A 57,671-nucleotide genomic window follows, 5' to 3' on the forward strand; every position below is an offset into this window, starting at 1 on the left:
GCAGTTGCTGCAATAAAAGCCACGACAACACCGAAGGCGAGTCAGACACCTCCGAAGGAAAGTCCGCCATCGACGGCAACTTCTGAAAAACAGATAATTTCTACAGAGGGTGGAAACACAACTGCGGATAGCAGAGCAGGGCTGCTAAATTTGAACACGGCTACATTAGAACAGTTAGATAAATTGCCGGGGATCGGTGAAAGTAAAGCCAAAGCGATTATTGCGCATCGTTCGAAGATTGGAAGCTTTAAGCGAGTCGAAGAACTTATGGATGTGAAAGGTATTGGCGAAAAAATGTTCGAGAAGCTTAGGGGATTACTATTTGTGGCTCCAAGCTAGCTCATCTTTTCATTTCTAGTGAAATGTGAGAAAATACTAGAAATAGTTTTACTTTCGAATAGAGTAACTAAACAAACCGAGTCACCAGGAGGGAGTCCAGCATCATGAGCATCCGAAAAGATTGGGATACGTATTTCCTAGATATTGCATATATGGCTTCCACACGCTCTAGGTGTAATCGTCGTCATGTTGGAGCGGTTCTTGTACAGGGTAAAAAGCTTCTTGGTACAGCTTATAACGGAGCCCCCATGGGCGTGGCGGATTGCACGGAAGCGGGTTGCATGCTGGTGGAAGAGATCGAGCTGAAGGTTGTAGCCGATGTCGAAGAGGTCGTACGTAAGCACCGTTGCATACGTACCATCCATGCGGAGCAGAACTTATTGTTGTTTACCGATCGTGAGGATCGTGAAGGTTCTACCGTTTATGTGACGGATCAACCTTGCTGGACCTGTGCAAACATGTTGGCTAATAGCGGTGTTACCGAGATTGTGTTTCATCGGGGCTACCCGAAGGATCATGAGAAGGTTAGTCAATTGATGGAAGCTAGAGGAATTTCATTCCGACAGATGACTACATATGAACCGCCTGCCGGGACCGTATCCGAGGTTGTGAACTGAATAGTGCGTTATGAGGGGAAGAACCTCTCTCTAGAAGCAATCGTTGGGGTGCGCTAGGGGGAGGTTTTTTTGTAAGGATTGTGTGATAGTCATGCAACCATGGTAAATGCGGTAAGCAGGGCAAACATGGAAAATGAGGAAAACAGGGAAAACAGGGCAACCACGATAAACATGACAAAACGCAATATTTAAGGCAATTTACGCTACGTGGTGCGTACGAGGGGAACGAGAGTGCGCTATTCGGCCATAACGGCTGTATTCTTTGTGTAAGGGGAACCTGAGTGCGCTATTTAGGGGAAATTGCCTGCAATTACCTGCTTTTATTAAAAATAAGGTCTCCTCGTTCCCCTTGGTGTTTGGATATAGCGATTTATTTAGAAATAGAGCATCTACGTTCCCTCTCGAGGAAAAGCGCAAGGTAAATGAGAAAAACGTGATATCACGTAATGTGTGAGGAATATAGAAATCGGATATGGAAAAAGAAAGTGAGGGTCTTACCGTGAAAAGACCAGTTGTTCAAGGATGCTGTCTGTGGATAAGTGGCTATGTGCTCGCTATTTACACCGAGCTTCCGTGGTTGTCCTGGACGACGAGCGCGCTGCTGGTAGCCGCGCTCGCCGCCATCTACGTGCTGCGGCTGCCCGGCCGGCAGCCGCTGGGTGCACTGCTGCTGGTCGTCATAGCCTACGGCTATTATCAAGGGACCGACCAGCGCAACATCACGGCCCTGCCGCTGGCGCAGCAGCAGCAGGTAGGCGAGGCCGGCAGCGAGGTCACGCTGCTCGGCCGGTTCGCTAGCCCTGTCACCATCGACGGTGACAGGGCTAGCTTTACCCTTGAAGCGGAGTCCGTCCGCTTCAACGAAACCACCGCTTTCCCGCTTGGCGGGGAAAGCGTGCAGGTCTCGCTGCGCCTGATGGAGCAGGCGCAGCAAGCCGTGGCGTCGGCCTGGGGCCGCGGCGACGCCCTGACGCTAACGGGGACGCTGCGCAGCCCGTCCCCGGCACGCAACTTCGGCGGCTTCGACTACCGCCGATATTTGCGCCTTCACCACACGCATTGGCTGCTCTCAGCCAAAGGGGTGGATCAGGCGCAAGTGCAGCCTGCGGCTGCGCACTTCAGCGTCGTCCAGCTTTTGCGCTGGAACGACGAGCTGCGCGCTGCGCTCAGCAGGCGCATGGACGTGATCTTCCCCGCGTCGCAAGCGGGGTTTATGAAAAGCATGCTGATCGGACTTACGGACGATCTAGATCCGGACCGCTTCCAGCAATTTTCAGAGCTGGGATTAACGCATATTTTAGCCATCTCAGGATTAAATATTGCCGTATTTCTAGGTGTATGCATCTGGGTCTTACGTCGGTTCCGGATGGCCAAAGAAACCTATCTGCTCATCTGTATGTGTTTACTCCCGTTCTACGTCCTCGTTACAGGAGCTTCACCTTCCATTGTCAGAGCAGGCCTCATGTCGATGATTGCCCTGTACGCAGCTCGGCGTGGAGGAATGAAAGAAGTATTGCACATTCTAGCTGTTGCTGCATGGGCGATGCTGGTGTGGGAGCCCTATTTTTTACTCGATGTAAGCTTCCAGCTGTCATTCTTAGTAACACTTGGACTTATCCTAGGTGTGCAAAGAGTGACCCACTTACTCTCACCTTTCCTAACTTCCCCGACACTCCGAAACACGTTAGCAATTACACTAGTCTCCCAAGCCGTTTCGTTCCCGGTCTCAATTTATTATTTCAATCAATTTTCTTTGTTATCTTGGTTAGCAAATGCTGTTTTAGTTCCTGTCATCAGTATGATCGTGTTTCCGGCTGGTTTGGTTGCACTTGCTCTCGGTTTGCTTTATATCCCCCTTGGTCAAAGATTAGGTCTACTGATTTCATGGCTGAATGAAGCCATATTTTGGATAACGGATCAGCTCCAACAGATCCCTTATCTCAAAATGATTTGGCCATCTCCAAGTATTCCGTGGATCTACTTTTATTACGGTTTTTTGATACTTATTTATGTTCTATGGCATCGTATCCACGTAAGTGCGACAGATGAACCTCCTATCATGCTTGACCGCAGCAGCGGCAAGAATGCAAAAAAGCGAAATGTACAGCTAAGCTTGCTCCTGACAATCGGCGGTTTTCTTATACTTTTATGGATTGGGTATACACCAAATCGCTTTCAACGCACAGGCGTTGTGCAGTTTATTGATGTAGGACAAGGAGACGCAATACTCATTCGAACGCCGTATGGGAAGCATCTTTTAATTGACGGCGGTGGCACACTGAGTTTCCGCAAAGCAGGAGAGGAGTGGAAAAATCGTAAAGATCCATTTGAGGTGGGCCAAAAGACACTGGTGCCACTCTTGAAGAAGCGAGGGATCCATCGTCTGGAGATGGTCGTGCTTACTCACGAGGATGCCGACCACAGCGGTGGGCTGCAGGCGGTGATCGAGCAAATTCCGGTGAAACAATTTTTATTTAATGGGACGTTTAAAGAAAGTACTAGTGTGACAACCTTATTCTCAACACTTGTGCAAAAGGAAGTTCCTTTATTGCCCGCACAAGTGGCGGATTGGATTCATATCGACCCGCTAACGAGATTACAGGTGATTTATCCACTTGAAACGAATCAGACAGAGGTTGAAATAGTCAAAGAACAAAATGCGAGATCGGTGGTTTTCTTACTTGAAATGCAAGGCACTCGGTGGTTGTTTACGGGGGATATGGAAAAAGAATCAGAAGCCGCTGTTCTTGCATATTTACAAGATCACCCAGGACTAATAGCCAGCGATAGAAATTCTTGGTATACAGCTAGAGGTGCAGCAGCAACGAAAGATTCTTCTTCTAATCCGTATATTGATGTTCTTAAAGTTGCTCATCATGGCAGTAAAACATCGACTACCCTAGAATGGTTAGCCTATTGGAATCCAGCTGTAGCTGTCATTTCTGTTGGTGCAATGAATACATATGGACATCCGTCTCCAGAGATTATTGATCATTTAATGAACGCTAAGGCGGGTATTTTTCGTACAGACCGAATGGGCGAAGTGCAGATGGAAGTTCGAAAAGAGGGCATTTTTACCAGAATGAAGTTAGCGTACTAGACTTTTAGTAATCGGTTGAATTCCATAGAGGCCTTAGCTGCAATTTTCTCCAGTGGGGGAGGCGTAGATAAGGCTTATTCTTTGTAATTTTCTGAATCTTAATCAATATTGAAACAAATTCTTGTTTTTTACGTCTAAAAGGTGTTATATCGCTCATTTTTTGTTATTCTGATAGATGCAACTACCAATATATTTATTCTAAAAAGATTGCAACCTTATGCGAGGCGATTGCGTTTATAAGATTGCAAGGGGGAGGGATCCCAGTGATAGCACCCGAACTGGTAAGATCAGCACAAGCCGGTGACCGTGATGCGCTCATTACCCTATTGCGAGAGATTGAGTCTCACGTGTATCGGACGGCTTTTTATATTCTGAATAATGAACAGGATGCGCTGGATGCTTCCCAAGAAGCACTGATCCGCATTTATACCAAAATTAATTCATATGAAGAAAAAGCCTTGTTCAAAACGTGGGTACAGCGGATTGTTACGAACATCTGCATCGATAAATTTCGCAGAGCGAAGCCAACGGTCTCTATGGATGAGCATGAGATGACGTTTACAGCTGATAATGATGTAGAGCAGGAAATATTGACGGGCTATCTAGCTCAGGATATTAGAGAGGCTATTGAAAAGCTTCCCGAACACCATCGCACTGTGGTTGTTCTTCGTTATTTGCAGGACTTTTCGTATCATGAAATTGCAGAATCGCTCGGCTTACCACTCAATACGGTGAAGTCTTACTTATTCCGAGCTAGACACACCTTACAGGCGTTACTCCAAGATTATCAGAAAGGAGGTGTTCGGGGATGAAATGTCAAGAGGTGATGATGTACATGCAAAGACAGCTAGATGGAGATTTAGCTCCAGAAGAGGAAGATGAGCTGCATGCTCACCTAATGCATTGTTTGGATTGTGCCCAGATGTTTGAACGTCTGAAGGTCCTTTCGAGCGAATTGTCCCAGCTTCCTAAAGTGATGCCACCTTTCAGTTTGGTTGATTCTATATTGCCGCAACTGCTTGAATTGGATAAACAAAAAGAGACGCCACAGTTGGATAATGTCGTACCATTCCCAACACTGGTTGCAAGGGCAGAAGTAGAAGGTGAGCCAAAACGCTCAGGTTTGAATCGTTTAAAAGAACAATTCTCATGGAAGTTCGCAAGCGGCGTTGTTGCCGCGGGATTGATTATTGGATTCTTTGCATTTAATATGCAAAATCCCGCTACGCAGAACGCAGATGAATTGATGTCTCGTTTTACCTCTGATTCTAAGAGTGCTAAAGATGATGCTCCTAGAGCGGCGACAGAGATGAATCGCATGCAAGCGCAGGATCCCATCGCTAAGAATCAGGTGGATGACACAACTAATGGTGGGGCACCTAACACGCCAACGACAGATTCGTTAGCCCAAGGGACAGACAATGCGGAGTCATCGGTTGGGAGTGGGAATACGCCTACGGCTACCTCCAACGCGGAACTAGAGAAACCAGGCGTATTTACCTCACCAGCAAGCGGAAGCGAGTTGCAAGGTGCGCAAGTTTCACCTTCCACTACGCCGCCAGAGCGTTTGAAGGAAGTGGACGCATCCAAGAAGGTTGATAAAACGGATCCCAATGCAGATGTGTATACGCCTCCGGCAGGCTTATCTGTACCGAAATCAACATTGGAACCTAAGTCAACGGAGTCGCCAACCAAGAAAACAACGCAAGAGCCCTCTGTGGACCCTTCAAGTACAGAGCGTACAAGTGGCGGTCAAGGGATGTCCTCTTTAGCTATGCCTCAAGTTGAAGGCGTACTGAAGTCTACAACGGGGATATATGAGGCAAAGATTGAAGATGCGCATGTTGTCATTCGAAATAGCCGCACGCTTGAAATTGTATTTGTTTCCAAACATGTGTGGCAGGAACAAGATCAGATCAAGCTGTTGGAATGGTCTAAGGATGATAAGTTGTTTTATGAAGTGACAAGCAAAGGAACGCTCCAAACTTTTCTTATCAACCTGAATGACAAAACAGAAGTCAATAAATAAAAATAAGAATTGATGCACCAAAAGGTTAGCACATGCGTAAACTATCTTAGAAGAATAGAGAACAGTTCATTCATCCACACGAGCTAAGGTTTCTAGAGCCTTAAATCGGTGTTTAAATAGACTGGCGAAGGGATTGCTGCAAGGTCTTCGGACTTTGACGTAATCCCTTTGTTGTTGGTAAAATAAGCGGGAGGGGTGAATGCCAGCGATGGACGCTAAGAGAGCATTGAAAGATATACAAGCAGGCCGGCCAGCTCCCGTTTATTTGTGCTACGGACCTGAGAAATATAAAATGCGTGAATTCATTCAAGTTATAACGGATTCCTTAATGGGTCCAGAAGATCGTGAATTCGCAGTGAGTAAATTCGACTTGAGTGAAATGCCGCTTTCTTCTGCCTTAGATGACGCTGAAACGTTACCTTTTATGGTGCCGAAGAAATTGGTTATCGCGAAAAATGCGCTATTTTTCACAGGTGCGAAGGAAAATACGAAGCTTGAGCACAACATGGATCGCTTGGCGGCTTATTTGAAATCGCCCGCGGAGCATACAGTTGTGGTGTTCACCGTGGATGCTGATAAATTGGACGAGCGTAAAAAGATTGTAAAAGCACTTAAGGACATGGAAGCCGCCGTACCTTTCCTATCCTTGAGCCCAGAGGAACTTACGCATTGGGTAGCTAAGCAAGCTAGTCTGCTTGGCTTTACATTCTCTGGTGGGGCTGCTGATCAATTGATTCTCTATACAGGTGGGAACTTGCAATCGTTATCGGCCGAGCTAGAGAAAATTTCGTTGTATGTAGGTGCACAAGGTGAAGCAACTCCGGACGTCGTTGATCAGTTGGTTGCTAGGAGCACGGAGCAGAACGTATTTATTCTCATCGAAGATATTGTGAATGTACGATTGGAACGAGCTTTCGTCATCTTGGAGGAGCTTCTGAAGCAGCGTGAGGAGCCCATCAAGATCGCTTCACTTATCGCCAGACAATTCCGCATCATGCTGCAGGTCAAGGAATTGGGAAAACAAGGCTATTCGCAGCAACAGATGGCATCCCAGATAGGTTTACATCCTTTTGCGGTAAAAGTAGCTGAGGGGCAGGCGCGGAAATACGATGGGGACAAGCTGAGCCGTATTATGGGTGAGTTAGCCGATCTTGATTTGCAGATGAAAACAGGAAAAATCGACAAAGTTTTGGGTCTTGAATTATTTCTTCTTAGGCTGGCGGCCTAAGAAGTGAGGTTAATGGAAAAAAGACTAATTCTCCTAGGAGAAATTAGTCTTTTGCTTTATGTCCGTGTATTACGCTTGAGCCGAAAGAGCGTTTAGCTTTTTAGCTAGACGGGACTTCTTGCGGTTAGCGGCATTTTTATGGATTAAACCTTTAGAAGCAGCTTTGTCTAATTTCTTGGAAGCAGAAACTAGAGCTTCAGGGGTTAAAGCTGTTTCGAAAGCTTTCACAGCAGTACGCAAAGCGGACTTGTGGGAAGCGTTGCGAAGACGGCGCTTTTCGCTAACTTTTACTCGTTTAATAGCGGATTTAATGTTTGGCATGAAATTCACCTCCTACTTACAAAACACGTTCAACGTTACATTTGTATGTTTGCTGACAACTTTAAGTATTCTACCACGCAATATTTCAAAATGCAAGAGCTGTCAATAGGTTTTCAGTGGTCTTTATTAGCAGTTGTGATGTTCATGAGCATAGTTGCTCGGTGCGACGCACGAAAGCTCTTGTCGGAATCCACAATAGTCCGATTTCTCCGAACTAAATCGTGCTATCCATACTCCGATAGCCCATTAGTCAGATTCTGCCTGCTTAATTTGCCACTTTCCCCTTGTGAGAGCAGATTTTGACGATTTAGTTAGGTGATTTAGGACTAATCAAGGATGATTGCCGCGGACAACTAGTTTAGTTTGAGAAATTCGGACTAAATGAATGTGGGAAGGGTGGGAAACAGTGAATGGTAAGTTACAATAAGGGCGGTTTCCGAGTCGTATCTACAAGCCAAGCGTGCACTCTAGCAACACCTTTGGCTTCAGGGCGAAGCCATTTTTTATCTTCAAGGAGTCGTATTTGATTTCTTGCCGTATCATATCCGCATTGTAACACTTCTTTGACGTCCGCGAGTTTAATCGGGCGACCCAGTCTTAAGGCTAGTCGTAGAATATCTCGTTCCTGACTGTTCAATTGACTTTCAAGAGAGTCTTGTTCCCCAAATAAGCTTCCGATGAGTTGTTGAAGCAACGCTTGCCAAAGCCGAGGGCGCTCTCGAATATCATCCAAGCTAATACGCACGATGATCCAACCATCATTCACCAAATGCATGTGTCGCACGAATTGATTTGAGTATTGTCTGCGATCGAGCTTGTCATAGTGAGTTCCGTAAGGGTCGATCTCAAAGGTGATACGGATGCCTGAACGGATATAAGCAAAGTCCAGAGATCTTTTGCCGTCAGCGTAATCAATGATCTCATACTCGGGATGCAAGTAAGTAAAGTGTCCAAAAGCTTGCCACCATAGTGAACGGAGAAATTCTTTCTCAGCAAACGCATGACCAGTCTGTAATTTTCGTAATGCCTCACCTTTCCTTTTGCTTAAATGACCATTCAGCCATTCTTGGTGAGCACTGTCAAACGAATTCAATGTCATCACATCCGCTCCATCTCAAAATAAAATAGCGCCGTCCCGCAACTCCTAAGAGTTATGGAAACGGCGCATGCTTTGCGTCTGAAAATCTATTCGATTAGGTTATTTTCAGAATAACATCACTATGCAATTCTTACAAGTATTTACAAGTGTCTGAGATTCGAAATGATCAGTTACAGTGCTCTTCAACTTTGCATAACACCGCAGCATCTGTCACACAATAAGCAATACAGCGCAAGCATGAAAGGAGACCTCCAATGGACTTAGGCATATTCAACACACAGACCGACCTTGCACTTGATGCAAGGGATATGGCCCATGCAGCCAATCAGGGGCAGCCGATTCCTGGTATTGAACAAGAGTTCACACGGGAAAACGGGATACGCGTTACCAAAATCAACGTCCTGAACGAAGAAGGGTCCAAAGCGCTTGGTAAGCTTCTGGGCCATTATATAACGATTGAAGTGCCTGCGCTCCGGGAGAAAGACAGCCAGCTGCAGGATCGCGTGGCAACCAAGCTAGCTCAAGAGTTTGAGCAGTTTTTGCGGCAAATCGGCATTCCCAAGAATGCGAAGGCACTTATTATTGGCTTGGGCAATGGCAATGTAACCCCAGATGCCTTGGGGCCACTCGTTGTCGAGAATATTATGGTGACGCGGCATTACTTTGAGCTGGTTCCCGAAGATGTGAGCCCAGGCTATCGAGCCGTAAGTGCTGTTGCCCCAGGGGTGCTAGGCACAACAGGGATTGAAAGCAGCGACATCGTGCAAGGGATTGTAGATAAATCAAAACCTGATTTCATCATCGCCATTGATGCGCTTGCCTCTAGATCCTTGGACCGTGTCAACACGACCATACAGATTGCGGATACCGGCATCCATCCTGGCTCAGGCATCGGAAATAAACGCAAAGGCTTGACCAAGGAGAATCTAGGAATTCCAGTTATTGCGATCGGAGTACCGACAGTTGTGTATGCGTCAACGATTGTCAACAATGCTTTTGATCTCATGCAAAAGCACTTTAGCGATCAGACGAGTAATACGGGGCATATTTTTGGACTTCTAGATAATATCAATGAAGACGAACGGCTGCAGCTTGTCAAAGAGGTGCTAAACCCCGTAGGGCACGATTTGCTCGTTACGCCGAAGGAAATTGACCAATTTATTGAGGATATCGCCAATATTATCGCTAGCGGCCTGAATGCGGCTTTGCATGACGCTGTAGATGTCGATAACGTGGCAGCCTACACCCATTAATTCAAGCAAAGAACTGAACCCACTGGCGTGGTGGCAGTTCTTTTTGCCGTTCTATTATGGACCTCATAGTGCCTTATCATTCCCTCGTAATCCTTCTCTATCAAAAATATCTAGCGAAACTAGTTCTATCGTTCGGGCTCGTTTCATAGATTGAATTAAGATAGTTTAGGAGGCATGGAAACTATGAAATGGACATCAGCCACATGGAATTTCAGCCAAGTTCGCAAAACCTTTCAGAGCGCCAGTTCCGTCGGGAAAACGTTCATGGTACTCAGCACCTCGACCTTAGCTCTATTCGTACTCATTGGTCTAGGTGGCGTCCTGCAAAGTAGATTAATGTCGACAACGTCGCCGGTTTCTTCCATGAAAGGTCTCGCTGCATCTGTCACGAATCAGTTTTTCATCGATATGTTGGGTATGGAAGTCCCTCATTTAAATAAGGATCAGAAGAAGTTTACCTTTTCCCAACACAATGTGTTTCACTTCGCTTTTCAAATGATGACCAATATTAATCCAAGTGATCCCAAAAGCCTTGTTGCAAGTGAAGTGCCTGGTATGGATTTGACGAAATCGACCGTCTTGGTGAAAGGGAGCGAAAATAATCCTAGTGCGCCATATGATTTCAATCCAGGCTCGAATAATTTGGAGGCAGAAGCCAAAAATCCACCACTTCCGACTCCATCCATAGAACCAACGCCGATTAGCAGCGTATCTCCATCTCCGAATGCAGTTGGTCAGCCACCGAAAACAGCAGGCGATAATATTGCTTTTATCTATCAAACACATAGCAATGAGTCATTTCTCCCCGAGCTAAAAGGTGTGACAGATCCAGACAAAGCATATAGCGATAAAGTGAATATCATCTCCGTAGGGCAACGGTTAGCTCAGAACCTGGAGAGAGATGGCATTGGAGCTGTGCATTCTTCAACTGTTTATCCGAGCACAGTCAAAGGTTTTGAATACCCGTACTCCTACAAATATTCCGCCAAAACGCTCCAAGAAGCCGTCGCTTCGCATAAGGATTTGGATTATTTCTTTGATATTCATCGCGACTCAGGAGCACGCAACAAAACAACGGCTACGATCGATGGTAAGGAAGTTGCACAGGTTTATTTTATCATTGGCGGGAAAAATCCAAATTGGAAAAAGAACGAGGAATTTGCAAGCAAAATTCATCAAGTGCTGGAAGCGAAGCACCCAGGTGTCTCCAAAGGGATTCATGCCAAAGAGGCCAGTGAGGGGAATGGTTTGTATAATCAAAACATTTCACCTAACAGTATTTTGATCGAAGTAGGCGGTCCCTACAATACCCTCGAGGAATGTTACCGGGCAACGGATTGGTTGGCCGAAGCGATATCGGAAGTTATTTTGAACGCGAAGAAAGTTGATGCACCGGCGGATACGGCAAAAAAATCGTAAACCGGCTTACCAATAAAGGAGGAAATGTGATGAGGCTGAGGCGCTTTTATATCAAGGTTGGATTGTTTGGACTCTTGCTGCTGTTTTGTATCTTGTTCGGCGTCAGTCTAGCATCCAGCGGGATGGAACGTATTGAAGGTCCTCAGCCTTCCTCCAAAGCTTCCTCACAGGCTGCTCCAACAAAAGCGCCAGGTAAAGTAGTAACAACAGTTGCTAATGCTACGCCCACACCAACACCACCTGCTCAAAACACAACAGTGAAAGGGAAACAAAACGATGAGCCGAAGACTGAACCTGTTGTCATTCATGATAATTCACTGAACCGTGTAGGCAATAAATTGGGTGACCTTTTACAGATAACGGCACATCATGGAATTAAATTGTTCATTTCTTTGTTTGATGCTGTTTTAGGCAAAGGCTAGCTGTGCATTGCTCCGACTTCGCACAACTGCTATAATGAAAATTATTTGCATGTAGTGGGGGTTAGTCTTTAGCATGACGGACATTCGAGAAAGACAACAAAGAATTCGCAACTTTTCAATTATCGCTCATATCGATCACGGCAAATCAACACTAGCTGATCGTATTCTGGAATATACAGGTGCATTGTCTTCACGTGAGATGCAAGAGCAAGTTCTCGACCAGATGGATCTGGAGCGCGAACGGGGGATTACAATCAAACTACAGGCGGTGAGATTGGCTTACCGCGCGGATGATGGTGTCGATTACATCCTTAACTTGATTGATACACCAGGACACGTAGACTTTACCTATGAGGTATCACGAAGTCTTGCTGCTTGTGAAGGAGCATTGTTGGTTGTTGATGCGGCTCAAGGCATTGAGGCTCAAACACTAGCGAACGTATATCTAGCACTTGAAAATAATTTAGAAATATTACCTGTTATTAATAAAATTGATTTACCAAGCGCAGACCCCGAGAAAGTAAAGCAAGAGGTCGAAGACGTCATCGGTCTTGACGCTAGTGATGCTGTTCTTGCTTCGGCTAAAGCGGGTATCGGTATTAAAGAAATCATTGAACAAATTTGTCTGAAGGTACCAGCACCACAAGGTAATCCGGATGCTCCTTTGAAGGCCTTGATATTTGACTCCCATTACGATAGCTACAAAGGCGTAATCGTGTATGTGCGTGTCGTGGATGGTTCGATCAAAGCAGGCTCCAAAATTAAAATGATGGCGACGAACAAAGTGTTCGAAGTTATTGAAGTCGGTGCGTTCAAACCAAGAATGTCATCGGTTCCTTCCCTTGAGGTTGGAGATGTTGGTTTCATCGTTGCTGGTATTAAAAATGTTGGAGACACCCGTGTCGGCGACACGGTAACGGAAGCAGATCGTCCTTCACCAGAGGCACTGCCAGGTTACCGTCGAATTAACCCCATGGTATTCTGCGGATTGTACCCAATTGAAACGACCGATTACAACGATCTTCGCGAAGCGTTGCAAAAGCTTGAATTGAATGACGCATCCTTGCGTTTTGAACCTGAAACATCTACGGCACTAGGCTTCGGCTTCCGTTGCGGATTCTTAGGACTCCTACACATGGAAATCATTCAGGAGCGTATCGAACGTGAATTCAACATTCCGTTGATTACTACAGCGCCAAGCGTTATCTACCGCATCACATTAACGAATGGCGATGTCATGGAAATTGATAACCCTTCAAATTACCCAGATCCGCAACGTATTGACTTCGTGGAAGAGCCATATGTAAAAGCTTCCGTTATCGTGCCGAATGATTATGTAGGTACCATCATGGAGCTTTGCCAAGGTAAACGCGGCGAATACTTGAATATGGAATACTTGGATACGAATCGCGTAACATTGACGTATGAGATCCCGTTATCAGAGATTGTCTACGATTTCTTTGATATGTTGAAGTCTCGGACAAAAGGATATGCATCTTTTGACTATGAAATCAGCGGCTACAAGAAATCCAATCTGGTTAAAATGGACATCTTGCTCAATTCGGAGCAGGTGGATGCCCTGTCCTTCATCGTTCACCGTGATACCGCTTATCACCGTGGCAAAATCATTTGTGATAAACTGAAAGAGCTTATCCCGCGGCAAATGTTTGAGGTGCCGATTCAAGCAGCGATTGGACAGAAAATCGTGGCACGTGAGACCGTAAAAGCGATGCGTAAAAACGTACTTGCCAAGTGTTACGGCGGTGACATTTCTCGTAAACGTAAATTGTTAGACAAGCAAAAAGAAGGTAAAAAACGCATGAAGCAGGTCGGTAGCGTAGAAGTGCCGCAAGAAGCGTTCATGGCTGTTTTGAAAATCGACGAATAGAGGCATGGAATGAAAAGCTGGGGTGGCAGCAGACGCTGTCCCTTGGCTTTTTCTCAATGATAAGCTTGAAAGATAGAAAGGAATACCCTTATGTTAGTTAACTATACAACACCAACAGCGGTGTACATTCATATTCCCTTTTGCACAAACAAATGTCATTATTGTGATTTCAACTCTTATGTCCTCAAAGGGCAGCCTGTGATGGAATATTTAGATGCACTTGAGCGTGAAATGGAGCTTACTGTACGAAACAATCCGCCACAGAAGGTGGAGACGATCTTTGTTGGTGGCGGAACGCCAACCGTTCTATTGCCAGACCAAATGGAGCGATTCCTCAAGATTGTTCGAACTTATTTCCCAGCGGATAGCGCGGAAGTAGAATTCTCGATGGAAGCTAACCCAGGAACGACGGACGAAGATAAGCTTGCTGTGATGAAAGCTGGCGGCGTCAATCGCATAAGCTTTGGTGTGCAATCTTTTAACAATGACATCCTTGCGGCGATCGGCCGTATTCATAATACAGATGATGTGCACAGAAGCATTGCCAATGCGAAGAAATTAGGTTTTGATAACTTATCCATTGACCTGATGTTCGGACTTCCAAAGCAAACAGTGGAAATCATGCAGGCAACATTGGATGAGGCGTTGTCACTTGATTTACAGCATTATTCAATTTACAGCTTGAAAGTAGAAGAAAACACGTTGTTCCACACCTTATTTAACAAAAATCAACTGCCTCTTCCAAGTGAAGATGAGGAAGTCGATATGTACGAACTCATCATGCGCCGATTAGAGAGTGCGGGCTATAAGCAGTATGAGATCAGCAACTTTGCCAAGCCTGGCCGCGAGAGCAGGCATAATACGATGTACTGGCGCAATCGCTCCTATTACGGATTAGGTGCAGGTGCACACGGGTATATGAATGGTAAGCGTCATGTGAATGTGAAGGGCATCCAACCCTATATTGATGCTACGAAGCTGGGATTACCGATCATGGAGCAATTCGACGTGACGCCGCAAGAAGCGATGGAAGACTTTATGATGGTTGGACTGCGACTGCTAGAAGGTGTGCGCAGCACGGACTTCATGAATCAATTCGGAGAGACGATCGAAGCCCACTTCGGAACTACGCTGCAAAGCTGGATCAACAAGAAGCTGATTGAGCAAACGCCGGAAGGATATCGTTTATCCAAGCACGGTATTTTGCTAGGAAATGAAGTCTTTGCTTCGTTCTTAAGCTGAACCAATTTCATGCAAAAAACGCTTGTGCATTTATACGTTTCGTTGTATATTTATACATGAATCCACAAGCGAAACAGCGGAAAGCCGCAGGGCGCTAGCGTGGCTTTTATGCATTTTTGTGCGAATGGTGGGTGGGGAAGCGTGAATACATCAACTACGGTGTCCGTAAGAAAAGCTTCGGTGGATGATATCGATAAGCTTTTTGAAATCATACAGGGGTATGCCAAGCAAGGCATCATGCTGCCGCGGAGCAAGGAAATGCTCCAAGATCAAATTGATACGTTTGTTGTCGCTGAATTCGATGGCCTATTAATAGGGTGCGGTTCACTGACGAGGTTGGGGCCAGATCTGGTTGAGATTCGCTCACTTGGGATGACGCCTGGCTACAAGGGTCAAGGAATCGGTGGCAAACTTGTTGACTTTTTAGTCGAAGAGGCAAGAAGCCAAGGAATTATTAAAGTGATGGCACTTACGTATGAAGTGGCTTTCTTTCAAAAAAACGGCTTTACACTCGTTCCGAAGGAGATTTTTCCTGAGAAGGTTTGGAGAGACTGCATGCATTGCAAAAAACAGTATTGTTGCGATGAAATCGCCGTACTTAAACGTTTGGATTGACTTGACAACAGACCTTAGGGTCTGTTATTTTTGTATTAGGATTTAGCACTCACTAAATACGAGTGCTAACGAAGGTGGCAAATAGTGAAAAGTGAGGAGGAGGGGTACTCATGTTGACAGAGCGCCAACGCATGATTTTAAGTGCAATCATTGATGATTACGTTCGTTCAGCGGAGCCAATTGGTTCGCGAAGTATTTCGAAGCGTGGGAATGTTGGGTTTAGTCCAGCAACCATACGTAATGAAATGTCTGATCTCGAAGAAATGGGCTATCTTGAGCAGCCTCATACGTCCGCAGGTCGTATACCTTCACACAAGGGTTATCGCTATTATGTCGATCATTTGCTCCAGCACGGCTCCTTGCATAGTCATGATTTGGATTCTATGAAGGGTGCTTTCGCAGAGCGTATTCAAGAGATGGAAGGTGTTATTCAGCACGTTGCTGGCATGCTCTCCAGTCTTACGAACTACACGTCGATCGTGCTCGGTCCTGAAGTGTTTAGTACAACTTTAAAGCATATTCAAATTATCCCGATCTCGGATACTACAGCAGTAGCAATCCTAGTGATGAATACGGGGCATGTTGAAAATAAAACCGTGACGATACCTGAAGGCATGCCAATGTCGGAAATCGAGAAGGTCGTCAATATTCTGAATACAAGGCTGAAGAATGTGCCGTTGGTTCAGTTTAAATCAAAGCTTTACAACGAAATTTCAAATGAATTAAGCAAATATGTGACCGGCTATCAAGAGCTTCTTGGTATGGTTGAGAGTGTACTGCAAAGCGATGAGAAGGATCGTGTTTTCCTCAGTGGAATGACGAATATGCTCACACAGCCTGAATTCAAGGATGTGGAGAAAGTGAAGAGCATTTTTGATCTGCTGGAAGAAGCACCGACTCTCATCAAGTTATTTACTCCTTCAAATGAAGGCATCGAGATAAAAATTGGTGCTGAGAATAGTATTGAAGCCATATCGAATTGCAGCTTAATCACAGCTTCATACTCCATTGCCGGTACGCCGCTTGGCACGATTGGTATTTTGGGACCTACTCGCATGGAATACGGTAGAGTCATTGGTTTAATGGAACATCTATCGAAGCATATGGAACTGGTCTTAGGACGTTGGTATGGTAAATGACAGGAGTCAAACCCATGCATGGTGAAAGTGAAGAACGGTACTCTACGTTAGTCAATAATGCCGCGGCAGTTCGGGCGATTTGTTCGGCAGTCGAAGGAACCCTGGGTCCTAAGGGGCTGGACACAATGCTAGTCGGCGGCCAAGGTGAGGTCATTATTACTAACGATGGTGTGACGATATTGGAAAAGATGGATGTTACGCATCCAGCAGCGAGATTGATGATTCAAGTCGCTCGCAGTCAACAACGGCAGATTGGCGATGGAACGACAACAGCTACAGTGTTAGCTGGCGCGATGGTGCAAGAAGGTGTTGCCCAAGTTACGCGCGGTGTTCCTGTAGCAAAGGTTGTCACTGGCATGCTGCAAGGGATTGAAATGGCCGTAGCGAGTCTAGAGGGCCGCAGTCGTAAGATCGCAGGTCTAGCAGATCGAGCGCTTCAGCGTATTGCTTACACGGCAGGGCGAGAGCAAACGGATATCGCTAAACTCGTTATTCAAGCGGCCGAAGCCGTTGGTGAGGCGAAGCTGCGCGAAGAGGGTTATCGCTTCGCGGACAGCGTGCTCGCCCACGAAGTAGCGAGCAGTGAGGTCTGGACCGGCATCCTGCTGAATGGGAAGCCGATGAACCTGCATCTCGAGCAGGAGCACCGAGATGCCCGCATCCTCGTGCTGCATGATGCTCTGGAGCCTGAGGCGGTCAGCGAGGAATCGCTGGTCACCGAGGCAGGCTTCCAGCGCTATATGCAGCTCCGGGAGCTCTTCCGCAGCTCCCTCGGCATGCTGCTGGAGCTTGGCGTCGGTCTGATTGCATCAGACCGCGGGGTTGACCCTGAGGCGGAGCAGTTTTGCTCCGACCATGGCATTCTCGTGCTGCAGCGGTTGTCACGTAGGGACTTGCAGCTGCTGAGCGAGCACACCGGCGCTAGGCCGGTGCGGCGCACGGCGCTGCGCAAGAGCGCGCCGGAGCTCAGCGCGGCGCTCGGTCACGCGGGCTATGCCGCGTATGACGAGCGGCTGGAGCGCGTGCGCGTCGCGCAGGGTCACGGTGAGGGGCACGTGACCGTGATCGTTGGCGCCGCGACGCGCGAAGCGGCGCATGAGCGCTCGCGCATCGCGAAGGACGCTGCGTCAGCCGTCCAAGCCGCCGTGCGCGGCGGGTACTTGCCCGGCGGCGGCGCAGCTGAGATGGCCGTCGCGCATGATCTGGAGCGTGTGCGCGAGACGATGAGGGGCATGGAGGGCTTTGGTGTGGCCGCTGTCGCGGGAGCACTGCGCAAGCCATTGTCTCAAATCGTAGTGAACGCAGGCTACAATCCGCTCGAGAAGGTTGAAGAGCTGAAAGCGGCCCAGCTTGCACAGGATACGGACAGCCTAGGGATCGATTGCGATACGGGGCTGATCACGGATTTTGTGGAAGCTGGGATTATGGATCCGACAGATGTGAAAATTCACGCGCTGCAAGCGGCTGGTGAAGTAGCTGCCGCGGTACTGCGTATCCATACAGTGATCAAGATGAAGCAACCTTTTGAAGAGAATTAAATGTGGGCAAACTAAACCCAAATATGTCGTGTATTATGTTTAGGAGGTGAAGGACAATTGAGTACTGGAGATAACAAAACAGTGGAACAAGACATTAACCCTACATACGCAGCCGAGAATGAATCAACGACAGAGCAAGAAGTTGTTGAGGAAGTCGTTTCCGAGGAAGCGAATAGCGAATTGGAACAGGCGCGTGTGCAAGCCGAAGAAAACTATCAGCGTTTATTACGCGTTCAAGCGGACTTCGACAACTTCCGTCGCCGTGCAAGAGCGGAGAAGGAAGATTTCGCGAAATACGCTTCGCTTAAATTGATTGAACAGCTATTACCGATTGTGGATAACTTTGATCGCGCGCTGTCTTCAAGCAAAGAGACGAAGGATTTCGACGCATTGGTGAAGGGCTTGGATATGACTTACCGTGGCATTGATCAACTATTAACAGCTGAAGGGCTTAAGCCTATTGAGGCGGTTGGTCAACCGTTCAACCCTGAATTCCATCAAGCTGTGATGCAAGTGGAATCCGAGGAGCATGAAGAAGGTATTGTTGTTGAAGAATTGCAAAAAGGCTATATCCTCAAAGACAAGGTCATCCGACCTGCAATGGTTAAGGTTAGCGTATAAGTCTAATTTTGATCACGAGACTAAAGGATCTTATCTTTTTAAATAAAAACTAATGACGTTCCTAGAGGAACATAAGGAGGCATCTTTACATGAGTAAAGTAATTGGTATTGACTTAGGTACTACAAATTCTTGCGTTGCCGTTATGGAAGGCGGAGAAGCCGTCGTAATTCCAAATCCAGAAGGTAACCGCACAACGCCATCCGTTGTAGGTTTCAAGAAAGATGGCGAGCGCGTTGTTGGTGAAACAGCAAAGCGTCAAGCTATCACAAACCCAGACAAAACAATCTCTTCCATTAAACGTCACATTGGTACGAACCACAAAGAGAACATTGATGGCAAAGACTACACGCCACAAGAGATCTCTGCAATCATCCTGCAAAAGCTAAAAGCAGATGCAGAAGCGTACCTTGGCCAAACGGTTACACAAGCGGTAATCACGGTTCCTGCTTACTTTAACGACAGCCAACGTCAAGCGACGAAGGATGCTGGTAAAATTGCTGGTCTTGAAGTTCTTCGTATCGTCAATGAGCCAACAGCAGCAGCACTTGCTTACGGTTTGGAAAAAACAGAAGATCAAACCATTCTCGTTTATGACCTTGGTGGCGGTACATTCGATGTATCCATCCTTGAGCTAGGCGATGGTTTCTTCGAAGTTAAAGCAACAAGCGGTGACAACAAATTGGGCGGAGATGACTTTGACCAAGTTGTTATGGATTACCTCGTTGCTGAATTCAAAAAAGAGCAAGGCATTGACCTTTCCAAAGATAAAGCGGCAGTTCAACGTTTGAAAGATGCAGCTGAAAAAGCGAAAAAAGAACTTTCCGGTGTTTTGACAACGACTGTTTCCCTTCCGTTCATCACGGTAGCAGACGGCGTTCCTCAGCATTTGGAGTTGAACTTGACGCGTGCGAAGTTCGAAGAACTATCCGCGGCGCTTGTTGAAAGAACACTAGGACCAACTCGTCAAGCACTTCAAGATTCCGGTTTGTCCACAAGTCAAATCGATAAAGTTGTTCTTGTTGGTGGATCCACTCGTATTCCTGCGGTTGTAGAAGCAATTAAGAAATTGATTGGTAAAGAGCCACATAAAGGTGTTAACCCGGATGAAGTTGTTGCCCTTGGTGCAGCTGTTCAAGCTGGTGTTTTGACTGGTGAAGTAAAAGACGTTGTTCTTCTAGACGTAACACCACTTTCCCTTGGTATCGAAACAGCAGGCGGCGTATTCACGAAAATGATCGACCGCAACACAACGATTCCTACAACGAAATCACAAGTGTACTCCACATATGCAGATAACCAAACTAGCGTAGAGATTCACGTTCTTCAAGGTGAGCGCTCCATGGCTAGCGGTAACAAAACACTTGGCCGCTTCATGCTAGGTGATATTCCTCCGGCTCCGCGTGGCGTTCCGCAAATCGAAGTTAGCTTCGATATCGATGCGAACGGTATCGTAAACGTGTCTGCTTTGGATAAAGGAACAGGTAAAAGCCAAAAAATCACGATCACTTCTTCCAGCGGTTTGAGCGATGCAGAAGTTGAACAAATGGTGAAAGACGCGGAAGCGCATGCTGAAGAAGACCGTGCACGTAAAGAGCTTGTAGAAGCTCGCAACGAAGCGGATCAATTGGTATACTCCGTTGACAAAACGATCAAAGATCTTGGCGACAAAGTTGACCAAGGCGAGATCGACAAAGCGAATGCAGCGAAAGAGAAAGTAACAACTGCACTTGCAGGCAACGATCTTGAAACGATCAAAAAAGCTACAGAAGAATTGACGGAAGTTATTCAACAACTTTCTGTTAAATTATATGAGCAAGCTTCTGCTGATCAAGGCCAAGGTCCTGATGCTGGTGCAGGCGAATCTCCTAAAGGCAGAGAAAATGTTGTTGACGCTGACTACGAAGTAGTTGACGAACCTAAAAAATAAACATATTCTAACTAAATAGAAGTTTAAAGAGGTTCTTTAAACACTGTTTGTTATCAATTAACGTAAGAGTCAAAGCCAAGGGGAGTTCTCCGTGGCTTTGACTTTCCGTTTGTAGTCTTGAACATGGGAGTGGAACAAGTGAGTAAACGTGATTATTACGAAGTATTAGGTCTCGGCAAGGATGCTTCGCAGGATGAGATCAAGAAGGCTTACCGCAAAATGGCACGTCAATATCACCCTGACGTCAATAAAGCGGCGGATGCTGAAGATAAGTTCAAAGAAGCTAAGGATGCATACGATGTTCTGAGTGATGATCAGAAGAAAGCGCAATACGATCAGTTCGGTCATGTCGATCCGAATCAAGGATTTGGCGGCGGTCAAGACTTCGGCGGCGGCTTCGGGGATATTTTTGATATGTTCTTCGGTGGCGGCGGTGGTGGTAATCGTCGTAATCCGAATGCTCCGCAACGCGGTAATGATTTGCAATATACGATGACCGTGGAATTTAAAGAAGCCATTTTTGGTAAAGAAATGGATATTAACATTCCTCGTACAGAGAATTGCGATACCTGTCATGGTTCAGGTGCTAAAGCTGGGACGAAGCCTGAAACTTGTGGCGGCTGTCACGGCAGCGGACAACAAGAAGTGGTTCAGAATACAGCATTTGGCCGTATTGTGAACCGCCGCGTGTGTACGTCCTGTAATGGTTCCGGTAAAATCATCAAAGAAAAATGCGGAACGTGTCATGGCGCTGGTAAAGTGAAGAAAACACGCACCATTCACATTAAGATTCCAGCAGGTGTGGATGATGGTGCTCAACTTCGCGTATCTGGTGAAGGTGAAAGCGGAACTCGCGGAGGCCCATCTGGCGACCTTTATGTCGTTATTCGTGTCAAAAATCACGAGTTCTTCCAACGTGAAGGCAATGACGTATACTGTGAAGTGCCTTTAACTTTCATGCAGGCAGCCCTTGGTGACGAAATTGAAATCCCAACGCTGACGGAGAAAGTAAAGCTCAAGATTCCAGCTGGTACTCAGACGGACACGTATTTCCGTCTCAAAGGCAAAGGCGTTCCGCATCTTCGTGGCTTCGGTCAAGGGGATCAACACGTGAAGGTTATCGTGATGACACCGACGAACTTGTCAGAAGATCAGAAGGATTTGCTGCGCCAGTTCGGCAAGCAAAGCGGCGAGCATACGCATGAGCAAAGTCAGTCTATTTTTGAACGTATGAAAAGAGCCTTCTTAGGCGATTAATGTTTGATAGCAGCACCTCAAGTGCTTGGATGACAGATTTAATCTGTTGATTCATGCACTTGAGGTGCTTTTTGTTTTGTTGCAGGCGTTAACGATGAGTGGAGCCGAAGGTGGTATGAACGTAACATCCCATGATGTGCTCAGGAAGGAAGTCGCCGCACAGCCGAGCGCTCCTGAGCACAAAATGTGCTCAAGCAAGAAGACGCCACGCTGCAGAGCCCTCCTGAGCACAAGAATTGTGCTCAAGCAAGAAGTCGGCACGCTGCCGAGCGCTCTTGAGCACAAAAATTGTGCTCAAGCAAGAAGACGCACACTGCCGAGCGCTTCTGAGCACAAAAATTGTGCTCAAGCAAGAAGACGCACGCTGCCGAGCGCTACTGAGCACAAAAATTGTGCTCAAGCGCGTAGTCAGAGCACCGCGCCCCCTATTAATCATCCCTTTACATATACCATCAAATTTACAAAACCTACATATGGATTTGACGTTCTCCAAATCTATGAGCCTTATGCTAGTAAGGTGAAATACTATTTTTGGAGGGAAAACATTTGAAAAAAGCGTTAAAACAAATCATGAGTTCTGGAATGGCAGTTTCCTTATTAACTCTAAGTCTAGCAGGTACAGTTTCTGCTGCAGATTCAGCGGCACCATCAACTTCCGTTGCTCCACCTTCTAAAAATTTGATTGTTCTTATCGGGGATGGCATGGGACCAGCTGAAGTAACAGCTGCTCGTTATTACGCAAAGAAGTTCCTAGGTAAAGATCATCTGGAGCTAGATGGCGGTTATTATGTTGGAAAAGCGACTACATACTCACAAGCAAGTCCTTATACAACGGAGTCTGGTGCAATTACGGATTCTGCCGCAGCGGCGACAGCATTTTCAACTGGGAATAAAACATATAACAATGCCATTAGTGTCTCTAACGGTGAAGTAGCTTCACCTTATGCTTCCGTGATTGAAGCGGCTATGAAGCAAGGCAAGGCAACAGGTCTAGTTTCAACAGATAACATTACTGGAGCTACGCCTGCTGTATGGGCATCCCATGTACGTCAACGCAGCAATCAAAATGCGATTGCATCGCAATATTTGAACAGTGGAGTGGATGTTATCTTCGGTGGAGGTAAGGTCAACTTCACGACGAAAGAAGATAAAGGAAAACGTACGGACAAGAATATCATTCCTGATTTTCAAGCTAAGGGGTACCAAACGGCTTTTGATAAAAAAGGTTTGGAAGCCATTCCTGTGACTGCGGGTAAGGCGCTTGGACTTTTCGCAGATGCGGAAATCCCTTACGTACTTGACCGTACAGAGTCAGTACCTAGCTTACCGCAACTATCGCAAAAGGCATTGGATATTTTATCCCAAAATAAAAATGGTTTCGTCTTATTGGTAGAGCAAGGTCGTATCGATCACGCTGGTCATGCCAACGATCTGCCTGCCAACATTCAAGAAATGCTAGAGCTAGATGCGACGTTTAAGACATTAGTTGATTTTGCTAAAAAAGATGGCAATACCTCTGTTGTTGTTTCAGCGGATCATGAGACTGGCGGTCTTTCCCTTGCTAGAGACAATGTCTATGAAATCAATGTAGATTTGTTTAACAAACAGAAGCATTCCTATGAGTATATCGATGGTATTTTGAAAAAAGCGCAAACAGCCGAAGATATCCGCAAAATCGTTGCAGACAATATTGGCTTCACGGATCTGTCTGATGAAGAGGTTCAATTGATTTTGAATGGCGATGGCTCCTCCTATGGACGTGGCGGCGGTTATAATGCAGTCGTGTCGAAACGTCTTGCCGTTGGCTGGACAGGACATGGTCATACTGGGGTTGATGTTGGTGTGTGGGCATATGGTCCGATTGCTTCGCTAGTTAAAGGCGACATCGATAATACGGATATTGCGAAAAATGGTGCAAAAGTGATCGGTGCTGATTTGGCAGCGGCCACAAAAGAGCTTCAAGACAAATATCTGTACCCAATGTTCAAAGTAACGCGTGATTCCAAAACTTTGTTTACGGCAAGATCACTAGCTGAATCTCTCGGCATTCAAGTAGGCTGGGATGAAGCTACACATACCGTAACTTTCACAAAAGATAGTCAAAAGATTTCTGTTCTTGTCTCAACGGGAGAGATTACTGTGAACGGTACGGCAAGTGCATGGGTTGGCAATGTGGATAACGGTAAGTTGTACTTGCCGCTGGAAGCTTTTAATCAACTGACTGGAAAAACATTCACATGGGATTCCTTTAATGAGCGTATTGTAAAAAATTAATATTAGGAGCAGACGGACATGGGGGGCTCCTTCCCTGTGTCCTCTTTTCTTTTTGTAGTCAAATAGAAGTGAGGAGGGTTTGCATGATTAGCATGCAGGGAATATCGAAATCGTTCCGACTCCATGGTCAAAACTTGCCAATCTTGCAAATAGCGAAATGGCACATTCAAAAAGGTGAAAGAATCGCACTAATGGGACCGAGTGGCTGTGGGAAAAGCACGCTTTTACATCTGCTAAGCGGTGTTATTACGCCAGAACAGGGTGAAATCTGGGTAACTGGCCAACCTGTTCATCTTCTTTCCGAAAGTAAAAGAGATCGCTTTCGAGCGGAAAATATCGGCTATATATTTCAAGATTTTCATCTCATTTCTTCACTTACCTTAAGAAAAAACGTTGAGTTGATTCTGCCGCGCACGTGGTCGAAGAGGGAGCGAACGGAGAAGCTTGACGATTGGTTTGAACGTGTAGGATTGAAAGATCGTAGGGACCATCTACCATCGCAACTATCACGGGGGCAACAACAAAGAGCCGCAATTGTTAGGGCTTTAATTACAAAGCCCCCACTACTTTTAGCGGATGAGCCGACTGGCAGCTTGGATTGGGAGACGGGGAGTGAGTTGATGGCCTTGCTGCTTGAGATTTGTAAAGCTGAGCAATTGACTTTGGTTTCAGTCACGCATGATCGACATATCGCAGAAATGTTTCCGACAAGAGTAGATATGCGAGAACTGAATGAGCTGCTTAGGAGTGTATCGGTATGAGTGTCATCTCTTTGCTTTGGAGCCAACTCTGGCATCGTAAAACCCTGTCACTATTGACGATTTGCTCTGTAGCTATTACAGCTGCCCTGGTTGTATTCCTTCTAATATGCAGTCAAGGCGTTGAGCGAGGCGCTGAAAATGGTTATGGACCTTTTGATGTCACCATTGGAGCCAAAGGCAGCAGTACACAGCTTGCCCTTAATACCTACTACCACATTGGTGCGCCTACGGGGAATATTCCAATCACGGTTTTAGATGATGTGCGCAAAAATGACTTCGTGGATTCGGCTTATGCCATGACGACTGGTGATAATTATCAAGGGTTCCCAATTATCGGCATGGAGCCAGGTTATTTCCTGACACGCTATGGCGCTGATAAACAAATGGCACAAGGTGCTCTTTACGGAAAGCAAGGAGAGACCATTGTTGGTTCTTACGTGGCAAGTTCGCTGGGTCTATCAGTGGGAGACACTTTTGTTGGTGCACATGGACTTATACAGGAAGCAGGCTTGCATGAAGAGGAGGAAGAAGGCGAGGAAGAGGGACACCATGCCTTTACATATACAGTAGTGGGTATACTGCCGACACTTCATACATCAGATGATCGCGCTGTATTTACGACTTTGGATTATGCCTGGGCTGTTCATGAAAGTCAGCAAAGTGGCAAGCACGATATTACAGCCATTCTTGTCAAACCGAAATCACTTCTTGGTGCTCAAACGATCAAAACAGAGTTCGCTCAATACAATAATGTGCAGTCTGTCTTTACGAGCAAAGCGGTCGCTGATGTAGTTAACGTTGTTGATCAAGGAACACAAGCAGTGAAATTCGTAACGATCATATGTATTTTACTCGCAGCAGGCTCGATATTATTATCGTTGGTTGCTGCCGTTCATGAACGCAAAAGGGATGTTGCTTTACTGCGATTAATAGGAAAATCGAAGCAGTTCATCTGGTTTTCCCTAATCGGAGAAGGTGTTCTATTAACCATTATGGGGTTAATTGTCGGGATTGCTCTCGGGCATATCGGCGCATTTCTGAGCAGCGATGTTGTTTTCGCGCAGACAGGTTTACAAATACAAGCGGCTGCTTATTTACCAGGGGAGTTTGGGCTGATTGTAGTTACTTTACTGATTGCGGTAGCAGCTTCCATTGGTCCAGCGATTCAAGCTTATCGCGTTGATCCTTTGCAATTATTCCGGTCTTGAGGTGACGATAGGATGAGAAATAGATATTGTACGATAGGACTAATCGTAGTCCTGTTCGTTATTGTTTCGGGGTGTGGCCAAAAGCAGGTAGAATCGTCAGGACAGTCCTTCGGTAGTATCGTTTCACCAACCACAACCGTAGCTTCCGCGATGCCAAGCAGCCCTGTCTCCCCCAAGGAGACATCTGCTCCTGTTTCGACAACTGAAAGTCCTGCGACTAGTGGCCCGGATGCGTCCGCAGTTCCTACTACGAAGCCTACACTGCCACCATCGCCTTCCCCACAGGCACAGGTTAGTGACACACAGTCCGTTGTAACTTCACCGAAGTCTGCCGAGATTGGAGGAGGTGCGGCTCCGAAGACTGAGACCAAACCAGTGGAGACCAAAGCAGAAGCCAAACCGACAGAGCCGGTCAGTTCGCCAAACGCGACAAAAAACCATTTGACCAACGAGATCAAATGGGGAGAGTTTTTCGATACTGCTAAGCAAGATACGCCATCCAATAAGTTTTGGGATATGAACGGGAAGACCGTCCAGATCAAAGGATTTATGGGGGAAGTTTTGTCCTTTGAGAAGCACTGGTTTCTTCTGATTCCTCAACCAGGAGCAGAATGTCCCTTCGATAATGGTGACGAGACGTACTGGAATCAAATCATGATTGTGTATGTACCCGATGCAGTGAAACTGAGATATACCTCGGGCCCTCTTTTGATCACCGGGAAGCTTGATGTCGGTATTAAGCTTGATGAATCCGGCTACAAAACGATGTTTCGGTTATATAATGCTTCTTTTGAAAAGATAAAGGAGTAATCATGCTGTTAGGATTTGCATAAAAAGGTTCTGGTTCGCAAACGATATATGGGGCTTTCAATAAAGGGATTAGGAATATAGGAGGCATGCGTATATGAACCAGAAGCACAATAACCAAGCACAAAGCAACCTGCCAGTTGCTAAACAAGAGGATGTTGAATTCTCGTCAGAAGTAGCAGATAAAGATGATTTCGAAGCAGCCGCACGTGCGCAAGCAGCGGATGACCGTCAGGAAGATCAGTAATGGCTGAGCGAGCGATTCTTGCCTATTTTTATTCACCAGAGCAAGCTGAAGGTGTCGCTTCAAAATTAAAGGCCTTGCGAGCAGTCGATGTGCAAGTTGACCGCTTTTCAAATGATATTGGCAGTGGGTTTGAGTCATCCATGGCGGATAGTATGATTAATAGTGATCAAGAGACGGATGCAGCTCGACTTGATATTGTTCTAGCAGCTGTGATTGATGAGAAATGTTATGAGCAAGCGATCCGTGTGATTGAAACAGCGGGCGGGTCGGTTTAAACAAGAAGCACCTGTTCCTTTGAACCTCATCAATTGAGGCTGAAGGAGCAGGTGCTTTTAACCATGTACAGATTATTCAACGCTCATCAAATTGACAAGCTTATCGGGATAATTCGTAATAATGCTGGACACACCAAGAGCGAGCATGCGTCTCATCATTCTAGTGTCATTGACTGTCCAAACATAAACTTCTTTATGGTAATTCTCGGCCAATCTCATGAAAGATTCATTCACAAGCGGATAAGCCGCAGAAATAACGTCATAATCCGAGCTTTTCATTAGCTCATTCAGATTATCGGTGTTTTGACCTACAATGAGGCCAGTCTTAATGGCGGAGTTCAGAGATTTCACTTTATGCAAAAGCTCCGCGTCGAAAGAGGTCACGGTGCATTCTTTTACAAAATCATGGGACTGGATGATATCTACCGTTTTTTTGGCAAGATCCACTACATGACCGTTATTTTTTAACTCGATATTCAACTTCAAATGACCTTTGGCGAGTGTAATTACTTCATCCAAGGTAGGGACTCGCTCATCTTTGTAATCTTTATGATACCAACTTCCAGCATTGGCTTGTTGGAGTTCAGCTGAGGTGACTTCCCACATATTTTTGTTGATACCAGTCGTTCTATCCGCACTATTATCATGCATAAGCATGACGACGCCATCTGCCGTTTCTTGGACATCTAACTCTGCATATCCAGCGTGATCGGTAATGGCTTGTTGAAACGCAGCTAGCGTATTCTCTGGCGTATGCCCTGAGCTTCCACGATGAGCAGTAACTTGACTGTAATTATCGGCACTCAAGGTTTTGGTTGTCAGGGGGGCGATAAGGGCCATTACAAGGAAAACAGGAAGTACCATGAGTGTTTTTCGCATAAGCTGTCTCCGTTCTTACAATAGATAATAATGATGACTTATTCAATGTAACACCAGATTGTTAGAACAGTGTTAAGAAAAATAAAAAAGCGCTTACATTTATGAGTCCATTTTACCCCAGAAGCGAAGTGTAGTACAATACTCTTTGTGAAAATAGACCTAGTAGGTTCATTTTACATAGGGAGTAACCGACAGGAGGAGCAATACCGATGCTTTGGCAAGAATTAACTGTACATACGACAGAAGAAGCGATTGAGATGATAACTAACTTTGTTCATGAATTGGGTGCCGGAGGTGTTTCCATCGAAGAATCCGGTACTTTAAATAAAGAGCGAGATACGTCATTCGGTCAATTATACGAAACACCGTTTAACGATATCCCGGAAGGGAGAGCTGTGATCAAAGGCTATTTTTACCATGGCACAGACATGGAACCTGTTCTCGCGAATCTGAAGGCATCTGTTGAACAATTGGCGGATTTTGATATCGATACGGGAAATCCGACGTTTGAAGTTGTCGAAGTTGATGATGAAGACTGGGCACATGCGTGGAAAACGTATTTCAAACCGATCCGTGTTTCCGATCGATTGACGATTAAACCAACTTGGGAAGAGTATACGGCATCGCCAGATGAATTAATCTTAGAGCTTGACCCAGGTATGGCGTTCGGTACAGGTACACATGCAACGACATCACTTTGCTTGAAAACGCTAGAGAAAGTGCTGCAGCCTGGTGACGACGTGATTGATGTGGGAACGGGCTCAGGTATTCTTTCCATTGCAGCAGCTAAACTTGGAGCTAAACATGTCCTTGCGGTGGATCTAGATCCCGTAGCTGTTACTAGTGCGTTGGATAATACGAAGCAGAATCAACTCGAAGATAAAATTACGGTGAAACTTAGCGATCTTCTTGGCGTACTTAAAGAAAGCGAGTCCGAAGGGGATGCAGGGTTAGGCGTGTCCATTCCTGTTCAACTCGTCGTTGCGAACATATTGGCAGAGGTCATAGTGATGTTCGTTGATGATGTGTACGAGGTGCTGCAACAAGGCGGATATTACATTACTTCAGGCATCATAACGAATAAAGAAGCGGATGTAGAAAAAGCACTGATTGCAGCTAAATTCACGATCGTAGAGAAAAACTATGATTCGAATTGGGTTGTGATCGTAGCTAGAAAGCTGTAGGTGTTGGTTCATGGGAGGCTTATTATTTTACGATTGGAATACGTTGCCGTTTGTCATCTTGGTGCTCGTACTTTCGTTTACGATTCATGAATGGGCTCATGCGTATAGCGCCTATAAGTTAGGCGACGATACGGCCTATAGATTTGGCCGCGTCTCCTTGAACCCGATGGTCCATTTGGATCTTTTCGGAACGATCATGCTGCTAATTGCCGGCTTTGGTTGGGCGAAGCCCGTGCCCGTAAATCGTGGTAATTTCAAGCGACCTCGCTTGTTTGGCATTATTGTAACCGCGGCGGGCCCAATTAGTAACTTGATTATGGCCTTTATTACGTTATTTATTTTCGCTCTGTTCCAGAAGTATGGCTGGTTAGATGGGATGTCCAAGGGTAGCGGAGATGCAATTGTCTTGTTCTTGAAGTTAATGTTGAACATCAACATTACCCTGTTCCTGTTTAACTTAATACCAATTCCGCCACTTGATGGGTATCGCATTATTCAGGATTTGGTTAACCTTAGATACACGGAAGCACTTCAAAAGTTTGAACAATGGGCTTCTGTGATTTTCCTGCTAGTCGTCTTTATCAGACCATTACGTCAGGTAACGTTAGATCCTTATCTACGTTTAGGTGATAGCATTATCAACCAGTTTGCTATTGTAATTACTAGCATACTGGGCATGTAACCTCTGACCAGACAGTTCCATATGGATTTTCAGGCTCAAACGAGGTATGACGGTGTGTGGTAGTTTCACTGGATCTTGCAGTCCAATAAAGTTCAAATGAACGAAGATAGAGAGGCTTTGACTATGCAGCGTTATTTTCTCCCGCCTCAGCAGTTCCATGCTTCTACACAAACTGTCACCATTGAGGGTGATGATGCACATCATCTAGGTCGTGTCATGCGAGCAGAAGTAGGAGATAAAGTGATCTGCAGCAATGGCGTGGATCGTGAGGTGCTCGTTCGTATCACTCACTTGGATAAGGGAGCTGTGACCGCGGAAATCGTAGAAGAGCTTGCGATGGATGCTGAAGCAACAGTTGACGTGTGGATTGCACAGAGCTTACCTAAAGGCGATAAGATGGAGCTTATTATTCAAAAAGGGACCGAGATCGGGGCAGCCCGGTTTCTTCCTTTTTTATCGGAACGAACCATTGTGCAGTATGATGCGAAGAAAGAAGCTAAGCGCACAGAGCGCTGGCAGAAAATCGCAAAAGAAGCAGCCGAACAAGCGCACCGTAACCGCGTGCCGCAGATTGAGTCGGTCTACTCGTGGAAACAATTGTTGCAGCGAGCTAAGGAAGCGGATGTCGCATGGATTTGTTATGAGAAGGAAGACGGTCAGCAGCTAAAGCCAGCTATACAGGCTGCTCTAGCAGCAGGTCAGTTAGGATCAGGCAAACAAGTTTTGATTGCGGTAGGCCCCGAGGGTGGATTCACAGAGCAAGAAATTAAGCAAGCGGAAGATGCTGGCTTTCGCTCGGTTTCGCTGGGGAATCGCATTTTACGGACAGAGACGGCTGCCATGGTGGGTCTTACGTGTCTGTTCTATGAAACCGGAGAAATGGGAGGATAAGCGAAATGGCAACGGTAGCGTTTCATACACTAGGATGTAAAGTGAATTTTTATGATACAGAAGCAATTTGGCAGCTTTTCAAAAATGAGGGCTATGAACAAGTTGATTTCGAAAATACGGCAGATGTCTATGTGATTAACACATGTACAGTTACGAATACAGGGGATAAGAAAAGCCGTCAAATGATTCGACGCGCAATTCGTCGTAATCCAGAAGCCATTGTTGCTGTAACAGGTTGTTATGCACAAACGTCTCCAGCTGAAATTATGGCGATTCCAGGCGTAGACATGGTGATAGGGACGCAGGATCGTGAGAAGATTATTCCACTCGTGAAGCAATTTGAGTCGGATCGTCAACCGATTAACGCAGTTCGCAACATTATGAAAACCCGTTCGTTCGAAGAACTGGATGTGCCGGATTTTGCTGATCGTACGCGAGCGTTTTTGAAAATTCAAGAAGGTTGCAACAACTTCTGCACGTTCTGTATTATTCCGTGGTCACGCGGGTTGATGCGTAGTCGTGAACCGCAAAGCGTTATCGCACAAGCGGAGCAACTCGTTGCTGCTGGCTATCAAGAAATCGTCCTTACAGGTATTCATACTGGGGGCTATGGCGAAGATATTGAAGACTACAGCTTGGCCAAGCTATTGAAGGATTTAGATAAAGTGGAAGGTCTGAAGCGAATTCGGATCTCCTCTATTGAAGCCAGTCAAATTACAGATGAAGTGATTGATGTTCTGAAATCTTCGGACAAAATGTGCCGTCACCTTCATATCCCGCTGCAAGCTGGCGATGATCAAGTGCTAGCACGGATGCGCCGCAAATATACGACAGCTGAGTTCGCTCGTAAGATCGAACGTCTGCACGAGATTATGCCGGATGTTGCAATCACGACAGATGTTATCGTTGGTTTCCCTGGCGAGACAGAAGAGATGTTCCGCGATGGCTACAAGTTCATGGAGCAAATGAAATTTTCTGAAATGCACGTCTTCCCATATTCCAAACGGACTGGAACTCCCGCTGCACGGATGGAAGATCAAGTGGATGAAGAAATCAAAAATGCACGTGTGCATGAACTCATCGATCTTTCGGAGAAAATGCAGTTAGCATATGCTCAGAAGTTCGTTGGACAAGTTTTGGAGGTTATTCCAGAGCGTACCTACAAAGGTGCACCGGATAGTGGGCTATATAGCGGTTATTCGGATAACTATGTGCAGTTAGTTTTTGAAGGTTCAGAAGAGATGATCGGTCAAGTGTGCCGTGTTAAGGTGACGGAAGCTGGAGTGAATGAAAGCAAAGGACAACTTGTGCGCATTCTTGAAGGCGTAGTGAATCTGTAAGTGAAACTTTAGGCAAGTACCTACCTCTACTCGTGGTCGTTCCTGTTGAAGGACTGCGTTAGAGGTTTTCTCGATTACACGAGAGCTCGGCAAATAAGGATGAAATAACAATACTAAAATGAGGTGCTTTTCGATGACGTTAAACGCGAAAGAAATTGCTAGTTATATTGACCATACGCTTTTGAAAGCAGATGCAAGTACAGCTGCGATTCACAAATTGTGCGAGGAAGCGGCACAACATCAATTTTTCAGCGTGTGTGTCAATTCACAATTTGTTGCTACAGCTGCTAAAGCATTGGAAGGAACAGGCGTTAAGGTTGCTGCAGTAGTTGGCTTCCCTCTTGGTGCGAGTTTGAGTGAAGTGAAAGCCTTTGAAGCGGCTAAAGCTGTTGAAAATGGAGCTGCTGAAATCGATACGGTTTTGCCAATCGGATTGCTGTTGGAAGGGCAACTTGATGCCGTTCGTTCGGATATCAAACAAGTTGTAGATGCTGTTAAAGGGAAAGCCATAGTCAAAGTAATCATGGAAACAGGTTTCTTGAATGATGAGCAGAAAATAGCGGCATGCCGTCTTTCGGAAGAAGCGGGTGCTCATTTTGTCAAAACTTCGACTGGTTTTGGCCCTGGTGGGGCTACACTTGAAGATGTTCGTTTGATGCGTCAAAATGTGTCGGGCACGATTGGTGTGAAAGCATCAGGTGGGGTACGAGATGTTGAGACTGCGATTGCGATGATCGAAGCAGGTGCGACAAGATTAGGTACTAGTTCAGGTGTAGCTATTGTGAACGGAACTCAAGGCGCTTCCACATACTAAGATAGCAAAAAGGTAAGGCAACTAAGGAACCTACGATGTTGAAAATGGTTTGGGACCGTGCGATTTGTGAAGCCGCGTCACCAGCAAGCAGTGCTGAAAGACTAACGAGCAGATGAATAAATGGGTAAAAGAGGATTGCGCCTCCAACATTGAGCAGAACATGCGACCATGCGACGTATCGACCGGCGCGTGAACTACTCATGCCGGCGATCAGCGCGGTGACACAGGTGCCGACATTGGCACCTATGGTTATGGCGACGCCAAGCTCGACAGGCAGTGCCTGAGAAGCGGCAAGGCTCATCGCCATGGCGATGACGGCTGCGCTGCTATGCACGAGCGCGGTCACTGCTGCGCCTGCGAGGATGCCCCAGAGCAGACTGGTTTGCGCCTGCTGCACAAACCAGGTGAAGAGACCGCGTGACTGCAGCGCAGGCCCGATGGTTTGCATGATCTCGATGCCGAGCAGCACGAGCGAGAAGCCAGCTACCGCGAGCGAGCCGTAGCGGACGCTGCGCAGCCAGGGGCGCCCGCCGTTGTGCGCAGCGACGGTCTGCGGGGCGCTGGTCGCGCGTGGTCCGCTTGACTGAGGTAGCGGACCGGCAAGCCAACTCGCCAGCCAGACGCAGGCGCTGGCGATCAGGATCGGCACGCCGATGCCGCTGATGCTGAGCCCGATCAGCTCAGTGGTGAGGCACGTGCCGATGTTCGTTCCGAGAATCACGCCAAGTGTTCTCGGGAAGGACAGGACGCCAGCGCCGACGAGGCCGATGGCGATGACTGTGATGGCGGTGCTGCTCTGCAGCGCCGCGGTTAGTACGGTGCCGGTGATGAGGCCGCGCACCGGTGTGCGGGTGAACCGCTCCAGCCACAGCTGGAGGCGGGGGCCAGCCCAGGTCTGAAGCGAGGATTCCATCAGCTTCATTCCGAGCAAGAATAAAATAAAGCCTGTGAGTACAGGCAAAATAATAGCATGAATCATGAGAAGTTCTCCTTTTCGTGAGGTACGACGTTTTCGTTTTCAACCAATATATGTGACCGTACAGACAAGCATGACAAGCCAGATGATGTAGGTGAACGGTTTCACGCAAAGGACGGCTAACCAATATGGCAGCAGTATTTTTAAATAAGAAACGCAAACCCCGCTTGGAGCAAGGACATCCATGGGTTTATAAGAGTGAAATCGAGCGGACGGATGGAGAAATCGTACCTGGACAACTTGTATCTGTCCAGAACCACCTAGGCAAATATCTTGCAACTGGCTATTACAACGAAAATTCACAGCTAACGGTACGTATTGTATCGTATAGCCCGATTGAGGCGATGACGACGGAGTTTTTCGTCGAACGATTTACACGTTGCTTCCTTCATCGTCAGCGTTTTGTGAAAGGAGCGCAGTCCTATCGCTTGGTTTATGGAGAAGCCGACTTCCTCCCAGGACTCATCGTAGATAAATTTGAGAACACACTCGTTGTTCAGATTTTGACCTTGGGAATGGACCTCTGCCGGGAGAACATCGTGGAAGCGCTAGTGCAAGTCATGAAGCCTGCTGGGATTTATGAGCGAAGTGACGTTCCCATTCGTGAGTTAGAGGGTCTTAAACAAACGAAAGGGCTTCTGTTCGGAGATTGTGCGAAGCATGTTGATATTCTTGAGAACGGCCTTCGGATTCGTGTGGATATTGAGGAAGGTCAGAAGACAGGGTATTTCTTCGATCAACGCGAGAATCGTGCGGCTATCGCGCCATTGATGACAGGTTGGGGTCACCGCAGTGGTATTCAATTGTCTGAGGTGGAAGAGAATGGCGTTACACAAATGCTGCCTGTGAATGCGAATGGCAAAGTAGTGACGTTCCCACTTTGGGACGGAGCTTCTGTGTTGGAATGCTTCTCACATACGGGGAGCTTTACGCTAAATGCTTGTCAATTTGGTGCGAAAAAAGTAACCTGTCTCGATATTTCTGAGCATGCCATTGAGAGTGCACGTACAAACGTTGCATTGAATGGCTTCGAGGATCGCGTTGAATTCGTTGTTGCGGATGCTTTTGAGTACTTACGCACGCAAGTTAAAGGCCTAGATGAGCGCAAGCTTCGCTCTGCTGCTGCGACAGGACAAGCCAAGGTCGACACTTCCAAGCCAGTAGGTACCGGCGGCAGAACTTGGGATGTAGTAATCCTCGATCCGCCAGCCTTCGCGAAAACGAAAAGTGCTGTTGAAGGAGCTTGTCGAGGCTATAAAGATATTAACTTACACGGGATGAAGCTTGTGAATGAAGGTGGATATCTGGTCACAGCTAGCTGCTCTTACCACATGCATCCGGAATTGTTTCTTGAAACAATCCATGCCGCGGCAACAGATGCCGGGAAGTTGCTGCGCTTGATTGAGTTCCGTGGAGCAGGAATGGATCACCCGCGCATTCTTGGCGTTGATGAAGGGCATTATTTGAAATTTGCTATTTTTGAAGTGCGCAGCAAATAAATTGTTATGAACTGGGCAAAGCCGGTTAAATCTGGCTTTGTCTTTTTTTGTTGTGTGTGGTGTTTGTGGGAGAGAAACGGAGTGATTCCAGTACTGCAACTCGAAAAAATCGAGTTATGGGAGAGAAACGCAGTGATTCCAGTACCGCAACTCGAAAAAATCGAGTTGCAGGAGAGAAACGCAGTGATTCTAGTTCTGCAACTCGAAAAAATCGAGTTACAGGAGAGAAACGAAGTGATTCCAGTACTGCAACTCGAAAAAATCGAGTTACGGGAGAGAAACGCAGTGATTCCAGTACTGCAACTCGAAAAAATCGACTACTAATTAATTTTTGTTTTTCTATTTCTATTCTATGCTATACTAATAGAATATACGTTCGCATATCGTGTTCGAAATGTATCCCCATGATCCCCCTCCATGATCTACCACGCCGACTCATCCATTGAAATATGCTAGAATAGAAAAATAGAATACGAGAATTGCTTACGAAGCAAGCTTTCCGCCGGAAAGTGTTAGGAGGCCCTGAATGTCCATTCGATTCGTGCTTGGTAGAGCCGGTAGCGGCAAGAGTGAGCGCTGTTTGACAGAAATGAAGCAGCAGCTAGCATCGGCACCGGAAGGTGACCCGTTGATTCTGCTTGTCCCAGAACAAGCCACATTTCAAGCGGAGCATGCGCTAGTTTCAGATCCGAGTATTCGCGGGATGATCCGTGCGCAAGTGCTGAGTTTTCACCGTCTAGCGTGGCGTGTGATGCAAGAAGAAGGCGGCACAGCGAGGCTGCCTATTGATGATACAGGAAAGAAACTGCTGTTAACGAGCATTTTACATAAATACAAAGATAAGCTGCGACTCTTCGGTCATTCTGCTGAACAAATGGGCTTCGTTGACCGTTTGAACCAGCTTTTCACAGAAATGAAGCGGTATTTTGTGACGGCAGAACAGCTGGAGACACATGAGAATAAACGAGTGACCAACCTTGGTGAACATGGCTTGCTGCGAGATAAAATGCACGATATTCAACTCGTCTATCGGCATTTTGAGTCAGAGCTTGCCAAGCAGTATTTAGACGGTGAAGATTATTTGACGCTGCTTGCAGAACAAGTGACTAACTCCAGTTATTTGCGTTCTGCTTCGGTGTGGATAGATGGGTTTCACGGGTTTACTCCTCAAGAATTCAAGGTGCTTGGTGCGTTATTTGCTGCGTGTAAACAAGTGACAATTACGTTATGTCTGGATCGAGAGTTGCAGGCTGGTGATTCGCCAGATGAGTTGGATTTATTTCATCCTACGGCTACGACGATGGTACGTTTGCAAGAGATGATTTGGCAATTAGGTCTTAATTCGGCAGAGGTTCTCCAACTTGCGCCACATCGTTCGCCGCGCTACGAAGATAGTCCTGCGCTTGCGTATTTAGAGCACAATTTTGATCGACGAATTGGTGGGGGAGCTCCTAAGTATCAGACATCTCCTGGGGAGAAGATAGCGGATCAGCTTGTTATTAAAGAAGCGGTTCATCGCCGGGCTGAGGTTGAAGGTGCCGTGCGTGACATGCTGCAATTAGTCCGCGAGCAAGGCGTAAGGTGGCGTGAAATGGCCATCATGGTTCGTAATATGGAAGGTTATCAGGATCTGCTAAATATGGTTCTTACGGATTATGAGATCCCTCACTTTTTTGATCAGAAGCGTTCGGTGCTTCATCATCCACTCGTGGAATTTATTCGTTCTGCACTCGAAGTTGTTCAACATAACTGGCATTACGATGCCGTATTTCGTTGTATCAAAACGGATTTACTATTGCCTCCAGGTGCGACGTCACAGAGGACGGAACTGGATAAATTAGAGAATTACGTGCTCGCCTTCGGGATTCAAGGTTATCGATGGACCGATGGTAAACCTTGGACCTATCAATTCCGTGCCAACTTGGAACAAGCAGAAGATCAGCTGCAAGAACAAACGGCCGAGCTTCAAGCATTAAATACGAGCAAATCGTGGGTTGTGCGTCCATTACTTGCCTTATCGAATCGCCTTGCTCAAGCGCGCACGGTTAAGGCACAGGTCGAAGCTATTTATGAGCTATTAGTATCTGTTCAAGCCCCAGAGAAATTGGAAGCATGGACACAGCAAGCGACACTGGATGGAAAGCCAGAAAAAGCCCGCGAACATGGACAAATGTGGAACAGTGTGATGGATATGCTGGACCAATTGGTAGAAACCATGGGCGATGATGAGCTTTCTTTAGAGCTGTTTAACGGTCTTATTGAAACAGGGATGGAAAGTATGAAGCTGGGTTTAGTTCCGCCTTCAATGGATCAATTGCTGATCGGAAGCATGGATCGGACACGTTCAAGCGGAATTCGGTATGCCTATATTTTAGGTGTAAATGATGGGGTAATTCCCGCACAAATGGCTGAAAAAGGTGTACTTACAGAAGCAGAACGAAGCGTTCTGATGGATTCCGGTTTGCCTATGGCTGATGGAAGTCGCCGGAAGCTGTTGGATGAGCAATTTATCGTGTATACATCGTTGACTGTTCCAGGGAAACGGCTTTGGATCAGTTACCCGCTAGCGGATGAAGAAGGGAAATCGTTATTGCCCTCAGAGCTAATCAGACAAATGCGACAGCTATTTCCAGGAACGGAAGGGTCGTTGCTTCTTGCAGAACCGTCTATAGATTCGTCCGAAAATGAGCAAGCGGCTTATTTAACTCATCCGACACAGGCAATTTCCTATTTGGCTGCTCGCATGAAGCATTGGATGCTGGGAGGGCGCATGTCAGAGCTATGGTGGGACGCGTACAATTGGTATGTGGATCAGCCTGATTGGCAATTAAAGCTGCAGTCTCTTGTACAGGCATTGCAATATACGAACAAAGAGAAAGGGCTTAGCTCCGCAACCAGTAAACAGTTATATGGTCAACATTTACGCGCCAGTGTTTCACGCATGGAGAAGTTTGTAGCCTGTCCCTTCTCTCACTTCATCTCCCATGGGTTACGACTACAGGAGCGTCGCGTATATCGTTTGGATGCGCCGGATATCGGTCAATTGTTCCACGCAGCCTTAAATCAATTCGTCCAAAAGCTGCAGCAGGACCAGTTAGATTGGGGATCACTATCTGCCGAGCAGTGTATGGAAAGGTCTGCACAAGTGGTAGATGAGCTAGCGCCAAGACTTCAAGGAGAAATTCTATTAAGCTCCAGTCGTTATGCTTATATTGCTAGGAAACTAAAGCAAGTGGTTGGACGAGCAGCTGTTATTCTCGGTGAACACGCCAAGCATGGGCAATTTCAACCTCTAGGTCTTGAAATAGATTTTGGTCCAGGAAAGGATTTGCCTTCCTTGACATTTGAATTAGAAAACGGTTGTACGATGGAGATTATCGGTCGGATTGATCGTGTAGATCGAGCGGATGGTGAGCAAGGCGTTCTATTGCGCGTGATTGACTACAAATCTAGTCAGACTGCCTTGCAACTTTCAGAGGTGTATTACGGTCTTTCGCTGCAAATGCTTACGTATCTTGACGTTATTCTTACACATGCAGAAACGTGGCTAGGTGTTGAGGCGAAGCCTGCAGGCGTACTTTATTTCCATGTGCATAACCCCATGCTTCAACAGAAAAATGCGCTAGATCCTGCTTCCGTTGAGAAAGAGCTGCGTAAAAGATTTAAAATGAAGGGCTTGGTTACAGCAGATGCTGAAGTAGCTGGCTTAATGGATGATGAGCTAATAAACAGCTCAGGGCATTCACAACTCATTCCTGTTGCCTTGAAGAAGGATGGAAGCTTTTACTCGACTTCGTCGGTAGCAACGGATGAACAATGGGATACATTGAGAACATACGTTCGAAAACAGGTTAAACAAATTGGAACGAACATTACAGATGGTCATGTAGATATTGCTCCTTATCGTCTTGGGAAAAAGTCTGCCTGCCAGCATTGTTCGTATACGGCAATTTGTCAAATAGATCCCTTATTTGAGGGGAATGAGATTCAAGTTTTCCGACCGCGTGCAAAGGATCAGGTATGGACGGAGCTGGCTGCGCACGTCAGCCAATCGTGAAGGTAGAAAGGAGCGTACATGGTGATACAACAGCAAGAACCTAAACCCCTCGGGAGTACATGGACGGATGATCAATGGGATGCCATTACCCTCAAAGGGCAAAACATGCTCGTTGCCGCTGCAGCGGGCTCTGGTAAAACGGCCGTACTCGTGGAACGTATCATTCGACGGATTTCCAATGAGTGGGAACCGATTGACGTAGATCGATTACTCGTCGCAACCTTTACGAAGGCAGCAGCTTCCGAAATGAAGCATCGGATTCGTGAGGCACTTGAAAAAGAATTGATGAAACAGCCGCATTCACAGCATTTGCGCAAGCAATTAGCCTTGATGGGTAAGGCTTCCATTACGACTTTGCATTCCTTTTGTTTAGAAGTTGTTCAACGTTATTTCAGTCTTATCAAATTGGACCCTGGCTTTCGCATAGCGAATGAAACAGAGGCTGATTTACTCCGCCAGGATCTGCTAGGCGAGATGCTGGAAGAGTATTATGCAGCAAGTGATGAGAACAGCGCTTTCTGGCGCTTGGTTGACTCTTTTAGCGGTGAGCGCAACGATAGCGCGATTATGCAGCTGATCCAGAAGCTCTATGACGTATCTCGTAGTCATCCTTGGCCGGAACATTGGTTAAGAGGGACGGCGTCTATGTTTGGGCCTCCAGAGCGACGTACGGACCAAGTAGCGGTAGAGGAAGAAAGAACGGTAGTTGAAGAAGCATTGCCCTATGTTGCCGCGGCATCAGCTGCCGTAGATTATTCGTTATGGGAACAGAGTCTAGTTCGTGATCTCTCTCTTGAATTAGAAGGTGCAGCAGATTTACTAGGACAAGCGATGAACATCGCAGAATCCCCAGGAGGACCTTCCCCATATATTGAAAATCTACGTGATGATATAGAGCTTGTTCATAATTTATTAGAAACGACGACGTATCCCTGGTCAGTCTTATATCGTGGTTTTCAAACCGTAGAGTTCGGTAAACTCAAAGCCTGTAAAGGCGATGATTTCGATAAAGGTCTGCAAGAAGAAGTCAAAGAACTGCGCAATAAGGCAAAGGAACAAATTAATAAATTAAAAGATGAGCTGTTCGGTCGTACACCAGAACAATTTCATCAAGAAATTGCACAAATGGCGCCGTTGTTGCACGTTCTTGTTGATCTCATTGTTGATTTTGGACATCGGTATCAATCGGCAAAAGCAGCAAAAGGTCTGATTGACTTTGCTGATTTGGAGCATTATTGTTTACAAATTTTAAGTGCGCCAGGTTCCATGCCTGGTGAATTGTACCCTTCTGAAGCAGCTCAATCTTATCGGAAACAATTTGCCGAAGTGTTGTTGGATGAATATCAAGATACGAATCGTGTCCAAGAAGCGATTGTGGAGTTGATTTCAACCTCAAAGCCTGGAAATCGTTTTATGGTTGGTGATGTGAAACAAAGTATTTATCGGTTTCGATTGGCAGAACCCGGTTTATTCTTAGAAAAGTACAAAGCATATCGTTCCAATAAGGAAGCTTTTACTGATCATGAATTGAACGGTGGACGCATTGATTTAGCAAGAAACTTCCGAAGTCGTATTCAAGTGGTCGATGCCGTTAACTTTATTTTTAAACAAATGATGAATGAAACCGTGGGTGAAATTGCCTATGATGAGCGCGCTGAATTGGTGTATGGAGCGGGTTACCCGCCTTCTGCATCGGATTGTTCAGTAGAGATGTTGTTGATTGACCGAGGCAAAGATGGCACAGATAAGAGCGAAGCATTCAGCGATGAATCCGATGAAACGGGGGAAGACCTGAACGCAGATGGTGCTGAAAATGGGGTGGATCCTGCGCTAGAAGCGGAAGAGCTGGAAACTGCACAGCTTGAAGCTCGCACCATCGCACTTCAGATCAGAGGGCTGCTGGGCTCAGGGGGCCAAGAATCATTTCAAGTTTTTGATAAAAGATCAGGCGGTGATCGCCCTGTAACTTACAGGGATATCGTTATATTACTAAGGGCAACCCAAGCTTGGTCACCGATTTTAATAGACGAGTTAAAGAAACAAGGTATCCCTGCTTACGCAGAGCTAAGTACAGGATATTTCTCCGCAACGGAAGTCGAAACTATGCTTTCACTGTTAAAAGTTATTGACAACCCTTATCAAGACGTTCCGTTGGCTGCTGTTTTACGTTCTCCGATGGTCGGACTGACAGCTGAAGACTTGGCGCAGATTCGAGTTGCGGATAAATCTGTAGCTTTCTATGAGTCTGTATTACGTAAAGTCCAACAGAGCGCAACAACACAAAAAGACGAGCTTTCAATGAAATTGGAGCAGTTTCTTGTGCAATTGGAACAATGGCGTAATGACGCTAGACAAGGCTCTCTGGCTGACCTGATATGGCATATTTTTAGACAAACGGGCTATTACGATTTTGCTGGCGGACTACCTGGCGGCATGCAAAGACAAGCAAATCTACGAGCACTATATGATCGAGCGAGACAATACGAGAGTACATCGCTTCGCGGATTATTCCGTTTTTTACGCTTTATCGAGCGGATGAAAGAAAGTGGCGGCGATCTCGGGACCGCGCGTGCACTCGGTGAACAGGAAGATGTCGTACGCATTATGTCCATTCATAAGAGTAAGGGTTTGGAGTTTCCTGTTGTTTTTGTGGCTGGTATGGCCAAGATGTTTAATCAGCGAGATTTGAATGAGGCGTTCTTATTGCATAAGGAGTTGGGATTTGGTCCGCGTTTCGTAGATACCACGTTGCGCGTAAGTTACCCTACTTTACCTTCACTTGCCATTAAGAAAAGGCTAAAACTTGAACTTCTAGCGGAAGAAATGCGCGTCCTATACGTTGCACTCACGAGAGCGCGCGAGAAATTATACTTGCTTGGCACGGTAAAATCTCTCGATAAACTTTTAAAAGGTTGGGGGCGCCACTTATCACGTGATGCTTGGTATTTGCCTGATTTTGAGTTGGCTAAAGCGAAGAGTTATTTGGATTGGGTTGGACCTGCTCTGCTGCGTCACCCCGATGCGACTTTGTGGCGTGAGCGGCTTGGAATCAGTGAAAGTTCATCCCATGTTCGATTGCTGCGTGATCCATCTCAGTGGAAGTTGACTGTGATAACGCCAGATCGTCTACAGACGATGGATGTACTTGATGGTGAGATAGTTGTACCAGATCATGAACGTTTCATGAAGATTCAACAACGAGAAGCCGTCGATACCTCTGGGAAGTGGAGAGCGGCATTAGAAAAGCGGCTGTCTTGGGAATATGAGTTTCCGGATGCGCCGAAACACTTTGCCAAAACGACGGTTTCGGAAATGAAGCGGTTATCTGAATTGAATCGAATTGCAGATGAATTAGAGTCGCCAGTTCATGCTGAAACCTTGTTCAACCAAGGTACCGTGCCAATGGTCAGTCAACCAGGGGCTTCGATTTGGCGTAGACCAAAATTTATGGAAGAGAAGAAGTTAACGGCTGCGGAGAAAGGAACCGTTGTTCATGCCGTGATGCAAAATATGTCATTAGCAGATATGCCTACGGAGGCAAGCATTCAAACAACGCTCGAAGAGATGTTGAATAAACAGACAATGACGCAGGAACAGCGTGATGTGGTAGACATTCCTGTTATTTTGAAGTTTTTTGAGACATCAGTGGGCAAGCGAATGATCGAGTCACGCAATGTACAACGAGAGGTTCCATTTAGTTATGGATTGCCAGCAGATGAAGTGTATGCGGAGTCAGATCCATCCACCTTAGGCGAGACTGTGCTAATTCAAGGGGTTATTGATTGTCTATTTGAAGATGAGTTGGGGCTCGTACTCGTGGATTATAAGACAGATGCCGTAAGGGGCAGCACCGATTCTGAGCTTCAAACTCGCTATGAAAAGCAAATTACGTTATATGCACGAGCCGTGGAACATATTTGGAAGCGTCCCGTACAGGGGAAATTTCTTTATTTCTTTGACGGAGCTAAACTAGTAGAAATGTAGGGGAAATAGTAGAGAGAAATAGATATCATGGAACATGCAGAAAGGAGATGAGACATGCGAATTTTACACACTGCGGATTGGCATTTTGGACGAGCGTTAGAAGGACGGAGCCGCATGGAAGAGCAGGTTGCTTTCATGGATGAGCTCGTCTCTATTGTAGAAGATCAAGCGATTGATCTGGTGTTAATTGCTGGTGATATTTATGACAGCGTGAACCCTCCTGCGGCAGCGGAACAGTTGTTTTATGAAGGAATTGCGAGACTTGCGAATGGCGGTAAAAGGCAAGTCGCCATCATTTCTGGCAATCACGATCATCCAGATCGGCTTGCGGCTTCGGGACCATTGGCTGCAGCACAAGGGATCACGTTGATCGGTTTGCCGATTCCAGATATTCAATCCATTGGCATAGCGCGAACGGGTGAGCTTGCTCGCCTAATCGCTTTACCTTACCCTTCGGAATCTCGTCTTAAGGAATTGCTATCTGACATTGCGGAGGAGGAAGTGCTGCGCAGTAAATATTCAGAGCGGGTTGGTGCACTAATTCGTAAGCAAGCAGCGTCTTTCGAGAGCGGTACTGTGAATTTAATTATGAGTCATCTCTACGTGCTAGGCGGTCATGAAACGGAATCGGAACGTCCTATTCAAGTTGGCGGTGCTTATACGGTGGACACAACAGCTTTGACAGCAGGGGCGCAATATGTCGCACTAGGTCATTTGCATCGCCCGCAAAATGTGAAGGCTGAATCTCCTATACGATATAGCGGATCGCCTATCGCCTATAGCTTCTCAGAAGCAGGTCAAGCCAAATCTGTGACAATTCTTGATCTTGCGCCAGGGCAGGCGGCGGAGCCGCAGGAGATTTTCTTGACCTCTGGACGTCCACTGGTGAATTGGAAAGCCAAGGAAGGGATTGGACAAGTGCATCAATGGTTGGAGGAACAAAGAGATAGCACAGCATGGATTGATCTGGAGATCACAATGACATCTGCGATGTCCATTGAACAAATACAAGCGTTACGCAAAGCATATGAAGGCTTCGTCCATATTCGACCCATCTATCCAGAAATGGAAGCCGTACGATCAACTATGCCGAAAGCGGCTTTTTCGATGGAAGAGCATTTTACACGCTTCTATGCTCGCCAAACGGGAGGCGCACAGCCAGAACCTGCTTTAGTTCAATTGTTTTTGGAATTGTTGGAAGAGAAAGATCTAAGCGATACGTCTGCTTGAATAAACGCAAGATGAGAGAGAGAAGTAAAGGGATCTTTTCCCCAATTAGTGCTTGTGGATAACTCGAAGAAATGGTGAAAGGAGGATAGCGCGATGCGTCCAATACAGTTACAGATGTCTGGTTTGCAAAGCTATCGGGAGCTGCAGACGATTGATTTTAGCCAACTTATAGATGCAGGTGTTTTTGGTATATTTGGGCCAACTGGCAGCGGGAAATCCTCGATTCTTGATGCGATTACTCTTTCGTTATATGGCAAAGTAGAAAGAGCAAGCGGAGGCACGCAAGCGATCATGAATCATGCGGAGCAGACGCTGTTCGTTTCTTTTACATTTGAACTGACGAATGCGACGAGTACAGAACGTTACCGGGTTGAGCGGCAATTCAAGCGTGGGGCAGAGATGTCCATTAATGGAACCATCTCACGTCTTTTACATATACGCGATAGTGAAACGATCGTACTCGCAGATAAGGCAGGTGAGGTTAATCAACAGGTCCAGAGTATTCTGGGGCTGTCGATGCAGGACTTTACAAGAGCTGTGGTACTCCCGCAAGGGAAGTTTGCTGAGTTTTTAACCTTGACAGGGAAAGATCGTAGACAAATGCTGCAGCGACTTTTCCATCTTGAAACCTATGGTGACCATTTAAGTGCTAAGGTTAGCTCTAAAGTAAAGGAAACGGACAGCGCAGTTAAACAACTTGCTGCGGAACAGCAAGGTTTAGGTGATGCGACCACCTCTGCATTGGAGGAAGCGAATACCAAATTGCTAGAAACAGAACAAGAAGCAGTTCGCAGTCGACTTCATTTGGAGCAACAGGAGAAGGCTTATGAGGAAAATAAGCAAGTCTATCAGTGGATACAGGAATCGGAATCTCTAGCAGTTGAGCAACTGAAGCATCAAGAGCATGATTCGTTCATTACTGAAAAGGAACAATTGTTGAAACTCGCAGAACAAGCAGAGCGGGTGATTCCTTACTTAGATCAACATAAGTTGGCTGTGAATGAAGTGCTGTCAAGCGAAGGGTTGCTACAAACAGCAACATCTTCACAGGTGATTGCCGAAACGGTTTTTAAAGAAGCAACGGTAGCTTATGACAAAGCTCAACATGATTTAGAGGTACAGGAAGGACCGCTCGTACTCCGTTTGGATCAATTGGAACAAGCATTAGTCATTCAAAAGGAGCTTGAACAGGTTAAACAGCACACTCAAGTTACACAAACACAAGAGGCTGAGGTCAAGTCGGCGCTCTCAAGTTTGCAAGCGGAGATTGCTAAATCCAATGAGACGAAACAAAAAGCACTGGCGAAACAAAATGAGCTGAAAGCACAGTTGAAGCTTGTAGAGACGGATGCGACCCAAAGACAACAGCTGCAAAATGCTGTGGTTCAGAAAAAAGCAATAGATCAGCTTCAGACACAAGTCTTGGAAGCGAAGCGAAATGCAGAAGATAAAAAGTCTGCAAGTCTAGCAGTGGAACATGCCAGAGGTGGAATTGCAGACATGCAAACAGAGCTGTATGCGAAGCTAATCGGATGGTTCTCTACCTATGCGGAATGGGAAGGGCAAATTCGGAGACAAGACGGCATTTATACAACGTTTGTTACAAGATTACAAGACTGGCTGGAAGCCCAACGTAAGCTACAAAGGGATCTAGAACGACATCATTTGGCTGCTCTGCTAGCTGCTGAACTGGAAGCGGGTGAACCTTGTCCGGTTTGTGGAGGGTTGGATCATCCGGCACTTCGTTTGAGTAATGAAACTTCTGCAACTACTAGTGAAACCGCTAGTTCTGAAGGTTTGTTAGATCAAGTAGAGCAACTGCTGCGTCTGGCGAAAGAAAGACAATTTGAAAGTGCTCAAGTTTTTCGGAAAATGGCTAGTTTGAAACAGCAAGCTACAACGCTGTCTTTTCCAAGCGAAGTGGTAGAGAAGCAAAGAGGAGATGCGATCAGCCCTCTTGTTTTACAAGAAGCGGCAGCAAGCAGAGAAGTGGTTGAGCATCTGGATTTGCGCAGTTCACAGGCAGAGATGAGTGAGACGGATTGGCAAAGTGAATGGAATATCATAGAATCTTCCTTCCGAGCAGCTGTTTCACAGGTAGAAGAATGTGAGAATATGTATCAAGCTTTACACAGGGAGCATTCCGATCTTGCCAAACAGGAACTCGTTCTAAGTACGCAGGGGCAAGCTGCTGTTAGCTTGTTGGTGGAAGCAGAAGTTAGGGTAAACGGGTTAAAGCATAGTATTCGCGAGCAACAAGATCAATGGGATACACATTATGCTGGTTTAGTATGGGATAAAGTGGAAGAGCAACTTCAGCAACTCCTTGATAACGAGCGATTAGCCGATGAATTGCGTGGACGCCTCGAGAAGAGCATTCCTTTTCTTGAGGAGCTTACCGCCAACATCGAGCGTCTTCACCTTGCTGCGCAGGAGCGCGATCGTACAGCCTTGCAGCTCTATGAGCGGCTGCAAGGGCTCGCGCAGCTCGTCGCCGACAAGTCGCGGCAGCTCGCTCTGCGCGCGCCTGGCGCGGCGGTGCCGCAGCTCATCGCGGAGGCGACCTCCGCGCTAGCCCAGCTGCGGCAGCTCGCGCAGCAGACCAAGCTCGCGCACGCTGCTGCGCAGCGCGAGCAGTCCCTGGCGGCGCAGCGCTACAGCGCCGCCGCCGAAGCCGCTGCCGCCGCCGCGCGGCAGCAGGCGCAAACCGAGCGCGCGCTAGCCGGCGCGCTCGAGAAGAGCGGCTTCGCGTCGCGCGAAGCCGTAGAAGCCGCGGCGCTGGCGCCTGAGCAGCGCCGCGGTTGGGCGCAGCTCGCGGCGGAGCACCGCGAGCGAGAGCAGGCGCTGCGCGCCCAGCTGGCGCAGCTGGCAGCGAAGCTGCAGGGCCGCGTGCTGAGCGCGGCCGAGTGGGCGCAGTCGCAGGCGCAGCTGAGCGACGCGAAGGCTGGCGCCGAGGCAGCGCTGGAGGCGCGGGCCAAGGCGGCGCAGGGCGCAAGCGAGCTCGCTGCGCGGCACTTGCGCTGGTGCGAGCTCGAAGCACAGCGGGTGGAGCAAGCGACGCAGCTGGAGCGGCTTGGGAAGCTGCAAGCCGTGCTCAAGGCCAACGCCTTCGTCGAGTATCTTGCCGAAGAGCAGCTAATGCAAGTAAGTCGTGCCGCATCGGAGCGACTTGGGGAGTTGACGCGTCGACGATATGGCATTGAAGTCGACTCTGGCGGTGGTTTCGTCATTCGTGACGATGCGAATGGCGGGGTGAAGCGTCCGGTGGGTACCTTATCCGGCGGAGAAACGTTCCTTACCTCTTTAGCATTAGCGTTAGCCTTATCCGCACAGATTCAACTAAAAGGCGAATATCCGTTGGAGTTTTTCTTCCTAGATGAAGGCTTTGGTACGCTTGACCAAGAGTTGCTAGATATGGTGATTGGTGCATTGGAAAAACTGCATACAGACCGACTAGCCGTAGGTGTGATCTCGCACGTGCCTGAACTGAGAGCGAGACTCGTTCGCAAACTAATTGTTCATCCCGCAGAACCATCAGGTCGTGGAAGTCGCATTTCACTCGAAGAGCTTTGAGCATGTCTGTCTCTGTGTGCCGAAGATGAAGCGCAAATATATCGAAATAATTTACCTAACAATCAAAAGGCTAATGACGCAAAGTGTCATTAGCCTTTTTTAAATTCTAACGAAAGCAATAGGTAAAGGTATCAAGCCGAAACGTACAAGTTGGCATACACTGCACCAACATGACGAAAAGGGGAATGGGCATGGCAACATTTCATGAAGCGCTGAAACATAAGAATCGACTATCGCCGATGTTATTGAAAAGGGCAGAGGTTATCGGAGTTGGAGTCGGTTATGCAGATCCCAAAAAACCATCCGCAGGTGCAGGTGTCATCGTATATACCCATCAAAAAATAGTGCCATCTGGACTGAATAACCTCAAAAGCGTTGCCTCCAAATTAGGTTCATCCGTGCCGGTTCGCTTTCTCTCCTCCAACTCGTTTAAATCGCATGTGTACAAGGCTGCCAAACCGAAGGCGTACAAAGCAGTGAGCTTTCAAAGTCGCAATCGTCCAGTACCGGGCGGCGTGAGCATAGGGAAAACAAATCCCTCCTCGACAGGAACTGCTGGATTAATTGTGATTAAGAATAATCAGCTCTATATCCTCAGTAATAACCATGTATTGGTAAGAAATAATTCCTCCGCATTTTCAGAAACCGTACAACCAGGACCGGCAGATGGAGGCGTATCCGGAACGGATCGCGTAGGCAGGGCCTTCCAATTCGTGCCGCTACGCCCAAGCGAAGTTAATTTTCAGGACTCATGCATCTCGCTTCCGACTTCAAACAGTGTATTGAATCCACGGTATTTACGTAGTTCGTCAGGTCAATTAATCACAGTACCTGGTCATCTATTAAGTTATCCTGTCGGACTTCAGGTATTTAAATCTGGACGAACCACAGGCGCTGTTCGCGGTACCGTAGAGTCTAATAATGTAGATGTGCGTGTATCCTACGGTGGAAGTTTAGGTACATTGCTATTTCGAAATCAGTCTGTCATCGTTGGTACCTCAGGACCAGTTTCACTTCCTGGTGACTCGGGTTCCGTCTGGCTTCGCGCTAGTGATCGCTATGCGGTAGCTCTTAATTTCGCTGGCCCACCAGATGGCTTACGTTCCATTTGTAATCCGATTGGTGTTGTGATGTCCACTTATAATGTGCGTACGGCCATTCCTGCAGCAGGTGGTACCTTTAAAGCTGGTCATATGAAAGGCGCAGCGCCGCTTGGCGATGCCTCCTACGTGCAGCCTTTGACTGAGCAGCAACGTAAACGTACGAGAGCAATATTGGTCAAGTCGCATAAGTAATCATATGAAATCGGTAATCCCACGCTGAATGTTCAACAACTCGATGATCTGAGGGAATTACAATGTAATTCCTTTACATAGCGACATCCGCCAAGCTTGTATGCCTATGGTAGTCCATTATCGACTGGCTATCTCTGCATGTGGTCGAATATGTTGGCCTTCGAGATCCACGCCATAAGAAATAGATTGCAGATAAGCTAATTGTTTATCAACATAGGGTGTGCCTTTGGAGACGATTTGATTTTTTTCGATGTAAAAAGGTTGAAAAGACATTTGAATTTGATCCTCTGCTAGTTTCAAATGAAGTAAACCAGTATCTGCTTTGGGACCCGTTACGTAGTCAGGAAAGAGAAAATTACCAATCGAGTAGGCAATGGGTTTGCCTTTGTAATACTCAAAACCTTGCAAGACATGTACATGACTGCCGATGATTGCATCTGCGCCAGCATCTATCATTAGTTTTGCGAACTCGCGCTGCCAAGGCTCCGGGCGATTGTTCATCTCTACGCCCCAGTGAAGGTAAACCAGAACATAGTCCGCATCTGCGCGCTCGCGTGTAATGGCATCGAGTACAGGTTTACGATCATATGCTTGAGCTATTCCAGGCTTGTTCGGCCCAGCGAACCAATCCCCGGTTGGGATAAAGCGAGAGAAAGCGAGGAATTTCACTTTTTTTCCTTTCAGGATAACACTCTTTGCTTGGTAAGCTTCTCGGGCATTCAGACCACCCCCGACATAGAGCAAACCAGCTTTATCTAGATGGGTCAGTGTATCCAGAAACCCTTTCTGTAAGAAATCCATGGAATGATTATTCGCAACGGAAACCATATCGAAACCGGCTTCTTTAAGTCCTGTAAGTGACTCTGGATTCGATTTGAAATTATAAATCTGATTAGTATCCTTTGCGTCTTCAAGCGTAACGGCTGTTTCGAGATTGACGAAAGAGAAATCCGCCTGCGTGATATCGGATTGAATATGACGAAAAGGATAATCAGGTCCGTTTCGGCTGATTGCATCTTTTACCGACCAATCGAACATGGCATCACCAGCAAAAATAATATGCAGGGGTTCTTGCTCTTCTTGTTTGGATGGGGTTGGTTGTACATATACGACATTTTGGGGAGCGTCACTCGTATTTTCCTCAATGTGATCAGTCGACAAAGATACTTGAATGTTATCTGTCATTTTTGTTGTTGAACTTGAACTAGGTATTTCCGTTTGCATGGTTGCCGGTGTTGCAGTTACCGAACTTATTGTTGGCACATTCTCTGTCACACTCTCTAATGACAAAGGATGGAGCGCAGTCTCACAACCAACAATCCCTATGCTCAAACAAGCCGCAAGTAGAAGACTTGCTCCATATATTTTCATGAGTCACAGACCCTTTCGAGCAACTTTTTCTATATTTTAACAATTGGTAGTTGCGAATGACATCGAATGGTCGTGTTGAAACGCATTAAATTACGCTTAAGACGGGCTATAAAAAGCGGTAATTTGTAATTTTTTTGAGGATTGTGCTACTTTTTGAAACCCCGTACGTATCTAGTACAAGCGATTAATTAGAACAGCATGAAAGGGAGTTTGTTATTCTTGAGGATGCATAAACGAATTGGGATATTATCGCTCGTGGTAGGCATTCTTACTGCGGGTATAGCGCAATCACCTGCACCCGTGCGTGCAGATGTCGTTTGGGATCATTGGAAGCAAGCGGAGTCACTTGTCGCTTCGGGAAATACAGGTGCCGCTGTACCTCATTGGAAATATCTAACGGATTACTACGCGGGTGCAGGGGAATGGGAGAATGCAGCGTTATTTAGTGGGAAATTAGATGCGTATTACGACGCTATTGGTGACTATGATCAAGCGATTCATTACTATGAGCAAGAAAATCAATACTGGGTGAATGCAGGGAAGGATTGGGGAGCAGAAAAATTACAACGTGCAGACCAAATTCGGACCACGGTTGAGTTGTATCGGGAGGAAAGTAATGAGCAAATTGTCCAGCAACGGACACAGCTACAGGGGATCAAGCTTGCCAAATTTGAACCCGCTTATGGGGCGTATCTAGGTGTTTATTCAGAACTAGACCCGAAGGTAGGCAATATTTTCACGAAAATGCAAACTGTGTATGGCAAAAAACATGCGATTTACCTTGCTTATTCCCCATGGGGGAAAAGCTTTCCGTCTGCCTATGCCAAACGTGCCAAAGAGGCGGGAGGCGCTTTACAAATCGCTTGGGAGCCTCATTCAGGGTTAGATCCAGTCACAGACGGTGCTTATTTGCGCAGTTGGGCTAAAGAAGCGAAAGCTTCAGGAATTCCAATTTTCTTACGTTTTGCTGGGGAAATGAATGGTGCTTGGGTAGAATGGAATGGGAATCCAGCACAGTATATTGCGAAATTTAGAATGCTGCATGATGTGTTTGCAGCAGAAGCGCCGAACGTAGCGATGGTGTGGAGCCCAGGCGATGTGCCTGCAAATGATATTGATCCTTACTATCCAGGCGATGCCTATGTAGATTGGGTTGGCGTAAGCTTGTATATCGAGCCTTACTCCAATGGAGATCCCACACAGCCATCCATGTTAGCTACAAGCAATGTAGAGAGATTGACGAGATTATACAACACCTATGCGGATCGGAAACCATTGATGTTAAGTGAGACAGGCGTTCCTCACTATTCCCATTCTGCGGGTGAAGATTATACGGAATGGGCAAAGCTGAATTTGCAGCGATTGTACGAAATCATGCCATACAAGTATCCGAGACTGAAAGCAATAACCTACTTCAATGTGGATCAACAAATGGATAATGCCAAGAACGATTATTCGCTTTCGACTTCATCAGAGATTCAGAATTATTACAGTCAATTAATAGAGAACCCGTATCTTCTCTCCGAGGTAAAGGAAGCTGCTAAGCCCGCAGATCGGGTTGGTTATGTGCCAATTGATGCAGATCACCAATCATTTACAAAGCAAACAAGGGTCATTCCTTTTATTAAAATACCTGAGGTTTACATCGGAAAAGTGGAGTATCTCTTGAATGGGCGGGTAATTGCAACTCAAACGAGCTTGCCTTATGGATTAGATCTAAAAGCTGGAGAAGTGCCAGAAGGCTCGGTATTACAACTTCGTGTCTGGAATAAAACTGGAAAACAAGTTGCGTTTCGAACGTATGGTATTTCATCACAGGTTTCAGTCAATATCAATGGGAAGGTCCAATCATTTGAGCAAGCTCCTGCCATTGTGAATGGATCAACATTCACGCCTCTTCGTGCTATTTTTGAAGCGATGGGCGCCAAAGTTGATTATGATGCAGCGACGAGATCTGTCACAGCAACCAAAGGGAGTACAATCGTTAAGCTGACGCTTGACCAACGAACCGTCTACGTGAATGGCAAACCGATGGAGTTGGAGGAGCCTGCCAGACTAGTGAATGGCTACACGCTTGCGCCTGCTAGATTCGTAGGAGAGACGTTCGGAGGTACTGTCAATTGGGATGGGGCAACAAGAACGGTATCGATTACAACCAAATAAAGGTTGAATAGCAAAAGCTGCTTCAATGCCTGACGACAAGTCAGAGATTGAGCAGCTTTTGTTTGTCTGGTTGGTTATAATTAAACGTTTTGTAAAGCTTGTTCCACCTCTTGCACGATAGAGAGTGCCGCGCTGCGTGCACTTGAGAATGCGCGTTCCGCAAGCTCACCTTTGCCAGTGCAGCCGTCTCCGCAGAAATAGAACGGGATATTTTCGACGCGTGTTGGTAAGAGTCGGTTGGATGCAATGTTTTTAACACTGGATACCATGGCTTTTTTCGATACCCGTTTCACTGCTGTGACATCGCGCCAGCCTGGATAATGTTGATCGAACAGAGCTTCCATTTGCGAAGTTTTGTTGTCTAGATAAGCTTTACGCTCCTCATCACTGTCGAAATTATCACTTAAGTAGGCGATGCCTTGAAGAAGTTGCCCGCCTTCAGGTACTAACGTGTGGTCTGTTGCAGAAACATCACTAATGAACAATTTGTTATCCATATCGCTGATGTAACTGAATGGTCTTGCGACTACGCGGCTTAACCCAATGTCGTAAACCATAACCTCTGTTGCTGTGTTGGACTCGTATGGAGCGAGGAAAGGTTCCCATGCCGTTCCTTTGAGCAGTTTTACAACTTGTTGAACCGGCATTGCGAAGATAACTTTATCAAACGCCACTTCTCGTGTTTTTGTTTTAAGTACAAACTTGCGATCCTCATAACGAAGTCCATCCACACCTTCTTGAAGAGCAAGTTCCCATTTGCCAGAAGTGGTCATCTTCTGCTTGAGTTGATTGGTAATAACAGCCCAGCTGCCCAAAACGTAGTTAACAGGTTTACTGGAAAGGAACAAGTTATGATAATACTCACTTATGACAGCGCCAGATACATTACGAGCATCCTCAGGAGTAATGAAGAAGTTGGAGCAGACGAGATGCTCCCAAAGTTCTTTCACATCTTCATCGGCGTTAGACTCAGCAAGGTAATCCGCTAAGGTAGCGTAGTTCTTTATATTATGAATATTTGCGATGATAGCGGCAATTTCCCCGACAAAACGAACTTTTTGGATCGTGTTGAGCAGATCTGTCTTGAGCAGGTTGATGGCATCGAGCGGCGCGGTTGTAAGTTGATTATGCTTCGCATAAACGACTTTCCGCTTATCGACCTGCTTGGAAGAGAAGGATAGTCCAAGCTCACGCTCCATTGTAGTCAATGTATGACGATCGATCCCATAGATCGCATGTGCACCGTAGTTGAGTGTGAAACCGGCTTTCTCATACGTAAATGCGCGACCTCCGAGCTGTGGACTGCGTTCAAATAAAATACCTTCTACGTGTGGGTTTTCAGATAAATAGGCAGCTGCGGTTAGTCCAGCAAGACCTCCACCGATAATGGCTACTTTCATAAGCTTTTCCTCCTTGGGGGCTGGTTCTACCTGTAGCGATGCGTACGGTTCTTCGGAACGAAGGCCTACCCATAGCCAGGCTAAGTTGTTTTTCATCATGGAGAGTAAATCAGCATCTTCTTGTGTACACCATGTACGGATCGTACCGGCATACATACAGACGAGAAGTTCAATCTTTTTGGGCTCCGGGAGCCAGTGCATCAAGCTTTCTTTCAATACGTTCAATTGCTGCAGTTCTTCCAATTTGACCGTATCATTCTGCAAAGAAAGGGCCTGTAAACTGCGAATAAGTCGCGGTGAGAGTTGCATATTCGACGCTAAGTCTAAAAATAGGCGATTAATGTGTCCCTCTAGTGATTGAACCTTCGAAGGAGGTTGTTTCACCCAGTCCTGAATCAGTTGAATTTGTTTGTTATACAGCGCCGAAATAATGGCATCCTTACTTTTAAAATAATGATAAAAAGTGCCTTTGGATGTGCTGGTAGCTGCGATAATATCATCGACAGAGACGTTTTCATAACCTTTATCCATAAACATGGTTAAAGCGACTTCCATCATGACATCACGCTTTTTGCGGGTCGAGGCTCTCATGAATTGACTCATCCGCTCACTCCATTCAAACAATCGGTTTACACCTATTATATGCATAATTAGACTGTTAGTCTACAAATGAATTGACCAGTGCCAAATTCGGGCTGCAGGATTAAACAATCTAAATGATTCTTTCCCGTGTGGGGGGCATAACATAGGTATATACTTCATGTTAGAACACCTTGAGAGGATGAATTATTGACTTGGATAAAGCGAATTTAGGATGGCATGTATTTTTTGAAAAAGCATTTGAACCGTACCTTGACGAAGAAGGATTGGTCGCTGGCCGCGTCTCCTTAGAACATAAACATATGTACCGCGTACAGACGGAAGTTGGCGAAGTGCTGGCTGAAGTTTCTGGCAAAATGCGTCACCAATCTCTACGTCGCGAGGATTACCCTGCTGTAGGGGATTGGGTTGTCATTTCACTGAGAGATGGAGAAGGGCGTGCCGTGATTCATGCGGTGCTTCCTCGTCGAAGTAAGTTTTCCCGTAAAGTGGCCGGACAAGTCACGGAAGAACAAATCGTTGCAACAAATGTCGATACTGTTTTTCTGGTAAATGCTTTGAATCAGGATTTTAATATCCGCCGAATTGAGCGCTATTTGGTTTTGGCATGGGAGAGCGGTGCTAATCCCGTTATCGTATTGAGTAAGGCAGATTTATGCGAGAATCCAGACGAACTCGCGGCGGAAGTTGCGAGCGTTGCTATAGGTGTGCCTATTCATATTATTAGCTCAGCTGAGAATCGCGGTTTAACTGAACTTGCAAGTTACATGGCGCCTGGCCAAACAGTCGCGCTTTTAGGTTCATCAGGTGTTGGCAAATCCACATTGGTGAATCGTATATATGGCCGAGATATATTAAACACAGGTGATATTCGATCTGGTGATGACAAAGGCAAGCATACAACGACGCATCGTGAGCTTATTCTGCTGCCGGATGGCGGCATTTTGATTGATACCCCAGGGATGAGAGAGTTGCAGTTGTGGAGTGCCTCAGAGGGACTTAGCACGTCGTTTCAGGATATCGAAGAATTCGCAGAGCAGTGCTTTTTCCAAGATTGTAAGCATGAGAATGAACCGAAATGTGCTGTGAAAGCAGCGTTGGATTCTGGCGCGTTATCCGCAGAACGATTTCAGAATTATGTGAAATTACAGAAGGAGCTAGCGTATCTGGCTCGTAAAGAAGATAAAGGCCTACAGACTGCTGAGAAGGCGAAATGGAAGAAGATCCATCAATCGCTCAAAAGCCAACCTCATCGCTAATTGCGAGAAGAATTGGATTGGATTTTTTGATGGCTTTCCGATAAACTTATAACTAAGTTAGGACAACAATGTCGGGAGGACGAATGGATCAATGAGTGATTGTATTTTTTGTAAAATCATTGCAGGGGAGCTTCCCTCGAAGAAAGTCTATGAGGATGATGAGATTCTAGCTTTTCATGATATTCAACCCGCAGCACCAATTCATGTCCTTATTATTCCGAAAAAACACTTTGCCTCACTTGCAGCTGGACAGCCAGAAGATTGGGCTGTTGTCGGGCAAATGCAGCGTGTTGCTGCGCAAATTGCTAGAGAACTAGAGGTAGAAGAATCCGGGTATCGTGTAATAACGAACATTGGAGCAAACGCAGGGCAAATCGTTCACCATTTGCATTATCATTTGATGGCAGGCGCCAGATTGGCACCGCTTGGGGTGCATAACTAATCTTTCTAGTAGGAAAGATCAGTTTTGCGATTGACACCCTAATTACTATCACCTATAATGAGATTTGATGAACCGTTTTGTCTTAGATGGTCTGTTCGGAGGGAGGGAAAACTGTTGTCAGAAACTCGAGTTCGTAAGAACGAAACTATAGATGCTGCACTTCGTCGCTTTAAGCGTTCCATCGCTAAGGATGGCGTTCTTGCAGAAGTTAAGAAACGTAAGCATTATGACAAGCCTAGCGTTAAGCGTAAGCTTAAATCTGAGGCTGCTCGTAAAAGAAAGTTCTAGGAGGCAACATGAGCTTAAGCGATCGATTGAACGAAGATATGAAACAAGCGATGAAGAGTCAGGACAAGTTTAAGCTCTCTGTAATTCGAATGGTACGATCTACGATTAAGAATTCTG

General features: G+C 46.4%; 46 protein-coding genes and 1 pseudogene (2 of these 47 running past the window's edge). 41 read left to right on the forward strand and 6 right to left on the reverse strand.

Going from position 1 to position 57,671, the window contains the following annotated elements; genetic code table 11:
* From J2736_RS12090 to holA, 6 genes are all read left to right on the forward strand, one after another.
* A protein-coding gene (locus tag J2736_RS12090; protein ID WP_310226837.1) for a ComEA family DNA-binding protein crosses the window boundary here: on the forward strand, positions 1-339 show its 3' portion. It extends 180 nt beyond the left edge of the window; only the last 339 of its 519 coding nucleotides appear in the window; its start codon lies off the left edge, out of view; it ends in the stop codon at positions 337-339.
* Positions 340-443: 104 nt separating this feature from the next.
* A complete protein-coding gene (locus J2736_RS12095; RefSeq protein ID WP_310226839.1) occupies positions 444-956 on the forward strand; it encodes a deoxycytidylate deaminase in 513 nt (170 codons plus the stop codon).
* A gap of 472 nt (positions 957-1,428) precedes the next feature.
* Positions 1,429-4,056, forward strand: a complete 2,628-nt coding sequence (locus J2736_RS12100) for a DNA internalization-related competence protein ComEC/Rec2 (protein WP_310226841.1) — start codon at positions 1,429-1,431, stop codon at positions 4,054-4,056.
* 263 nt (positions 4,057-4,319) lie between these two features.
* A complete protein-coding gene (locus tag J2736_RS12105) occupies positions 4,320-4,868 on the forward strand; it encodes an RNA polymerase sigma factor (RefSeq protein WP_310226843.1) in 549 nt (182 codons plus the stop codon).
* Positions 4,865-6,085, forward strand: coding sequence for an anti-sigma factor family protein (locus J2736_RS12110; protein WP_310226845.1), 1,221 nt, complete (start codon positions 4,865-4,867; stop codon positions 6,083-6,085). The genes J2736_RS12105 and J2736_RS12110 overlap by 4 nt, the downstream gene beginning before the upstream one ends.
* Before the next feature lie 208 nt (positions 6,086-6,293).
* Positions 6,294-7,313, forward strand: a complete 1,020-nt coding sequence (gene holA, locus J2736_RS12115) for a DNA polymerase III subunit delta (protein ID WP_310499105.1) — start codon at positions 6,294-6,296, stop codon at positions 7,311-7,313.
* 69 nt (positions 7,314-7,382) lie between these two features.
* Here holA and rpsT read toward each other — a convergent pair whose 3' ends face one another.
* Positions 7,383-7,634: a 30S ribosomal protein S20 gene (gene rpsT / locus J2736_RS12120; protein ID WP_056609803.1), complete on the reverse strand. Its 252-nt coding sequence runs from the start codon at positions 7,632-7,634 to the stop codon at positions 7,383-7,385.
* A 418-nt stretch (positions 7,635-8,052) separates the two neighbouring features.
* Positions 8,053-8,733 (reverse strand): DNA-binding response regulator, encoded by a 681-nt coding sequence (locus tag J2736_RS12125; RefSeq protein ID WP_310226847.1) that lies wholly within the window; start codon positions 8,731-8,733, stop codon positions 8,053-8,055.
* 254 nt (positions 8,734-8,987) lie between these two features.
* Here J2736_RS12125 and gpr point away from each other — a divergent pair, with 254 nt between their 5' ends.
* The 18 genes and pseudogenes from gpr to J2736_RS12215 all read left to right on the forward strand — a co-directional run bounded on the left by gpr (position 8,988) and on the right by J2736_RS12215 (position 27,627).
* Entirely contained in the window at positions 8,988-9,986 is a 999-nt protein-coding gene (gene gpr / locus J2736_RS12130; RefSeq protein ID WP_310226849.1) for a GPR endopeptidase, read from the forward strand.
* 183 nt (positions 9,987-10,169) lie between these two features.
* Positions 10,170-11,405 (forward strand): stage II sporulation protein P, encoded by a 1,236-nt coding sequence (gene spoIIP / locus J2736_RS12135; protein ID WP_310226851.1) that lies wholly within the window; start codon positions 10,170-10,172, stop codon positions 11,403-11,405.
* Positions 11,406-11,434: 29 nt separating this feature from the next.
* Complete coding sequence (locus J2736_RS12140; protein WP_310226853.1) at positions 11,435-11,827, forward strand: hypothetical protein; 393 nt, start codon at positions 11,435-11,437, stop codon at positions 11,825-11,827.
* 73 nt (positions 11,828-11,900) lie between these two features.
* The gene (lepA, locus tag J2736_RS12145; RefSeq protein WP_310226855.1) at positions 11,901-13,715 is read left to right on the forward strand and encodes a translation elongation factor 4; all 1,815 of its coding nucleotides are present in this window, start codon (positions 11,901-11,903) and stop codon (positions 13,713-13,715) included.
* A gap of 90 nt (positions 13,716-13,805) precedes the next feature.
* Positions 13,806-14,957: a radical SAM family heme chaperone HemW gene (gene hemW / locus J2736_RS12150; protein WP_310226857.1), complete on the forward strand. Its 1,152-nt coding sequence runs from the start codon at positions 13,806-13,808 to the stop codon at positions 14,955-14,957.
* Between the two features lie 141 nt (positions 14,958-15,098).
* Entirely contained in the window at positions 15,099-15,572 is a 474-nt protein-coding gene (locus J2736_RS12155; protein WP_310226859.1) for an N-acetyltransferase, read from the forward strand.
* Positions 15,573-15,682: 110 nt separating this feature from the next.
* A complete protein-coding gene (gene hrcA, locus J2736_RS12160; RefSeq protein ID WP_310226861.1) occupies positions 15,683-16,711 on the forward strand; it encodes a heat-inducible transcriptional repressor HrcA in 1,029 nt (342 codons plus the stop codon).
* Positions 16,708-18,249 (forward strand): TCP-1/cpn60 chaperonin family protein, encoded by a 1,542-nt coding sequence (locus tag J2736_RS12165; RefSeq protein WP_310226863.1) that lies wholly within the window; start codon positions 16,708-16,710, stop codon positions 18,247-18,249. Before hrcA ends, J2736_RS12165 begins: the two co-directional genes overlap by 4 nt.
* 57 nt (positions 18,250-18,306) lie before the next feature.
* Positions 18,307-18,870, forward strand: coding sequence for a nucleotide exchange factor GrpE (gene grpE, locus J2736_RS12170; RefSeq protein WP_310226865.1), 564 nt, complete (start codon positions 18,307-18,309; stop codon positions 18,868-18,870).
* An 89-nt stretch (positions 18,871-18,959) separates the two neighbouring features.
* The gene (gene dnaK, locus J2736_RS12175; RefSeq protein WP_310226867.1) at positions 18,960-20,798 is read left to right on the forward strand and encodes a molecular chaperone DnaK; all 1,839 of its coding nucleotides are present in this window, start codon (positions 18,960-18,962) and stop codon (positions 20,796-20,798) included.
* A 123-nt stretch (positions 20,799-20,921) separates the two neighbouring features.
* Positions 20,922-22,055, forward strand: a complete 1,134-nt coding sequence (gene dnaJ / locus J2736_RS12180; RefSeq protein ID WP_310499106.1) for a molecular chaperone DnaJ — start codon at positions 20,922-20,924, stop codon at positions 22,053-22,055.
* Between the two features lie 46 nt (positions 22,056-22,101).
* A complete protein-coding gene (locus tag J2736_RS12185) occupies positions 22,102-22,605 on the forward strand; it encodes a hypothetical protein (protein ID WP_310226869.1) in 504 nt (167 codons plus the stop codon).
* On the forward strand, positions 22,602-24,329 hold the full coding sequence (locus J2736_RS12190; protein ID WP_310226871.1) for an alkaline phosphatase: 1,728 nt from the start codon (positions 22,602-22,604) through the stop codon (positions 24,327-24,329). The genes J2736_RS12185 and J2736_RS12190 overlap by 4 nt, the downstream gene beginning before the upstream one ends.
* 83 nt (positions 24,330-24,412) lie before the next feature.
* A complete protein-coding gene (locus tag J2736_RS12195; protein WP_310226873.1) occupies positions 24,413-25,090 on the forward strand; it encodes an ABC transporter ATP-binding protein in 678 nt (225 codons plus the stop codon).
* On the forward strand, positions 25,087-26,298 hold the full coding sequence (locus J2736_RS12200) for an ABC transporter permease (RefSeq protein ID WP_310226875.1): 1,212 nt from the start codon (positions 25,087-25,089) through the stop codon (positions 26,296-26,298). Before J2736_RS12195 ends, J2736_RS12200 begins: the two co-directional genes overlap by 4 nt.
* A gap of 12 nt (positions 26,299-26,310) precedes the next feature.
* Positions 26,311-27,108 (forward strand): hypothetical protein, encoded by a 798-nt coding sequence (locus J2736_RS12205; protein ID WP_310226877.1) that lies wholly within the window; start codon positions 26,311-26,313, stop codon positions 27,106-27,108.
* A gap of 91 nt (positions 27,109-27,199) precedes the next feature.
* Positions 27,200-27,352: pseudogene (locus J2736_RS12210) on the forward strand (YfhD family protein); the annotation flags it as partial.
* Positions 27,352-27,627 carry a hypothetical protein gene (locus tag J2736_RS12215; RefSeq protein ID WP_310226879.1) on the forward strand — a complete coding sequence of 92 codons (276 nt, stop codon included), beginning with the start codon at positions 27,352-27,354 and terminating at the stop codon, positions 27,625-27,627. The pseudogene J2736_RS12210 and the gene J2736_RS12215, both read left to right, overlap by 1 nt.
* 72 nt (positions 27,628-27,699) lie before the next feature.
* On the opposite strand, the gene J2736_RS12220 is transcribed toward J2736_RS12215, so the two are convergent.
* A complete protein-coding gene (locus tag J2736_RS12220; protein WP_310226881.1) occupies positions 27,700-28,506 on the reverse strand; it encodes a glycerophosphodiester phosphodiesterase in 807 nt (268 codons plus the stop codon).
* A gap of 209 nt (positions 28,507-28,715) precedes the next feature.
* On the opposite strand from J2736_RS12220, the gene prmA reads away from it, so the two are divergent.
* From prmA to deoC, 5 genes are all read left to right on the forward strand, one after another.
* The gene (gene prmA / locus J2736_RS12225) at positions 28,716-29,690 is read left to right on the forward strand and encodes a 50S ribosomal protein L11 methyltransferase (protein ID WP_310226883.1); all 975 of its coding nucleotides are present in this window, start codon (positions 28,716-28,718) and stop codon (positions 29,688-29,690) included.
* Positions 29,691-29,700: 10 nt separating this feature from the next.
* Positions 29,701-30,372, forward strand: a complete 672-nt coding sequence (locus J2736_RS12230) for a site-2 protease family protein (RefSeq protein WP_310226884.1) — start codon at positions 29,701-29,703, stop codon at positions 30,370-30,372.
* A gap of 123 nt (positions 30,373-30,495) precedes the next feature.
* Complete coding sequence (locus tag J2736_RS12235; protein WP_310499107.1) at positions 30,496-31,263, forward strand: 16S rRNA (uracil(1498)-N(3))-methyltransferase; 768 nt, start codon at positions 30,496-30,498, stop codon at positions 31,261-31,263.
* Positions 31,264-31,268: 5 nt separating this feature from the next.
* Positions 31,269-32,603 (forward strand): tRNA (N(6)-L-threonylcarbamoyladenosine(37)-C(2))-methylthiotransferase MtaB, encoded by a 1,335-nt coding sequence (gene mtaB / locus J2736_RS12240; RefSeq protein WP_310226886.1) that lies wholly within the window; start codon positions 31,269-31,271, stop codon positions 32,601-32,603.
* Positions 32,604-32,736: 133 nt separating this feature from the next.
* Entirely contained in the window at positions 32,737-33,417 is a 681-nt protein-coding gene (gene deoC, locus J2736_RS12245) for a deoxyribose-phosphate aldolase (protein ID WP_310226888.1), read from the forward strand.
* Here the strand turns inward: deoC and J2736_RS12250 are convergent.
* Positions 33,380-34,396, reverse strand: coding sequence for a Na/Pi cotransporter family protein (locus J2736_RS12250; RefSeq protein ID WP_310226890.1), 1,017 nt, complete (start codon positions 34,394-34,396; stop codon positions 33,380-33,382). The genes deoC and J2736_RS12250 overlap by 38 nt on opposite strands.
* Positions 34,397-34,521: 125 nt before the next feature.
* On the opposite strand from J2736_RS12250, the gene J2736_RS12255 reads away from it, so the two are divergent.
* The 7 genes from J2736_RS12255 to J2736_RS12285 all read left to right on the forward strand — a co-directional run bounded on the left by J2736_RS12255 (position 34,522) and on the right by J2736_RS12285 (position 50,031).
* Entirely contained in the window at positions 34,522-35,892 is a 1,371-nt protein-coding gene (locus J2736_RS12255) for a class I SAM-dependent rRNA methyltransferase (protein WP_310226892.1), read from the forward strand.
* A gap of 81 nt (positions 35,893-35,973) precedes the next feature.
* Positions 35,974-36,216, forward strand: coding sequence for a hypothetical protein (locus J2736_RS12260; RefSeq protein ID WP_310226894.1), 243 nt, complete (start codon positions 35,974-35,976; stop codon positions 36,214-36,216).
* Between the two features lie 202 nt (positions 36,217-36,418).
* Positions 36,419-39,949, forward strand: a complete 3,531-nt coding sequence (addB, locus tag J2736_RS12265; RefSeq protein ID WP_310226897.1) for a helicase-exonuclease AddAB subunit AddB — start codon at positions 36,419-36,421, stop codon at positions 39,947-39,949.
* A gap of 18 nt (positions 39,950-39,967) precedes the next feature.
* A complete protein-coding gene (gene addA, locus J2736_RS12270) occupies positions 39,968-43,933 on the forward strand; it encodes a helicase-exonuclease AddAB subunit AddA (protein WP_310226899.1) in 3,966 nt (1,321 codons plus the stop codon).
* 54 nt (positions 43,934-43,987) lie between these two features.
* Complete coding sequence (locus J2736_RS12275; protein ID WP_310226901.1) at positions 43,988-45,163, forward strand: exonuclease SbcCD subunit D; 1,176 nt, start codon at positions 43,988-43,990, stop codon at positions 45,161-45,163.
* Between the two features lie 93 nt (positions 45,164-45,256).
* Positions 45,257-48,736, forward strand: a complete 3,480-nt coding sequence (locus tag J2736_RS12280; protein ID WP_310226903.1) for an SMC family ATPase — start codon at positions 45,257-45,259, stop codon at positions 48,734-48,736.
* 191 nt (positions 48,737-48,927) lie between these two features.
* Entirely contained in the window at positions 48,928-50,031 is a 1,104-nt protein-coding gene (locus J2736_RS12285; RefSeq protein WP_310226905.1) for a chymotrypsin family serine protease, read from the forward strand.
* Positions 50,032-50,148: 117 nt separating this feature from the next.
* Here J2736_RS12285 and J2736_RS12290 read toward each other — a convergent pair whose 3' ends face one another.
* The gene (locus tag J2736_RS12290) at positions 50,149-51,402 is read right to left on the reverse strand and encodes a CapA family protein (RefSeq protein WP_310226907.1); all 1,254 of its coding nucleotides are present in this window, start codon (positions 51,400-51,402) and stop codon (positions 50,149-50,151) included.
* Positions 51,403-51,627: 225 nt separating this feature from the next.
* Here J2736_RS12290 and J2736_RS12295 point away from each other — a divergent pair, with 225 nt between their 5' ends.
* Entirely contained in the window at positions 51,628-53,565 is a 1,938-nt protein-coding gene (locus tag J2736_RS12295; RefSeq protein WP_310499108.1) for a stalk domain-containing protein, read from the forward strand.
* A gap of 80 nt (positions 53,566-53,645) precedes the next feature.
* On the opposite strand, the gene J2736_RS12300 is transcribed toward J2736_RS12295, so the two are convergent.
* Positions 53,646-55,568 carry an FAD-dependent oxidoreductase gene (locus J2736_RS12300; protein WP_310226909.1) on the reverse strand — a complete coding sequence of 641 codons (1,923 nt, stop codon included), beginning with the start codon at positions 55,566-55,568 and terminating at the stop codon, positions 53,646-53,648.
* A 191-nt stretch (positions 55,569-55,759) separates the two neighbouring features.
* Between J2736_RS12300 and rsgA the strand changes: the two genes are divergently transcribed.
* From rsgA to J2736_RS12320, 4 genes are all read left to right on the forward strand, one after another.
* Complete coding sequence (gene rsgA / locus J2736_RS12305) at positions 55,760-56,824, forward strand: ribosome small subunit-dependent GTPase A (RefSeq protein ID WP_310226910.1); 1,065 nt, start codon at positions 55,760-55,762, stop codon at positions 56,822-56,824.
* A 91-nt stretch (positions 56,825-56,915) separates the two neighbouring features.
* The gene (locus tag J2736_RS12310) at positions 56,916-57,266 is read left to right on the forward strand and encodes a histidine triad nucleotide-binding protein (protein ID WP_310226912.1); all 351 of its coding nucleotides are present in this window, start codon (positions 56,916-56,918) and stop codon (positions 57,264-57,266) included.
* A gap of 114 nt (positions 57,267-57,380) precedes the next feature.
* Positions 57,381-57,554 (forward strand): 30S ribosomal protein S21, encoded by a 174-nt coding sequence (rpsU, locus tag J2736_RS12315; protein ID WP_028558020.1) that lies wholly within the window; start codon positions 57,381-57,383, stop codon positions 57,552-57,554.
* 8 nt (positions 57,555-57,562) lie between these two features.
* Positions 57,563-57,671, forward strand: the 5' portion of a protein-coding gene (locus tag J2736_RS12320; protein ID WP_057314579.1) for a GatB/YqeY domain-containing protein. 335 nt of this gene lie beyond the right edge of the window; the window shows 109 of its 444 coding nt (coding positions 1-109); the start codon lies at positions 57,563-57,565; its stop codon lies off the right edge, out of view.

This window comes from Paenibacillus qinlingensis (genome assembly GCF_031455095.1).
GTDB lineage: Bacteria > Bacillota > Bacilli > Paenibacillales > NBRC-103111 > Paenibacillus_E > Paenibacillus_E qinlingensis_A.

Excerpts from the sequence above, each read along its gene's own strand:
- J2736_RS12110 (WP_310226845.1), top strand. The coding sequence starts at position 4,865 with ATGAAATGTCAAGAGGTGATGATGTACATGCAAAGACAGCTAGATGGA.
- addA (WP_310226899.1), top strand. The coding sequence starts at position 39,968 with ATGGTGATACAACAGCAAGAACCTAAACCCCTCGGGAGTACATGGACG.
- J2736_RS12215 (WP_310226879.1), top strand. The coding sequence starts at position 27,352 with ATGGCTGAGCGAGCGATTCTTGCCTATTTTTATTCACCAGAGCAAGCT.
- J2736_RS12250 (WP_310226890.1), bottom strand. The coding sequence starts at position 34,396 with ATGATTCATGCTATTATTTTGCCTGTACTCACAGGCTTTATTTTATTC.
- J2736_RS12285 (WP_310226905.1), top strand. The coding sequence starts at position 48,928 with ATGGCAACATTTCATGAAGCGCTGAAACATAAGAATCGACTATCGCCG.
- rpsT (WP_056609803.1), bottom strand. The coding sequence starts at position 7,634 with ATGCCAAACATTAAATCCGCTATTAAACGAGTAAAAGTTAGCGAAAAG.
- J2736_RS12195 (WP_310226873.1), top strand. The coding sequence starts at position 24,413 with ATGATTAGCATGCAGGGAATATCGAAATCGTTCCGACTCCATGGTCAA.
- J2736_RS12125 (WP_310226847.1), bottom strand. The coding sequence starts at position 8,733 with ATGACATTGAATTCGTTTGACAGTGCTCACCAAGAATGGCTGAATGGT.
- J2736_RS12300 (WP_310226909.1), bottom strand. The coding sequence starts at position 55,568 with ATGAGTCAATTCATGAGAGCCTCGACCCGCAAAAAGCGTGATGTCATG.
- J2736_RS12310 (WP_310226912.1), top strand. The coding sequence starts at position 56,916 with ATGAGTGATTGTATTTTTTGTAAAATCATTGCAGGGGAGCTTCCCTCG.
- J2736_RS12255 (WP_310226892.1), top strand. The coding sequence starts at position 34,522 with ATGGCAGCAGTATTTTTAAATAAGAAACGCAAACCCCGCTTGGAGCAA.
- J2736_RS12165 (WP_310226863.1), top strand. The coding sequence starts at position 16,708 with ATGACAGGAGTCAAACCCATGCATGGTGAAAGTGAAGAACGGTACTCT.
- J2736_RS12235 (WP_310499107.1), top strand. The coding sequence starts at position 30,496 with ATGCAGCGTTATTTTCTCCCGCCTCAGCAGTTCCATGCTTCTACACAA.
- J2736_RS12095 (WP_310226839.1), top strand. The coding sequence starts at position 444 with ATGAGCATCCGAAAAGATTGGGATACGTATTTCCTAGATATTGCATAT.
- dnaK (WP_310226867.1), top strand. The coding sequence starts at position 18,960 with ATGAGTAAAGTAATTGGTATTGACTTAGGTACTACAAATTCTTGCGTT.
- addB (WP_310226897.1), top strand. The coding sequence starts at position 36,419 with ATGTCCATTCGATTCGTGCTTGGTAGAGCCGGTAGCGGCAAGAGTGAG.
- holA (WP_310499105.1), top strand. The coding sequence starts at position 6,294 with ATGGACGCTAAGAGAGCATTGAAAGATATACAAGCAGGCCGGCCAGCT.
- hemW (WP_310226857.1), top strand. The coding sequence starts at position 13,806 with ATGTTAGTTAACTATACAACACCAACAGCGGTGTACATTCATATTCCC.
- J2736_RS12230 (WP_310226884.1), top strand. The coding sequence starts at position 29,701 with ATGGGAGGCTTATTATTTTACGATTGGAATACGTTGCCGTTTGTCATC.
- hrcA (WP_310226861.1), top strand. The coding sequence starts at position 15,683 with ATGTTGACAGAGCGCCAACGCATGATTTTAAGTGCAATCATTGATGAT.
- J2736_RS12205 (WP_310226877.1), top strand. The coding sequence starts at position 26,311 with ATGAGAAATAGATATTGTACGATAGGACTAATCGTAGTCCTGTTCGTT.
- prmA (WP_310226883.1), top strand. The coding sequence starts at position 28,716 with ATGCTTTGGCAAGAATTAACTGTACATACGACAGAAGAAGCGATTGAG.
- J2736_RS12275 (WP_310226901.1), top strand. The coding sequence starts at position 43,988 with ATGCGAATTTTACACACTGCGGATTGGCATTTTGGACGAGCGTTAGAA.
- mtaB (WP_310226886.1), top strand. The coding sequence starts at position 31,269 with ATGGCAACGGTAGCGTTTCATACACTAGGATGTAAAGTGAATTTTTAT.
- dnaJ (WP_310499106.1), top strand. The coding sequence starts at position 20,922 with ATGGGAGTGGAACAAGTGAGTAAACGTGATTATTACGAAGTATTAGGT.
- spoIIP (WP_310226851.1), top strand. The coding sequence starts at position 10,170 with ATGAAATGGACATCAGCCACATGGAATTTCAGCCAAGTTCGCAAAACC.
- J2736_RS12140 (WP_310226853.1), top strand. The coding sequence starts at position 11,435 with ATGAGGCTGAGGCGCTTTTATATCAAGGTTGGATTGTTTGGACTCTTG.
- lepA (WP_310226855.1), top strand. The coding sequence starts at position 11,901 with ATGACGGACATTCGAGAAAGACAACAAAGAATTCGCAACTTTTCAATT.
- J2736_RS12290 (WP_310226907.1), bottom strand. The coding sequence starts at position 51,402 with ATGAAAATATATGGAGCAAGTCTTCTACTTGCGGCTTGTTTGAGCATA.
- J2736_RS12100 (WP_310226841.1), top strand. The coding sequence starts at position 1,429 with ATGGAAAAAGAAAGTGAGGGTCTTACCGTGAAAAGACCAGTTGTTCAA.
- J2736_RS12280 (WP_310226903.1), top strand. The coding sequence starts at position 45,257 with ATGCGTCCAATACAGTTACAGATGTCTGGTTTGCAAAGCTATCGGGAG.
- J2736_RS12220 (WP_310226881.1), bottom strand. The coding sequence starts at position 28,506 with ATGCGAAAAACACTCATGGTACTTCCTGTTTTCCTTGTAATGGCCCTT.
- gpr (WP_310226849.1), top strand. The coding sequence starts at position 8,988 with ATGGACTTAGGCATATTCAACACACAGACCGACCTTGCACTTGATGCA.
- J2736_RS12200 (WP_310226875.1), top strand. The coding sequence starts at position 25,087 with ATGAGTGTCATCTCTTTGCTTTGGAGCCAACTCTGGCATCGTAAAACC.
- J2736_RS12295 (WP_310499108.1), top strand. The coding sequence starts at position 51,628 with ATGCATAAACGAATTGGGATATTATCGCTCGTGGTAGGCATTCTTACT.
- deoC (WP_310226888.1), top strand. The coding sequence starts at position 32,737 with ATGACGTTAAACGCGAAAGAAATTGCTAGTTATATTGACCATACGCTT.